Source organism: Mesorhizobium sp. M1406 (genome assembly GCF_040317555.1).
Taxonomy (GTDB): Bacteria; Pseudomonadota; Alphaproteobacteria; order Rhizobiales; family Rhizobiaceae; genus Mesorhizobium.
The window spans coordinates 54,044-109,077 of record NZ_JAMYKW010000017.1 but is presented as its reverse complement, the minus strand read 5'-3'; the positions used below and the strand labels follow the sequence as shown (position 1 = coordinate 109,077).

Below are 55,034 nucleotides of genomic sequence, written 5' to 3'. Positions count from 1 at the left end.
GGCATCAACCGGCCGTTTTTGAACTTCTTATGGGTTACGAGTTCCATGTTCCCGTTCGGCGCCGTCGCGCCCCCTGATCGTCAGACGATCAAATCGTCTATTCTGATCGGCAGATCTCGAATGCGCTTGCCAGTGGCATGATACACGGCGCTCGCGACAGCGGCCGCCGTCCCGACATTGCCAAGTTCCCCCAATCCTTTGACGCCGGCCGGGTTGACGTCCGGATCGACCTCCGGGACGAGGATGACGTCGACCTGTTTGATGTCCGCGTTGACCGGCACCAGATAATCCTGCAGGTCACGATTGACATAGCGGGCGTTGCGCCGGTCGATTTCCGTCGCCTCGTGAAGGGCCTGGCCAATACCCCAGATCATGCCGCCCATCAGTTGGCTGCGCGCGGTGCGGGTGTTCATGATCCGCCCGGCGGCAAAGGCGCCGACGATGCGCGGCACCCGGATTTCGCGTGTGTAACTGTTGATGCGGACTTCGACGAATTCGGCGCCAAAGGCATATTTCACCGAATCCTTGTCCTGATCGCCGCCGTGGAATTCCGCCTGCCCGGCATAGAGTTTCTTCAGCGCTTCCGGCGTCGAACCCTTTGGCGCAAACTCGGCGTATTCCTCTATCGCACCGACTTGCATCGCCTTGAAGACATCCGACAGCTTGGCGGATTTGCCGCCGCTAGCCACGATCTTCTCTTGTTCCATTTCCAGTCTGGCATTGCCGGAACCAGCCAATGGCCCGTCTCCAGCAACGGCAGCCGCGAAAAGTTTTCCGCGCACCGCGTCACAGGCCTTCAGAACCGCGGAGCAGACGCTCGCAGTCGAAATCGAGCCGCCCGAGACCGGCGCCGGCGGCAGTGCACTGTCGCCCATCTCGACGCTGACCTTGTCAATCCCTATCCCTAGACGCTCGGCCGCCATCTGGCCTGCCACGGTGCGCACACCGGTGCCAATCTCATGCGAGCCGCACTGAACGCGAACCTGGCCATCGGCGGTCAGGCGAACACGGGCCGCGCATGGCGCGCTGGCCGTTGGATAGATGGCGGTCGCGCAACCCATGCCGACCAGCCAGTCGCCATCACGCATCGACCCAACCGTGGCATCGCGCTTCGACCAGCCGAAGGCTTGCGCAGCCTGGCCGTAGCATTTGACCAGCGACCGGCTGGAGAATGGCTTGCCGCCGATCGGCTCCCTTTCGGGCTCGTTGATACGCCGAAACTCGACAGGATCCATCCCGAGCGCCACGGCCATTTCGTCCATGGCGTTCTCGAGCGCGTAGACATAGGGCGTCTCGGGCGGCGAGCGCATGTAGCCCGGTGTGTTGCGATCGGCATGGACGAGCGAAACGTGAGTGAGCACCGAACCATAGTTGTACATGCGGCCGGTGGCCGACGTGCCGCCGACGACATAAGAGTCAGGGCGTGATGTCACCTCCCAGCCCTCATGTCCGAACGCCGTGATGCGGCCGTCCTTGCCGGCGCCTATGCGGATTCGATGCCGAGTCTCGGCGCGATAGGTCTGGGTGTTGAAGGCCTGCATGCGGCTGACGACGCAGCGTACCGGCCGTCCAACACGCTGCGCCGCAACCGCGACAATTGCCGTGCGAGTCGTCATTGGCCCCTTGGAGCCGAAGGCGCCACCAACGTAAGGGCTGACAATCCGCACATTGGCAGGATCGATCTTCAACTGCCGGGCGAGTTCGATTTTCCAGCCGGTGACATTCTGGCTTGGTTCATGGATGGTGAGTTGATCGCCTTGCCACATCGCCGTGGTCGAAAACAATTCGATCGGATTGTGATGTTGGGTCGGCGTCGAGTATTTCTGGTCGATCTTGACGGCGGCGGATGCATAGGCAGTGTCGAAGTCGCCGGCTTTGACATCCTCCTTCAACATCGGGCTCTTACCGGCCGCCGGTTCCACCTTCGCGCCTTTGGAATCGAAGCTGGCGCTGGGCGGTTCGTCTTCGTAATCGGCGCGGATCAACATCGCCGCCTCCTCCGCCGCCTCGAATGTCTCGGCGACAACCATCGCGATGATCTGGCCGTCGTGGAAAATTGTCTTGTCGTGCAGGGGTGCGATGGAGCTCGCGCCAGTGTTGCCAAATTTCGGCGTGTCGGTCTTATCCATGTCGCCGTAGGTCATGATGTCCAGCACTCCGGGCACGGCCCTGGCTTCATCGGTATGGAGTCTGGAAACCTTGCCCCGAGCGATGCTGCTGGTGGCAAGAGCACCATAAGCGACGTTGGCTGTGGCGATGTCGGCCGGATAGCTGGCCTGCCCGGTAACTTTCAATCTGCCGTCGATGCGGACAACCGGTTCGCCTTGGTTTTCTTTTGGAACTGGCGCGGCTTGATTCATGGCTCAGACCTTCATGTCGCGTGTTTCGAGCAGCGCTCGCACCAGCGTGCGCTTTCCGAGCGGCACCTTGAACGCGTTGTGTTCTCGTGGTTTGGCATCGGCGAAAGCGGCGGCGGCAGCCTCTTCGGCCACATCCTCTTCCAGCACCTTGCCTTGAAGCGCATCCTCCGCCGCCCTCGCCCGCCATGGCACGGTTGCGACCCCGCCCAGCGCCACGCGCGCTTGCCTGACAGTGTCTCCATCCATGTCCAGCGCGACCGCCGCCGAGGCCAACGCGAACGCATAGGATTCGCGATCGCGTATTTTCAGGTAGTGCGAACGACGGCTCCATGCGCCGAGCGGAACATCGATGGCGACGATGACTTCATCGGCGGCCAGATCCGTCTCGATGTCGGGCGTGTCGCCGGGAAGCCGGTGCAGTCTCGCGAACGGGATCTTGCGCGGACCATGCCGTCCCTCCACTTCGACGACCGCATCCAGCGCAATCAGGGCCTGCGCGAAATCGCCGTGATAGGTAGCGATGCAGGCATCGCTGGTGCCGAGCACGGCATGCTGGCGGTTGAACCCTTCCATCGCGGCACAACCGGAACCGGGCTCACGCTTGTTGCACGGCCAGGAGGTTTCGCGAAAATACTCGCATCGCGTTCGCTGCAGCACGTTGCCGGCAAGGCTCGCCATGTTGCGAAGCTGACCGCTGGCGGCGAATTTCAGGCTATCGGCAAGGAGCGGGCAGCGGCGCCTGACGTCATTGTTGTCAGCTGCTTCGCCCATCCGGACCAGCGCCCCGAACCGGATGGTGTCATCGCTTACCCTGATCCGCCGCAGGGCAGGCTCGGCAAGATTGTTGAGGTCGAGCAATCGTTCAGGCTGGGCGACGCCAAGCTTCATGTAGTCGGCCAGATTGGTGCCGCCGGCGATGAACTGGGTGTTGGCCTGTGTTGGCGCAACATGCCTGGCGTCGAGGTGGGACGCCATGGCGATCGCCACCGAAACGCTCGTTGGTCTTTCATAGACGAAAGGACGCATCCTAGGCTCTCCTGATCTCGTCGCGTGCCTGGATGATCGCCGCGACGATGTTGGGGTAGGCAGCACACCGGCACAGATTGCCGCTCATGTGCTCGCGGATGTCATTGTCCGACCCGGCATGGCCTTCGTCGATGCAGCCGATGGCGGACATGATCTGGCCCGGCGTGCAGTAGCCGCATTGAAAGGCATCATGGTCGACAAAGGCCTGCTGCACCGGATGCAGCTCTCCTTCAGCTGAAGCCAGGCCTTCCACGGTCGTGACCTCGCGGCCTTGGTTCATGACGGCGAAGCTCAGGCAGGAGAGCACCCGCTTCCCATCGACAAGAACGGTGCAGGCACCGCACTGACCGTGGTCGCAACCTTTCTTGGTGCCGGTCAGGCCAACATGATCACGCAGTGCGTCGAGCAGGCTCGTGCGATTGTCGAGCGCGAGAGTGTAGGCCTGCTTGTTGATCCGCATCGAGATCGTCGACAGATCGCGCGGCCCGGCCGCTTTGGCGGTCGGCGGCTCGGCCGCTTTTGTGGACGTGGCTACGAGCGGCATTGCCGCTGCCGCCGAAACAGAGCCCGTCATGAACGAGCGTCTGCTCAGGCCGCTGGGACTTGTGGAATTAGACATGGCTGGCTTCCGGCTGGCTGGGGTCTCAAGCGGACCAAACTGTTCGCGGGAAACAAAGTTCCCTCCTCACATCGCTGTGATCGCTTCTTTTGCGGGCCGGTCACGCGGAACTTCAGCCGCAGGGCGGTGGTTGTCCTCGACAGGTTCCAGGGAAGGAGACGATCATGAGCAGTGATCGGGGCGATCGACGCAGCGATCAAAATGGTGATGAAGGCCCTGTCTTTTCGGCTGAGCAGGCGCGGCAAGGCGAGATCATCCTGCGAACCCGCACACGCCGTATCATCTTCGTCGCGGGCCTCGTCGGTATTGTGATCCTCATTGCGGTGGTCAGATTCGCAGTCGGCTGAATGGGCTTCGACTGCAATCCTCGAAAAATGCGAACTGTCTCGCTAGCCTGTTCGTCAGGAACTTTTGTGAACAGCTGCCGTTGACCCGAAAAAAGCCGTCGGCGCCTTTGCTTGAGAGTTCTCCCGTGGACGCGAAAACCGAAACCAAAGAACCAGACAAAACCAGAGATCCGCGCGACGCTTCGAGCAAGGCCAGATCGGAAGCGTCGGCAAAACGCAAGGGCGATGCGGCTCAGCCCGACACCCCGGAGCGTGAAGCGCGAAACAAGGGGGCGGATGATCAAAAGCCCAGCCTCCTGAGCTTCCCCCGGCGACACCCTTACATGTCCATTGCAATCCTGATCATGGTGTCGCTGGCCGCCATGGAACTGATCATGTGGTGGCTGAATGCCCGCCAATATGAATCGACCGACGACGCCTTCATCGACGCCCGCACCATAACCATCGGCGCCGAGATATCAGGACGTATCACCGACCTCGCGGTGACCGACAACCAACTCGTCAAGGCGGGCGACGTCCTGTTGCGCATCGATGACAGCGACTATCAGGCCAGCCTCAAACAGGCCGATGCCGGCGTAACGTCGGCGCAAGCCGACATTGTCGAGATCGGGGCTCGGATTGAAGCCCAAAACGCAAAGATCGATGCAGCCCGGAAGCAGATGGCGCAAGCCCAGGCGGCACTCGATTTCGCCAAGGCCGAGGACAAACGCAACCGTGAACTTCTGGCCAAGGGCACGGCCACCCAACAGCAGGCTCAGCAGGCAGCGTCGACGCTGCGTCAGGATCAGGCTGCTCTCGATAGCGCTGAGGCCAACGTGACTGCCGCCAAGAGCCAGGTCGTTGTCTTGCAGGCACAGATCAAGAGCGCCGAAGCCAAACTCGATCAGGCCAAGGCGAGCCAGGACCAGGCGCGCACCACGCTGTCGCGCACCACCATCACCGCACCGGTTTCCGGACGAGCAACGAGCATCTCGGTTGCCAACGGTTCCTATGCCCAACCCGGCCAGGTGCTGATGATGTTTGTTCCCGACGAGGTCTGGGTGAAGGCCAACTTCAAGGAAACACAGCTCGATCTGATGCGGCCGGGACAGCCGGTCGATATCGACATCGACGCCTATCCGGAAAGATCCTTCCATGGCCGCGTCGACAGCATCCAGGCGGGCAGTGGCACCGCCTTCAGCCTGCTGCCGGCCGAGAATGCCACCGGCAACTTCGTCAAGGTGGTGCAGCGTGTGCCGGTGAAGATCGTCTTCGACAGACCGCCCGGCGTGCTGCTAGGCCCTGGCCTGTCGGTGGTGCCGACAGTCAAGGTACGATGAGTGGCGAGATGGCCAAAGACCAAAGCGAAAGCCGGTCCGCCGCCGGTGGGCGCAATCCCTGGCTGATCGCTATCGTCGTCTCCATCGCGACCTTCATGCTGGTGCTGGACACCTCGATCGCCAACGTAGCGCTACGCAACATCGCCGGCAGCCTGGCGGCCGGGATGGACGAAAGCACTTGGGTGATCACCACCTATCTGGTTGCAAATTCCGTGATCATCCCGGTCAGCGGCTGGCTGGCCAGCGTGATCGGCCGTAAGCGCTACTACATGCTGTGCGTGGCGACCTTCACCATCGCTTCGCTGCTGTGCGGACTGGCGCCAAATCTGGAATTGCTCATCCTTTTCAGGATCCTGCAAGGTCTCGGCGGCGGCGGTATGGCGCCAAGCGAACAATCCATCCTTGCCGACACTTTTCCACCCGAAAAACGCTCCCAGGCGTTTGCCCTCTACGGCATAGCCGTCATCGTCGCACCGACGGTCGGGCCGACCATCGGCGGCTGGCTGACCGACCATTTCTCCTGGCACTGGATTTTCTTCATCAACGTGCCGTTCGGTATCATGTCGCTCGCTTTGGTACAGTGGCTGGTCGTCGAACCGGATGTGCTCGAACGCGAACGCCAGGAGCGGTTGCAAGGCGGCCTCAGGATCGACTGGGTCGGGTTTATTCTGGTGGCGACCGCGCTTGGCTGCCTGGAAATCTTCCTTGACCAAGGTCAGCGCAACGACTGGTTCGCATCGGGTTTCATCACGACTTTCGCGGTGATTTCGGCGATCTCGTTCCTGCTGCTTATCCCGTGGGAGTTCAGCCACCGCGATCCGATCGTCGACATCCGGCTGCTGTTCAGCCGTCAGTTCGGCACGTCGTTCCTGGTGATGATGGCGGTCGGCGCCGTGCTGTTCAGCACCACGCAGTTGATGCCGCAGCTGCAACAGACCGCTTTCGACTACACGGCGACCCTGTCGGGCCTCTCGATGATGCCGGGCGGCATCGCCATGCTGATGCTGATGCCGATTTCCGGATTTGCCGCCGGCATCGTTCAGCCCAAATATTTGATCATGATGGGCATGTCGGTTGTGGTGGTCGCCTTGTGGCACATGACGTCGCTCACCCCGGACGCCAGCTTCCGTTTCTTTGCCTTTGCACGCATCTTCCTGATGATCGGCCTGCCGTTCCTGTTCATCCCCATTTCGACGGCGGCTTACGTCGGTCTCGCTCCGCAGCAGACCAACCAGGCCTCGGCGCTGATCAACGTTGCCCGCAACATTGGCGGCAGCATCGGCGTGTCACTGTCCAACACGGTGATCGCTCAAAGCGCGCAACTGCATCAGGCAAATCTTGTCGGCCACACCGCGCAATCCTCACCAAGCTACCAGCAGGTGCTGCGTCAGGTAACCGAGCATTTCGTCGCTCAGGGCTCACCGATGGTCGAAGCGAAGCAGCAGGCGATCGGCTGGCTCGGGCAGTTGATCGCGCGCCAGGCCTCATTGCTCGCCTATATCGACGTCTTTCGGTACTGCGCAATCGCGACCGCCCTGTTTGTTCCCCTCGCTTTGCTGCTGCGTTCTCCAAAACCCAAGCCCGACGGGCGATAGTTCCACGCCTTGCGTGCATGTTGCGTTCCAATTGAAACTCCTCATTGGAGCTCGCCGGAACGGTCGTCTGGAGCCGCATTGTCTCAGTGCTGTGGACCGCGTCAACCGGACACGGCCGTATGGTGAACAGGATAGTTTTTCCCGGTTTCATATTCTGGCCAAGGAATGGCAAAAAGCATCTGTCCCGCCCGGTCCGCAGTTATGCGAAACGATAGGGTTTGATCTCCGCATGCCATGACGAGGCAGTTTCGTGGGATCGGGTTGTTTTTCAAATTTCCGATTGGAACTCCCTCGCTGGGTTTCCGTTCAGGCTCTACAGAACAGGAGAACTGTCATGCCACGAGGCGACAAATCGAAATACACCGACAAGCAGGAACGCAAAGCCGATCATATTGCGGAAGGCTATGAGAAGCGCGGGGTCTCCGACCAGGAAGCTGAAAGGCGGGCATGGGCGACCGTCAACAAGGACGATGGCGGCGGTAAGACAGAAGGCGGCTCCGGGCGCGGCAAACATACCGGCCATCCCGCGGCGCACAAGGGCGGCAAAAGCGGCGGCAGGGCATCCGCGTCACGGTCAGCCGCGAGCCGATCGGATTCGGCAAAGAAAGCCGCGGCAACACGTAAGCGGAACGCCGAACATCGAGTTCATTGACCTGGACGAAGCCACTCAGACTGACAAGGCTCAACGCGATGGGAGTGCCGGCATGAAATCGCAGCTCGTCAACGAGATCAGCGGGCAAAGGACATTCGTCGTGGTGCTCGACCCCGGCGAAGAAGCGTTCGCCGCGGTGACCGCCTTCGCAGTCGACCAGAAAGTCGGCAATGCATCCTTGACCGCCATCGGGGCTTTCGAAAGAGCGACCGTGGGCTGGTTTGATCCGAATGCGAAGACCTATCGCAAAATCCCGATCGACGAACAATGCGAGGTCCTGAGCGCGATCGGCGACATTGCGCTGGGCGACGATGGCAAGCCCAGCCTGCACGTCCACGCGGTGCTCGGATTGAGCGACGGCACCACCCGGGGTGGACATCTGCTTGACGGCATCGTTCGGCCAACGCTCGAAATCACCCTGGTGGAAGCGCCCGGTCACCTGCGCCGCCGCAAGCGTCCCGAGCTCGGCGTCGCTTTGATCGATCTGGACGCGTGAAGCGCAAAACCGGCCTCTCAGGCGCGATCTTGTCACGCCTTCCTGCTCTTCTCCGCGGGCATTTTGTCTGGCGCGGCTTCCCAGCCAAGGACACTGCGACCGCCAAGCAGATGCGACTGGTCGAATTCTCCGGCGACAATTTCCTTCAGGCTGGGGCCGGTGACGTATCGTTCGACCTGCCGCGACTGGTCGTCCAACCGCTTCAAGGCGCCGATTTCTTCTTCGTGACCAAGCTTGGCCTTCTGCACGGCGGACTTCAGCACACCGATGGTCTCGTCATAGACTTTTAGCGGCACAGGGAATGGGTGCCTGTCCTTACCGCCATGTGCCAGCGAGAACCGGCCGGGATCGGAAAAACGGCACGGCGCGCCATGCACGACTTCGGCGACAAGGGCCAGCGCCCGCACCGTGCGCGCACCAACACCTGGTACCAGAAGGAGCTCGGAAAAATCCTCGGGGCCGCGTTCGGCGGCGGCCGCCATGTTTCCATGCAGCCGACGCATGATGACATCGCTTTCGCGCACATCGTGGTGAGCCGGCATGATCAGATGCGGCAGCAACAGCTGTTGCGGCGGCGCCGGTGCCGCGCCGCGCTCCAATGCCGCGAACTCCTTGAGGATGCGATCCGGTCCAAGATCCTGCAACAGATCCAACTGTCCCTTGCGCGAAGCTTCGGCGCGCCGGTCGGTCAGATTGACGATCTCGCCCTGGTTGGCGCCTTCGATGGCGGTGTGCGGCTGGTCGACGAAACTCTTCAAACCTTCGGACAGCCAATGATAGCGGCGCGCCACCTTGCTGTCGCCGTTCATGCCTTGCTGGACCACGACCCAGTCGCCGTCATCGGTGACGATGAACCCGTGCAGATAGAGGTCGAAGCCATCCTGGACGGCGGCGCTGTCCACCTTGGCGACAAGCCGGCTGACGGTTGCCAAGCTCGCTCCGTCAAAGCCAACGCGTTCGCCGATGATTGCAAGTTCATGCGGGGTTTTGCGCGAATGCGTGCCGCGGCCGCCGCAGACATGAATGCCCAGTTCGCCGGAGAGCGGCGTCAGACCGCGTTTCAAGGCGCCGACGACGCTGGTCGTGATACCGGACGAGTGCCAGTCCATGCCCATGACGGCGCCGAAGGATTGGAACCAGAACGGATGCGCCAACCGGCGCAGCAACTCGTTGCGACCGTAGTGATGAATGATTGCCTCGCACATCACGGCGCCAAGGCGCGTCATGCGGTCGCCAAGCCATTTCGGCACGCGTCCGCCGTGAAGTGGAAGATCAGCACTGCCCGATCGTTGCGCCACGTCTGTTCCTATGCCTGCTGTTCCCTCAACAAATAGGTATCCCAGACCGTGGGCAGAAGCACTCGATGCTTCTGCCTGGCTGAAGCCCGGCGACATCAAGTCCAGTGCGACAGTACCACCTCCATCTCGACCGTCTCGACCTGCTGGGCAAATCGCTGGTGATAAACGGTCAGCAGCGCGTCATGCGTCGCGTCGGAAGAACTGCACAGCGCGTCCGTGACAAGAACCACGCGATAGCCGAAATCGATTGCTCCGAGCACCGTGGCCAGAACGCATACGTCGGTTTCGCCGCCAGTGATGACCAGCGTATCGACATCGCGTTCCACCAGAAAAGCCCTGAGCCGGCCCTCAAACCAGGGCGAGTAGATGTGTTTGTCGATGACTGCCGCCGGCGGGCAGTAAGCGGCCAATGCCGGCAACAGGTCGACCATTTCGTCGCCGATACTTTCGATCGTCATCGTGGCCCAGTGCTCATAGTAGCGCTTCCATGTGCCTACACCCTGCCCCGGCTTCTGGGCAGGCAGGAAGCGCGTGAAGACTGTCTGTTGCGCCTTCCTTTCGACCAGGCTCTCGATGCGAGGGAGCACGCGAGTGATCCATGGAGTGGCCCACTGTGACGGCTCGGCGAACAGCCGCTGCATGTCAACACAGACATGCATGCAGCGGTCGCCCAGAGGCCCGTATGCCAAACCCGGCATCGACATCAGGAAGTCCGTACCCGGTCGGATTTTTTCACGAGCTTTTCCTTGCCGTCGAAGGCATGGATCAGAACGTCCCGTGCCGGCACTCGTTCCTTGTCGCTTCAGGAACCGACATCAGCCATCGACGTTTCCGCCTCATGGATCCGATGCCATCCGCTGGAAGAGCCCACTGGTGAGGCGGACGGCGCTTCAACGAAATCCTTGCGGCAAGGAACAATAGCCTCGGCGACTTGGAGATGAAATCACAGGAGATTCCGATGGCCGCGCCTGGGCATTCGACAAGCGGCCGGGACAGCGACGATGAGCATTTTCTATCGAGCGGCCAAGATTGCGGAAGAGGTTCACGCAGCGCAGCGCGACAAGACCGGGCGGCCCTATATCGAGCATTGCCGTCGTGTCGTCGATGCTGTCGAAACGATGGATCAGAAGGTCGTCGCCTATCTGCATGATGTCCTGGAAAAAGGCGAAGGCTGGTCACGAGCCAAGCTGGAAGCGACCGGGTTTGGACCGTCGATTGCTTCCGCGGTCGATGCCATGTCGCGCAGAGACGGCGAGGACTATTTCACGTTCGTGCGGCGGGCTGCATCGAATCCGCTGGCGCTGCCGGTAAAACGCGCTGACCTCGAAGACAACATCTGGCAGTCACGGCAAATTGGAGCCTCGACAGCCAAATACGAAGAAGCCTTGCGCATTCTCGATGAGGAATTCTCCGGGCGCTAGCAAATGCCTGCCAATGATACTATTCCCTGACATGTGGCGTGTGCCGTTTGTCCTCCACCGGGTCGATATCGATGCGCGCCTTTTCTGGATCGAAAGCGCCATGACGTGCAATGGCCCGCGCTGCCGTATCCGGCGTCTCGTATGCCCACATGAAGTCATCGGCCGCGCCACCAACTGCATGGACACGCCAATAGCTAGCGGTTCCCTTCAGCGGTGAACTGCTTGTCGTGTTTGTCTTTTCGAAAAGCTCGAAATAGATGTCCTCGAACGGAATATAGAACACCGGCTCATGTCCCTCTTCCCTGAGTACCTTCGCGCGCTCCGTGGCCGCGACTATGGCGTCGGAGAATCGCACCGTTACCGTGCCGGCAAACGGTTCTATGGTTAGTGGGCGGTGGTGTTCTGAAGTTGCGACTGAAGTTTGCATCCGAATTCTCCGTGGCTACCGATTGATCGCGACGGCGTTCCGGTTCGCCATCCATGGAGACGAAATGCGCGGCGATGCATCAGGTTCCAGCTTGTCCGATGAAGCCGACTGACTGCCGAGCCAAGCGCTTTATCGCCTGCCGTAACTGTCGAGAAAGCTCGCCAACAGTCGCGAAACCTCTTGTGGGGCCTCACGTGTTGGGAAGTGCCCAACCGCATCCAGGACCACTCGTTTGTAGGGCGCGGTGAAATGCTCCTCCAGCCCTTCCGACGATGCGGTCAGCACAACACGGTCGTCGCCACCATGAAGCGTCAAGGTCGGCACCGTGATGATCTTGACCGATGTTTGCCGGGCGGCCAGATCCGCGTAGCGGGGATCGGGCTCCGCCTCACCCCAGCGAACCCGATAGGAATGCAATGTCACGTCAGGCCAATCCGGATTTTCGAAGGATGCAGCCACTTCATCGAAAATGGCATCGTCGAACCAGCCCAACGGGCTCCAGCTGTCCCATTGGAATCTGGCGAATTCCTTGCGATTCTTTCGCACGAACTCGGCGCCCCGCGCTGTTGCCATGAACCATTGATACCAAAATGCTTTCGCCTGTTCGGGCGCTGGCGTTGCCGGCTTGCCGGGTTGCCAGCCAAGCGATAGCGCGGCACAGCACCTGATGCGATCGGGAAAAATCGAGGCCAGGAGGTAGGAGATCCGTGCTCCCCAGTCGTGCCCGACGACCGCAAAGCGGCTGAGGCCAAGCGCGTCGGCAAAGTCGAGCACATCCCGCGCCATTGCAGCAATTTCGCCGGATCGCATGGTTTCTTCCGACAGGAACGATGTCCGTCCAAAACCTCGCAGCCACGGCGAAAACGTCCGAAAGCCGGCCTCATGAAGGACCGGCGAAATGCGCGCGTAAGTGGTCGCGTCGTCCGGCCACCCATGCAGCAGGACAACGGGCGCGCCGTTTTCTGGCCCGCCACCGAGATAGGCGATGCGCAGCAGTGGCGTATCGCAAGATGAGATGGGGTTCATTTGCTCTCCGGCGCTGTAACCGGCTGGTCGCCGCCAGTCGTCGACTTGGGTCTGGCATCCTGGTCAACCTGCGGGTTCTTGTTGATGGCGTCGGTGTTGGCTTTCGTCGGTTCGACGCTGTTGTCACAGGCGCCGAGCGCAAGAGCAGCAGCCAACACCAGAAGCGACAAGGATTTCTTCATCGAAACCTCCTCTGACTGATATTCGACAAACGAGGCTCCGCGAATTTGGTTGCCTTGCTGGATGCTCGGGCCAGCCTTCAATCCTTCGAGCTTTTTGAGCCGGCGCTGACTGTCGGGTCGGGCACGACAGGGCCGCGTTCGGTCTCGGGACCTTCTCCCTCGATCTCCTGCACGGCTTGATCCCAGTGCTCCTGCTCGCGTCCAGTCGGACGGCCCTCCCGTTCCCAGATTTCATAGGCACGCCGTTTGATGCGCTCTTCCCTGCTGTCCATGACACCGATCCTCCGATCCATCAGTCTCAATTCCGGACGATATTTTTTGTTCCTCCTGTCGGAGAGAGCCACTGCGGGCGCCGCGGATTCAAACAAGCCGCATGTGGATTGCGGGTCCAACCGCTTGGTTATTACCGTACCGACGTTTTTTCGTGACATGCCAGCGCTGGCGGATCAATGTATCCGACTGTTGATCCGCGCTCTGCACGCCTAGGCTCCACCATCGCCTGGTGGGCAGTGCCCTGATCGCCCGGATCGAAAGACCTGACGGGCATTTCGAGACCAAGGTGACGCCCATGCGGGAATTGCCGAAAGACATCGACGCCGATGTGGTGATCGAAATCAGCAAACTGCTGGACGACAGTCCGCTTTTCGTCCCCGTCCGGGTTCATGAGCTTGCAGCCAGGGTGAGGCAGAAGGTGAAGACAGGTCTGCCGGACCTTTCGATCGAAGAACTGATCGTAGAAATGGCCTCCGTTCGCCGGTTGGCCATGGCGTTCGATCTGCCTGGATCGGAGAATGTGGTGCAGATTCCGATTCGCCATCCGCGCCGCTAAATCCGTTCCCCCAGGCTGACGCTACGACGTCGTTATCTCGTCTGCCAATCGATCGCGCGGCTTACAGCCAAGATGGCGTCGTCGGGAACCTAACGTGCGACTACGGATTGAGTGCGCACGGGAGTTCGAGTCCAGGTCATTGCGATGCCCCTTAATCCGGATTGGCAAGATATCGCGGCACGGTTGGTTTTGACTTTGCTTGCAGGTGCGCTGATAGGATTGGATCGTGAAGCGCGCGGCCACTCGGCAGGGCTGAGGACAACCATTCTGGTCGGACTGGCCGCCGCTCTCACAATGGCACAGGCAAATCTGCTGCTGGGAGTCGGCGGCAAAAATCCCGATTCCTTTGCCTCCATGGACGTGTTGCGCTTTCCGCTTGGCGTGCTGACCGGCGTCGGCTTTATCGGCGGCGGCGCCATTCTTCGCCGCGGCAACCTTGTCAGCGGAGTCACAACGGCTGCCACATTATGGGTGATGACTGCGATCGGGCTGGCGTTCGGCGGTGGTCAGTATGGTTTGGGGGTGGCTGGGACGGCGCTCACCTTGTTGACACTTCTCGTACTGAAATGGGTCGACGTGCGCATTCCCCGCGACCATCACGCCGAACTGGATATCGCCTGGAAGGCGGGAAAGACCGGCGATCTCGGCGAAATCGTCAGGCCGCTCGGTTACCGGGCACGGTTGGTCGGAATGGAGCGGCGCCCGGATCACCACGACCCTGTATTCTCATTTGAAATTGGCTGGACGCGACCGGACCGTAGCGGCCCGCCGACAGATTTGCTTTCGCTCTTGGACCAGCACTGCGAAGTCAAAAAATTCAGCCTGGTCAGCGAACCGGCGCACTGAATGGAATTCCTTGTTGGTTCGAAGAGCGCTCGGCTTTTGTGGTCTTGGCAGTCACGCATCGCCATCTCGGAACAAAGCTTTTTGGTTCAAGTTTACCGAACGAAGGGACGAACTTTTCCCAGGAGATTTCCTATGAAGCATGTTCTCATGACCAGCATGCTGGCGATCGGTCTCAGCTGCGGGATGGCGATGGCTCAGACACAACAGCCAGCCGAAAGCCCATCAGGAGCGGATACCAACTGTACATCCGCGAAGGCTAACTGCCAGCCCGGCTCGAAGATGGGCGAGCAGGCGCAGGGGAAGGCCAAGGTCCAGACTGACGAGCAGGCCCAGGGCAAGGCTGGCACCAACACGGACCAGCAGGCGCAGGGCAAAGCCAAGGTCCAGACCGACGAGCAGGCCCAGGGCAAGGCTGGCGCCACCACGGACCAGCAGTCGCAGGGCAAAGCCAAGATCCAGACCGACGAGCAGGCCCAGGGCAAGGCTGGCGCCACCACGGATCAGCAGACGCAGGGCAAAGCCAAGGTCCAGACCGACGAGCAGGCCCAGGGCAAAACTCCTGCACAGGATACGACTTCGACCGGCTCGATCAACAATGTCACGGTTGAACAGAAAACCCAGATCACCCAAGTGATCAGGGAGACAAAGGTCGAGCCGGTAGCCAGTGTCGATTTCGACATCTCCATCGGCGTGGAAGTTCCGCGGCACAAAATCAGGCTGCATCGTTTGCCGGCGCGCATCGTCAAGATTGTCCCGGCTTACGAAACTTATGAATATTTCCTGCTTGCCGACGGTCGGATCGTCATCGTCGATCCGGATACGTTCAAGATCGTGCTGATTCTGACCTAGTTCCGGCCACTGGCGGTCCTCCCCATGTCGGGGTGGACCGCCCACTGCAATGAGTACGCAGTGGCGAGAATCTTCTATCGCCCGGGCACCAAAGACGCCCTCACCATGAATGACTCAGCAGCGTGATGGGTGAAAAGCAGTCGGCCCGGCAGGTTCAGAAGCTAAGCCGTAGCCGCTCTTAGGAGCGTATATCGCTTGATGGCCACGGCGGATCGGCAAGGTCGGCCCTGCGTTCTCACCGAGGCGCGGGTTTTCGATTGAGGGAGATTTTCGCCTCCTTCGCCAGTTTCCTTGCCTGAAGGGTCGGTATCGACGTTGCCCTTCAGCGCCTTGCGAAGGGCGGAGAGGTCCTTTGCCATACCGCGGTCCTATGCGCTCTTGCGCTTCGCCGCGGTCGACTTCGTGGTGGGCTTGCCACCCTCCTGCGCCAGGCTCTTGCGCAAAATGTCGGCGAGATTGACGACGTTGGTCTTGGGTTCTGGCGCCGGCTTCGGCGGCTTCTTACCCTTGCGCTTTGCCTCGATCATCGCGATGAGCGCGTTTTCATAGGTGTCTTCGAATTTCGACGGGTCGAATTTGGCGGGTTTCTTGTCGATCAGTAGCTGGGCGATTTCCAGCATCTCAGGATCGACTTTTCGGTCCTTCAGGCCTTTGAATACCGACCGCGCCGAGATCATCTCGTTGTGATTGCGCAGCTCGGTCAAAAGCATGCCTTTGCCTTCTGCCTGGATCAGCACTTCCCTGCCGCGCTGGTACAGCACCACGCAGGAGCGGGCGGCCACCTTCTTGTGTGCCATTGCATCGCGGATCACAGCATATGCTTCAGCGGACGCGGCATCGGCAGGAACAAGGTAGTAGGGTTTTTCGAGATACCGGGCATCGATGTCATCAATCGGTACGAAGCCGCCAACCTCGAGCGTGTGCTGCGACACCAGCTTGAGCTTCTTGATTTCAGCCGGCTCGATCCGAACGAAGTCGCCTTTTCCGGTCTCATAGCCTTTCAGCTGGTCTTCGGCTTCGACCGTTTCGCCGGTTCCTTCATCGACATAAGCGCTCTTGACCGGCAATCCGTCCTTGCGGTTCAGGATCTTGAAGTGAATTCTTTCGGCCTCGGTGACGGCACCGATGATCTTGACCCCGCATGACACCGATCCGACCTTCAGGAAGCCTTTCCAGGCAGCACGCGGCACAACCATTGCAATCCTCACGACTCGCCAATGGATTCTGAACGAGTGGTGCCGCGAATGGTTCCTGGTTTGATCGCGGGCAAGCTTGGCGACCCGAGACGTTTCGGAACCCCGTCCTTACTTCGACAGCGACCGGAGGCTCGGCACCTCGAGCACGACGACCGCCACATCGCGGTTGCCCTGCCGCACATGAACGCCTGCTAATAGAACAATCGGAAAATCATGACCGCCGCCGCCAGCGTCATGATGCCTGTCGCTGCCCAGCCCACCAGGCGCATAGCCATCGGTACAACGGCATTTCCCATCACGTCGCGTCGCGCCGTCATCAGCATCATCACCATCATTACCGGAACCGCGACCACGCCGTTGACCACCGCGCTCCAGTAGAGGGCCTTGATCGGATTGACAGGCGTAAAATCGAGACACGCACCAAGGAACGTCGCCAGCGCGATCGTTGCGTAGAACGCTTTCGCCTTCAGCGGTTCGCGCTCCAGCCCGATCGGCCATTTGCGCGCCTCGCCGAGCGCATAGCCGGCCGACCCGGCAAGGACCGGAATTGCCAGGAGCCCGGTTCCGATGATGCCGAGGGCAAAGATTGTGAAGGCGAACTGGCCGGCGACGGGTTTCAGCGCTTCCGCGGCCTGGCTCGAGGACGTTATGTCGGTGACGCCCCCGGCATGCAGTGTGGCGCCCGCGGTTATCATGATGGCAAGCGCCACCAGATTCGAGAATGCCATTCCAACATAAGTGTCCAGACGGATGCGCTTGATAGCGTGGGTTGACCGCCGCGGTGCCTTTTTCAGAGGCTTGCGTCGACCGGCTTTTTCTTCTTCAACCTCCTGCGAAGCTTGCCAGAAAAACAGATAAGGGCTGATGGTCGTGCCGAAAATGGCCACGACCGTGGTCCAGAATTGCGGGTCTGGCGACAATGTCGGGATGAACAGTCCGCGCGCGACTTCCGCCCATTGCACGTGCACAAACAGGATCGTACCGAAATAGGCAAACAGCGAAACGGTCAGCCATTTCAGGATCGAGACGTAGCGGCTGTATTTCAAGAATATCTGAAGAACCACCGATATGCTCGCAAAAAGCGCGACGTAAAGCAGTTGCGGGCCGCCAACGATAAGCCGCAACGCATCGGCCATGGCACCAAGGTCGGCGCCGATGTTGATGGTGTTGGCGATGAGAAGGAGAAAAACAATCGCCTGCAGCAGCCAGTTTGGATAATGGACCCGCATGTTGCCGGCGATGCCCCGGCCGGTGGTCCGGCCAATGCGCGCGCTGATTTCCTGAACGACCGACATCAGTGGGTAACTGAACAGCATCGTCCACGCTAGTCCGTAGCCAAGTTGCGCGCCGGCCTGCGAATAGGTGGCAATGCCGCTCGGATCATCGTCGGAGGCTCCGGTTATCAAGCCCGGCCCGAGGACGGTGAGAAGCCGCGATTTTGGCGCCCTTACCCCACCGGAAGCATTGGCGTTCAGCGCTCTCTCCTTCGCTGTTGTTTTATGTCAGGCATTACAAAGCCCGCCGCTCGCTCGGAAGCGACGAGCCGAACATTCGCGTCAGGCGACGCTAGATGCGCCCGAGAACGACCAGGATGATGACAATAAGCAGCACCAGACCAAGACCGCCGCCACCATAATAGCCGGTGCCGTAGAATGGCCCGCCGCCAAGTCCACTAAGGCCGCCAAGCAATGCAATAATCAGAATGATGATGAGAATGGTCCCGAGACTCATGACGTTCTCCTGTCCGCGGCTTCCCTCCGTTGCGAAACGCAGCGGCGCCCGCCTGCTGAGACTATGAACTCGCCACAAGCCTTCCTGTTCCCGGGCGAGTTCCACTGGTTCTGACATGTTGGTTCTTGGCAGTTTCTACATGTCTTGAACAAAGGTCACTCCGTAACGCCTGGATAGCCTTGGCTTTTCAACAATCCAGCGAGATGAGCGGCGTTGGAAGCAGCCATTTCGATCGTGCCGGAGATCTTTTCCGGTGTTCCCGGCAAGTCGACATAATTGACATCCCCCATGGCTTCGCCAACCCAATAGACCCCGCTATTGGCGGGAATGGTGAAGCCAACATCGTTCAGTGCTTGAAAACATTCGGCGTGGCAGTGATGCGCCCCATCCTCGTTGCCGACGATGGCCACCAAAGCCACCTTTCCTGCCGCCGGCATGCGCCCTTTGTCGTCGGTCTCCTCTAGAAACGCATCCATTCGCTCCAGAACGCGCTTGGCCAGGCTCGAGGGCTGGCCAAGCCAGATTGGCAGTCCGAGCACGAAGATGTCGGCCGCCAGTATTTTCTTCCTGAGTTTCGGCCAATCGTCGCCCTTGCCCATATCGGAAAGCACACCTGGCTTGATATCGTGATCGACCGAACGCACGATCTCGCCTTTGACACCGTATGGCACCAGCGCCGCCAGAACATCGGCAAGCAACCGGTCCGTGGAGGATCTTTCCCTGTCGTTCGAAGCTTTGAGCGAGCAATTAAGGGCAAAAGCTGTAAGTGGCATGTGAAATCTCCTGCGTTACCCCAGCCAACCGCAATCGCCGCGACTGCCATGCGGCGGCGCGTTTATGCAACTTGTTGCGGGATTGCTTGGCATTTAACGCCGAGGGTAAATCCTAGTTCCGAGGACGGACACAGCAGGCAGACCGTTAGCGGCTGCAGAGCCACGTCTTTTCCCGTTGACCTGGCACGAGAATTCCTAGGCTTTTGCCATCCATTGCGGAACCTGAAAGCAACCATATCGGTTCTTGAGCAGCCGCTTCGCACTGGGCGGCGAGAAGTGGCTCCCCTCCCACTTCGTCAAAATCCCGCCGGCTCGGAGCCGGCGGGATTTTGAGCACTGACGCCCGATGGGTACGGGGACGGCGTCGAGCAACACCGGCTGACCCAGTCGGCAATCTATTCGACCGACCGTCGTTTCCCCGGAGTTCCTGCGAATGGATACGGATACAATGCTCGTCCAGACCCCAGAAGTAAACGGCCTGCAGTTGGCGGTGTCCGTGGCCGGCGATCCGGATCGACCAACCCTGATCCTTCTCCATGGCTGGCCCCACTCCAGAGAAATCTACGATGGAGTGCTCGATGAGCTCGGCAAGCGATATTTTACTTTGGCTTTCGATCTTCCGGAGATTGGCGGATCGCGAGGTGCCCCGCCATCGGCAGAGAAGAAAGTCCTGGCAGATATCGTGATTTCAGCCGCCGAGGCGATTGGCGCCAGGTCCATGGTGGTTGCCGGCGTTGACGTCGGCGGCATGATCGCTTTCGCCGCCGCGCGCTACCACGGCGACCGCATCGTTGGCGCGGTGCCGATGAATACGGTCATCCCCGGCCTTCATCCATGGGCTGATGTAATCGCAAACCCGGCCATCTGGCATTTTGCGTTCCATGCGGTGCCGGAGCTGCCGGAATTATTGGTGACTGGCCACCAGCGTGCGTATTTCGACTTCTTCTTCGATCTGCTCGCTGGCCGTCATGGCGCCGTGACGAATGAAATGCGGCAGATATTCACCGCGGCCTATTCGAGGCCAGAGGCACTCGAGGCCGGCTTCGACTGGTATCGCGCATTTGAAGCGGATGCCAAGGCCAACGCCGTTCCGGCAAGCATCGAGGTTCCACTTCTCTACATCCGCGGTGACGCGGACTTCGGATTGATCGACGACTATCTCGAAGGTTTGAGGCTATCCGAAGAACCTGCAAGGCCATGTGATCGCCAATTGCGGCGAGTTTCTGCCTATCGAGGCACCGGAGGCATTCGTCAGGGCGCTGGCGGAATTTGCACCGAGATAGCACATTCGAATGCTGCTCAGCGCTCCGCGGTGCGAAGCGCCGATATGAAAACCAGCAGCAGCGCCAAGGCATTGAGACCCGCGGCGATGGCATGCGAATATTCCCATTGGCGTCGGAGCAACTCCCAGTTTTCAGGCAGAATGGTCCAATTCCGCGTAGCCCGATTGATCGGATAAGTCAGCGTCCAGAAGGCAAACTGCGTGGCACCGATGCTGAGAAAGGCGACCACGATCAAACCAAACGATCCGCCTGATCGGTAAAGCAAAACTGCCAGGGCAGCCGTCGAGAGTAACGCCCCCAGCACCACAATGCCAAACAGGCTCCAGCCATCATAGGCGCGTTGCGCGGCCAGATAACTCGTCCCATCAAGCTTCATCTTGTTGAACATCGCGAAAAGATGCGCGCCGGCCGGGATGAAAGCCAATGCAACGAAGATGAAGCTGATCACTCTCAGACCATAGATCGCCATATCCTGTCTCCTCTCGAGGAGACAGCTAGGGCATCCGGTATGGTTGGAAAGGTAGTTTGAATCGTGCGGCCAGGCCCGATACCCGCAACCCTGTGAGCGCCTGGTGGGTTGCGGAAGTCACGTCGCGGCTGTGCACCAGCGCGTTGAAGAGGAACAGCTTGCGTTCAAGGACTCGTGAGAGCCAGTCGCGGAGCCCCAGGATTCTGAAAGGCCAGTGCGCGATGCGTCAGGAATTTTGGGAGCGCAATGTCCGCAAGGTAATCGAATATCGGTGCCCGGCAAGCGGCGGGATGCTGTGCTCCCATTCCGTGCGCGAGGGACCGGTCATGAGATAGGCCGACCGTGGCTCGACGAGGATGGTCTGTCGATCCCACCTGGTTCCATTCTTTCGCCGGAGGCGGAAACTGCAAGGCGCCAGCAGCGAAACGCCCGACACATCTTCGAAATGAGGCTTGTCGCGGTGCCAGCCGATGCCAGCACCAGGCTGGTACTCGTTGATCAACACCTGCGCGAAAGCTTCGGCTGGCCGGCTAGCCAAGATCGCGACCTTCTTGCGCAGAGACAACAGAAAATCAGGTATCGGGGGCGCCTCCACGACTTCACGCCGGTCGTAATCGTAGCGCAAGCCAAAACCGACGACGCGTCGGTTTGCCAGATGGCCATGAAAATCAAACGCTTGAAAAGGCAGACCTTCCAGGTGCCGGGCGAGTTCGGTTTCTTCTTCCGGCGTGATCAAGTCGGGCCGATAGAAAAAACCCTCCGGCAGATTGTCGATTGCACCGAAGAGATCGGCTTGGCGCGCGGAAGCGGCAGTCTTGGATTTGAGCGACGGCATGGTCCTTAGATGGTAAAGCGAACCCATCCGGAAACCTCCAGACTTGAGCGAATTCTGATCGTCTGAAACCGGGCCACCTTTTGCGGTCGCAAGAACCGCCCTTGTCGCCTGTCGCGACCTGACGAAGTTCGCCGCCCTCTCCTTGGTCGCAGTCGTAGCTTGCGATCTTTTTGACACCTCCGGTATGAAGTCTCGCCATGACATGCCCGGCATCCCCGCGGTTCCCGGCGGCAATCGAAAAGCCGCGTATGCTTCAACGGGAGCGTCGGCGCGCGGCACTCCGAGCGCCGTCACCTGCGTTATCCAACGGAACGGAGCGGCCGCAAGACGGTTGAGGTTTGGAACAAAGCCGGCATCGCGTCCTCGGGACCAGAGATCAATGAACATCTTTCCACTGCCGCTCGACATCCGTCCAATGGAGGCGAAGATTGCCAACGCGATCCCCGAAGAAAATGGGCCCTGGCAGTACGAACCCAAATGGGATGGATTTCGCTGCCTGATGTTCAAGAATGGCAATGCCGCGGACTTGCGCGCCAAGTCCGGGAAGCCGCTCGGCCACTATTTTCCTGAAATCATTGCGGCGGTACGCGACCTCAAGAGTGGGCATTTCGTCATCGACGGCGAGATCGTCATCGAGGTCGAAGGCACGCTCTCCTTCGAAGCGTTACAGATGCGTCTTCACCCTGCGCAGAGCAGAATCCGCAGGCTGAGCTCGGAAACGCCCGCCAAGCTGATCCTCTTCGACATGCTTGCCAAACCCGGCGGTCGGATCATCACGGACAGACCGCTTGCCGAGAGGAGGCGGGCGATCGAGGATTTCGTGACCTCCTCGGACAATCCGGATCTTCGCCTGTCGAAGCGCACGCACGACAAAGCCACCGCAGCGCGATGGCTAAGGGGAGCCGGACATGGGTCGACCGACGGCATCGTCGCCAAATTGCTCGAGGGTCATTATCTGCCCGGCCAACGTGCAATGGTAAAGGTCAAGCGGCTGCGTAGCGCCGATTGCGTCGTCGGTGGTTTCCGCTATCTCGCTGGCAGCCGTGACGTCGGCTCGCTGCTCCTCGGTCTCTACAATGATGACGGCAAGCTCGACCATGTCGGCTTCACCTCGACCATCGGCAACAATGACAGGGCAGCGCTCACGAGAAGGCTGGAGGGGCTGCGGGCTGAGCCTGGGTTCACCGGCAAGGCGCCCGGTGGGCCGAGCCGTTGGAGTACCGAGCGCAGCGGAGAGTGGGAACCGCTGAGACCCGAACTGGTGGTTGAGGTTCGCTTCGACCACGTTACCAGCGACCGGTTCCGCCATGGCACCAAGCTGCTGCGCTGGCGGCCGGACAAGGCACCACGGCAATGTACGTTCGAGCAGATCAAATAGCCTCTCCCGCGTTCGCTCTCCAAAAGGCGATTTCTTGTGTCGAAGGAACCAACTTTGGGTTCGCTGGTTCGAAGACCATCTGTCGGAGGATTCCCTGACATGCCAAATGCAGAGCTTCCCATCGATCCGGTGATCGCCAGCGCCCAAGGATTCGCGGTATCATCACCAGCCTCTCAGAGGAATCCAGCAGCGATCAGGCCTCCAAATGCCGCGACTTGAGACCGGCGCCTGCTTCTGCGGACGGATTGCCGCCGTCATGGACGGTGAGCCTTTCTGGATATGCTACGATCACGATGACGATTGCCGTCGGGCCATTGGAAGTCCGCTTACCGTATGGGTTGGCTACCAGCCCGAGCAATTCCGGCTGCTCAAGGGAACGCCGAAAACCTATTCCAGGACACGCGGCGTCGTCAGGACATTCTGCCCGGACTGCGGGACCTCGATAGGCTACCGCGATGACGGCCTGCCAAATGAGCTTTATCTGGCAATCGGCTTCTTCGACAATCCCGAACGTCTCCGGCCTCAGGCCCATGCCTATTGGGGCCTGAGGCTGCCTTGGATCGATATTGACGACGACCTGCCACGCGTTGATCGATACTCGAGGAAGCGCGATGCGGAATTCGGCAATCCACGCGACAGGTAGCAGTAAGCATTTCTCGCCGTGGAACCGGACAATCCTCAGCGGGTTCTGTCCGAGTGACACATCGGGTGCCGACATGCCATCGACTGTGATCCGCGACACGAACTACGACCCCGCGACCAGGATCCTTTCCGTCTGGTTCGTGCCGAGCGGTATTCGCTATGACTATGAGGACGTGGCCCCGGCAACCTACGCCGCTTTCAGAAAGGCTTCATCCAAAGGCCGTTTCTTCAATGAATTCATTCGTAATTGTCACAAACATCACCGCTTTGGGGAACGGCAGGCCGTCGGGAAATGAAGTGCTCGATCGCGGGCCGTGCGGGGTCACTGTCCTGACAGCTTCTGCTTGATTTTCTTTATCATGCCGTCGTGAGATTGACCGATGAAACGGTTCTCGATCCCGGCCCATTCAGACATGCGCACGATGTCCTCGAAGCCCGCGAGGTCGACGCTTGCTTCCGGCACCAGCGGCTTGCCTTGCCGCAAATCGTCGAGTGCCTGCTGCAGGGCATGGACAGCGCGGAACAAAAGCGTCGTCGGATAAAGGATCATGTCGTAGCCCATTTCATGCAACTCGGCAGGCGATTGCCAGGGCGTCTTGCCGCCGCGCTCCAGGATGCTCGTGGCCAGTGGAGCGTTTCTGAACGCCTCGCCGACCTGGGTCAGCTCCTCCACGCTGGTCGGCCCCTCGATGTAGACACCATCGGCGCCGGCGTCGAGATAGCGCTTGCCGCGCTCGATCGCATCGCGCAGCCCGTGCGGCTGCCGCGCATCGGTGCGGGCAAGCAGGAAGAAATCCGGGTCGGCGCGTGCCGCGACGGCGGCGCGAATCTTTTGCTCCATGAATTCCGGCGCAACGACCTCCTTGCCAGCCATGTGGCCGCAGCGTTTGGGTGGCTTCTGGTCCTCGATGAACAGAGCCGAGGCACCGATCGCCTCGTAGCTCCTGACGGTGCGCGTCACGTTCTTGACGTCGCCATAGCCGTCGTCGCCGTCGATCAGCACCGGCAGGTCGGAAGCCTCGACGATCTCACGTGCCCTGGCATGCTTTTCGCCAAACTGTTCGAGATCGATGTCGGGAACCGCGTGCATGGCCGCGACCATGGCGAACCCGCCGATCTGATAGGCCGGGAATCCGGCGCGCTCGATCAACCGAGCCGTCAGCGCGTCGCCCGCCGACGGCAACACCAGCGGCGCGTTATGATCGATCATCGATTTCCAGGATAGACGCCGGACCATTTTCGAACCTCCCGTCGGAAACGCGATCGATAGATCGAGGTTCCAGGCGCTTTCGGGAGAGTGTTCGGCCCGACATTATGGCAACGCTGAAGCTGACACGGTCAAAGCGCCCGATTTCATGGGGCTCGCACGTGCCTTGGGAGGCAAAGGGCGGCGCTTCACCTCAGGGAAGATCTTGCGGATTTGCCGGAAGCGCCCGCGGATACCGATCCGGCCGGCGGTTTGCATCTGTTTACGATCAAATGGTGAGGTAGAAGTGGCGGTCTCCGGCGAAATTGCCAAGCACCTTCGCTGAGCCTTGGTAGGGTTCCGGGCGACTTCGGCATGACATTGACCCGAGCATCCGCACCATGGGCGTCGAGATGCGGCTGGCATTTGCAACAATATCCCGGTTGCAAGCCGCACCGGTTCAGCGCAATTCGTCCGAACCGTCAGCGACTCCCACGCGATGCCGATAGACCATTTCCCATCCCTTCCAGCCTGTAAACAGCAGGATGAGAACTACTATCAATGACAGGATCAGGCCGGTGGGGACCACAGCCGCCTCCCCATGTTCGTATCGGGAGTACCAGTTGTAAAGTTCGATCAGGACGACGAGTATATTTCCCCCTGCATGAAGCCATGCCGTTGTGAGATTGCGGATCTGAACGTCACCCAGAATGTCGGTCAGGCCGGCAAGAGCGGCCAGGGCCGCCATTATCAGGCCCGCTCCGAGAAGCCACAATGACCCGGTGACCCATCCCGGATTGCCTGTTCGCCAGAAGATCAGGTCGCAAACGAAGGTAGCAACAAAAAAAGCGATAGGGAACGGAATCAGCATGGGATGAATTGGATGGCCGGCGACGCTGGCTGTGCTGCGCGGGTTATGGGTCATCGTGATGCCTCCAACAAATGTGGCGCGTGTCGCGTCCACGTCGGATTTCGGTGAACTATCTAAAAAAGCACGCAGCGACGAGGCAAATAACCTCAAAACCTTGATAAAACGCTGGTTCCGATGGAATGTTCCATAACCTTGCTCGGACAATGCCGCGGACGGAGCCGCAGTGCGGATCACCCAAGACCGGGGATCGCCCTCGTCTTGCCGCTCATATGTGCGCCTAGTGTCAGTGCTCGCGGAAAACTCCGGACAGCCGCGCCTATCAATGCCGCGCCTCCGGGACGCACGGCCATTCCGGCGAGGGCCGCGGCCGCGCAGACACGCGTCGAAAACAGCCCTCTCCAGGCGGCCTGGTAGCGTCTGCCGGTACCTTCGCGCCCTGCCCGGTCGCTTGGTGCATCAGCGAGTTCCGTGGCTAGCAGCCAGCTTGACTGAAGTGCCATCGAGATGCCTTCGGCGATGATTGGATGAGACTCCCCGGCGGCATTGCCGACACGGAAGATATCGTTTCCATAACAGGCGCGGATGCCAGGCCGGATCGGGCCGGCCGCAAGCCACGGACCGTCGAGGCGGGCTCCGTCCAGAGCATCGCTCACCCCCCGGCAGGAAGTCATGAGATGGCGAAAGACCGCGTCGGCGGCCGACGGATGGCCATCCTGCCGGGGGTCATCAGGTTCGGAGCCGCGGGTCCTGCGGAGCCGCGCGAGCATGTCACGCCTTATGCAGCACGAGATCGACATGCGGCCATGATCGGCCAGGACCATGCCGCCATAACCGCCGGGAAATATCAGCAGAGGCATCAGATCAGGCGCGAGTGACGACCCGGTGAAGTGCGCCTTGAAGCCGAGCAGGTCCGACGGGTGGCTGGCCTTTTCGAGCTGGCTTGGCAGCTGCCCCGGTTCCCAGGAGCCATGCGCGGCGACGACCACCGGAGCCCGCAAGAATGTCGTTCCGGCCCCGGAATTCTCGTCTTTTGCCTGAATTCGCACCGCTTGCATGCCGCCGTCCTGATCAATGGCGACAGCGCGGCAAGGCTGGAAGATTTCGGCGCCCGCCGATCGCGCCGCCCGCAGCAGTAGAAAATCCAGCATGTCCCGGCCCAGCGCCCGGCCGAAGGCGTCTTTTACAGGAGGCCCGTATTTTACACCCGGCATCGGCGCCTCGATGCAAGTCGCGCCGGAAAAGAAGCCGACGCGGCGGATTTCAGGGCCAGCATTGGCGCGCCAGGCCGCGCCGATCTCCAACCGGTCGAGAAGCGCTAGATTGCTTGCCGAGATGAATTCGCCGCACACCTTGCGGCGCGGGAACATTTTCTTTTCCACGATCGCCACGGCCCATCCGCGCCGGGCCAGCAGCAGCGCCAGCGAGGTGCCCGCGGGGCCGGCCCCGATGACAATCGCATCGTGGGTGGATGGTCGCCTCATGGTCATCCCCAGCCGGCATGGGCGCTGGCGCCGACGAAGACGTGCGAAAAGGGACCGGCACGCCGCTCCTCCAGTGGCCTGCCGCCGGCCGCAAGCCAGAGGTCGGAAAGCTCTCTGCCACGAAAGCCGGCGCGCACGCTCTGAGCTGCGTCATGTCGCGTGACGTCGTTGGCGCCGATCGCCGGGAGAAGACGGGTCGCGGCCAGCGCGAACCTTGCCCTCAGCGGTTCCGTCGCCAGGAGCAGCGGGGCTTTCCACGCCAGCAGTGAAAACAGACGCACGAGCTCGGCGTCATCGAAATGATGCAGGAAGAGATTGACGGTGATCGCGTCGAACCACTCGCCCCCGTTCCCTTCGGCCCAGTCGAAGACGTCGGCGGTGACGACTTCAGCACTCCATCCCAGCCTGTTGAATTCGATGAGGATTCCGGCACCGGCGAGACCGACGCGGTCGAGCAGCGTCAGCTCTACCTCGGGCCAGTGCCGTGCCATTCGCTTCGCGAGCTTGAGCATGAAGGTGCCGTCGCCGGCGCCGATCTCCAATATGCGGCGCGGTGGTCGTGGCAGGAACTTCCTGAGCAAAGATGCCATGATCGGCGCCTGAAACATCAACGCATTGATCCAACGGAGGTCGCGCCGCGAGGCCAGCGCCCGCGGGTCGTCGGCCGCAAGTCCGTCGAGGATTTCCGAGACGACGCTGCGGTGACTGAGCGCGTTCATGACACGGTTCGAAAAAGCATGGTTTCGGCCGTCAATCCGGGTCCAAACGACATACCGCAGCCGAGCAGTCCGGATGGGGCCTTCAGCATTTCTTCCATCACGAACATCACCGTCGCCGACGACATGTTGCCATATCGGCGCAGCACCTCGCGCGATGGCGTGAGCGCCGCGGGCGCGAGTTTCAGCGCCCTCTCCACGGCATCGAGAACCGAACGTCCGCCCGGGTGCACGGCCCAGAGGTCGATCGCGTCCGGTGGCCGGTCGCCGAGAAAGGCGTCCTGGTTGCTTCGCAACACGTCTTGGATCGCCGTCGGCACCTGGCCGGAGAGAACCATGTCGAAGCCGTGGTCGCGAATATCCCATCTCATCAGGTCGCGCCGCTCATCCGCGACCATGCAATGAAAGCTGTCGAGTTCAATGCCGGGCGGCTCGGCGGTGACAAGAGTTGCCGCGCAGCCATCCCCCCAGAGGCAGAAGGACAGCAGCTTTTCCAGTTCGGGGCTTTCCCTGAGATGCAAAGTGCAGAGCTCGATATTGACCAGCAGGACCCTGGCCCGCGGATCCGACCTGACGATGTGGCGGGCAAGCTTGAGGCCGTTGATCGCCGCGTAGCAGCCCATGAACCCGATCATCGTGCGTTCGATGCCGTCCGGCAGGCCGCAGCGTTTGACCAGATCCAAGTCGATGCCGGGCGCGGAAAATCCGGTGCAGGTGGTGACGATGAGATGGGTGATACGCGACGCCCCGTCGCCAAGGTGCAGCCCGTCGACGGCTTTTTGCGCCAGCACAGGGGCGGCCTCGCCAAACATCGCCATTCTCGCGGCCGTTCCTGGAAACGCGCCGCGAATGAAGGTTCCGCCAAGGTCGGCGGATGGCCCTTCCGGGTCGAGAGCAGGTGCAAAGCAGGAATAGCGGCTCTCGATGCCGGCGAGGCCGACCATGCGTTCGAATACCCTGCGGTGATTGGCGGCAAGCATGGAGGCCGCGAACCGCAGATAGAATCGATGAACCTCATGTTCAGGAACCGCTGTCGCAATCCGGTTGATATAGGCGCTAGCGGGCATTTCCGTCTCCCAGGGCTCCGCGCGCTGCATGGCGCGGATGCCCGAGTGGTCTTGCTCAATGGCACCAGTGTTAACGCGACTGGTTTGAGCGTTGCCTATTCCATGAACGCTTCATAGAGCCGATTTCATCCCGGGCGGCCGCACCGCCACGGACACCATATGGGTCTCGCAATCGGGGACCGTGCGCTTCGGTGTCGCGGCTGGCGAACGCTACTGCGGCCGCGTGTCGCCAGCGTCCGCCATCTCGTCCTTGAAGTTAACTTTCGTGCCCTTCAGCACCATGGCAGCGAGGTCTTCGGCATCCCAGTTGGTCAGCCGGATGCAGCCATGCGAGAAGGTCGTGCCGATCTTGCCGGGTTCGGGCGTGCCGTGAATGCCGTAGCTTTCGACTGAGAGGTCGATCCAGACCGATCCCACGGGATTGTTGGGCCCCGCGGCGATGGTGAAGGGCCGCTTGGTCCTCACTCCCTTGAAGGCGAAGTCAGGATCGTAGTGATAGGTGGGGTTATGCACCACGCGTTCGACTTCCGCCGTACCGCTCGGCGCCGGCTTTTCGTCGCTGCCGATCGAGGCGGGATAGACTGCGAGCCATTTGCCGGAAGCATCGAGCACACGCACCAGACGGGCGCCCTTGTCGACCTCGATGGCGGCAACGGCGTCAGGACGATCGCCCCGGCCGACATCGGGTACCACCAACATCGTGCCGGCCTTCCTGAAGCCGATGCCCGGATTGAGCTCTCTGAGCAATTGTTCGCTGATATGGAAGCGCTCCGCCAGCTTCTCCACCGCGTTGTGATAGCCGAGCCGCCGCAAGTGGGCCATCTTCTCCATGCGAGCCGGAATGCGCCTGGTGAAAGGTCCGTGTATATCCTTGGACCTTACCTCATAGCTTACCAGGACCGGACCGGTGGAATTTGCCACGAGCTTGTCCCAGGTCTCCTGAGTGAGCTTGCCGTCGGCCCGGAATCCGTTCGCGGTCTGAAAGGCGCTAACCGCCTTGGCGAAATTCTCTGACAGACGGCCGTCGATCAGGCCCGGCGAGAAACGGGCGCGATCCAGGAGAATCTGCGCCTTCAGGACTGTCGGATCGATGCCCTTCGGCTCGCCGGCAGCGAATTGGGCCTGATTGACAGTGGTTGGGTCCAGCTTGGCCGCCTTCGTCCCGCCGCATGCGAGGACGAGCGCCGCGGCGGCGACAAGAAGGAGCCTGATCATCGATGTCACTCCCTGGACTGCGACAGAACTCTGCCTCTATGACGCGGCACGCCCTATCTGGTTCCCTTTGCTGACAGACGCACGACGGCGGGCTTGCTTGCCAAGGACCTCGTGCGAAAGCACGGCAAGGCTGGTTCCCAAGGTGAGCAGAAGCCAGCTTGCTCGCCTTAAGTTGCGGACCCGGCCTGCATTACCGCGCGGCTATGGCGCGCGATGACGCTTTCCTCGTCAGTCGCAATCACACGCACTTCCACCTTGCTGTCCGGACGGCTGACGATCTCGGCGTGGGCGTCATTGGCCGGCTCGTCGAGCGCCACGCCGAGCCACGTCAATTTTTCGGATATCGCCTTGCGGATGGATGATGACCTTTCACCGATACCGGCGGTGAACACGAGGCATTCGAGACCACCCATCGTGTTTGCGAGCGCGGATGCTTCCCGCGCGGCGCGGAAGGCGAAAAGCTCGATCGCCTCGCGGGCGTGACGGTTGTTGCTCGCCTCCAGCGTGCGCATGTCGCCCGAAATGCCGGACACGCCGAGCAGTCCGGATTTCTCGTAGAGCATTGTCTGCAGCTCGTCCGCTGCCAAGCCCCTCTCCAGCAGGAAGTACAACAGCACGCCGGGATCGATGGCGCCGCAACGCGTACCCATGACAAGACCATCCAGTGCCGAGAAGCCCATCGTCGTATCGACGCTTTTGCCCTCGCGCAGAGCGCAAAGGCTTGCCCCATTGCCGAGATGAGCGACGATTGTCCGTTTCGCCGCGAGCACGGGCGATATCTCGCTCAGCCGCCCAGCAATATATTCGTAGGAGAGGCCATGAAATCCGTAGCGCCGCAGTCCTTCCCGTTCATATTTTTGCGGCAGGGCAAAGCGCCGCACGAGCGGATCGATCGTCTGGTGGAACGCGGTATCGAAACATCCGACCTGTGGCAGATCCGGTTGCAATGCAGCTATCGCGCGAACTGGCGCGAGACTGCGAGGCTGATGCAAAGGCGCGAGCGCGGTCAGCCCGTCCAGGGCCTCAATAGTGGCGGACGTCAGACGGACAGGTTTGCTGAACTCGTTTGCGCCATGCACGATACGGTGGCCGACACAGATCAGTTTTCTTCCACCAAGTTCGCCCTGCACCAAACTCAGTATTTTGCCAATCCCCGCGCCATGCGGATCGTCCGCTGTGAACTGCCTATCGCACTGCACTGTTCCATCGGCCGCTTTCGCGATCAGTCTGGGCGCGTCGCCCAGATCCAGAGTGCCGCGCGAGACGAGTTGCTGGCCATCCGACGAGCCTAGATCGTATAGCGCGAACTTGACGCTGGACGAGCCGGCATTCAGCGCCAGGATCGACTGACTCATCGACCAGCCTTTGCCCCGTTCGGAGCCGGCCAAGTCCATTTCTGGATCTCGGGCATGTCTTCGCCGTGCTCGCGGACATAGGCCTTGTGCTTGGCCAGTCTGCCGCGAAGTTCGCCGGCGAGGCTTTCCGCTCTTTCGGCCAAGCCCGGCACGCGTGCGATCGCGGCAAGTGCGAGGTGGTAGCGATCGAGTTCATTGAGAACCACCATGTCGAACGGCGTTGTCGTGGTGCCCTCCTCGCGAAAGCCGTGCACATGCATGTTGTCATGATTGGCACGGCGGTAGGTCAGGCGGTGGATGAGATAGGGATAGCCGTGATAGGCAAAAATCACCGGCCTTGTTTTCGTGAACAGCGCGTCGAAAGCCTGGTCGGTGAGGCCGTGCGGATGCTCGGTGTTCGACTGCAACGTCATCAGGTCGACAACGTTGACGACGCGGATTTTCAGATCAGGGATTGCAGAGCGAAGAATGTCCGCCGCGGCCAGCGTCTCCAGCGTCGGCACATCGCCGGCACAGGCGAGGACCACATCCGGCTCCTCGCCTTGTGAAACCGTGCCGGCCCATTCCCAGATGCCCGCACCGGCCTTGCAGTGCGCTTCAGCGTCTTCAATGGACAGCCACTGCGGCGTCGGCTGCTTGCCGGCGGTGATCACGTTGATGCGGTTGTAGGTCCTCAGGCAATGGTCGGTGATCCACAGCAGCGTGTTGGCATCCGGCGGGAAATAGAGCCTGACCGTGTCGGCCTTCTTGTTGGCGACAAAGTCGGCGAAGCCCGGGTCTTGATGACTGAAGCCATTGTGATCCTGGCGCCAGACATGAGAGGTCAGCAGGTAATTGAGTGAGGCGATCGGCTTGCGCCAGGCAAGCTCGCCAGAGGTCTTCAACCATTTCGCGTGCTGGTTGACCATGGAGTCGACGATGTGAATGAACGCCTCGTAACATGAGAACAGACCGTGGCGGCCGGTCAGCAGATAGCCTTCCAGCCAACCCTGGCAAAGATGCTCGCTGAGCACTTCCATGACACGGCCGTCGCGGGAAAGATGGACGTCGTACGGTTCGATGCGTTCCATCCAGATCCGATCCGTGACCTCGAACACATCGTCAAGGCGATTGGAAGACGTCTCGTCCGGTCCCATCAGCCGGAAATTCCGCGCTTTGGCGTTAAGGCGAAAGACCTCGCGAAGATAGCCACCACAAATCCGTGTCGCCTCGGCGATGACGCCTCCGGGCCGAGGCACTTCGAGCGCCAGGCTTTTCCAGTCCGGCAGCGCCAGGTCGCGCTTCAACAACCCGCCATTCGCATATGGAGTTGCGCCCATGCGCTTTGTTCCAGTTGGGGCAAGGGCCGCGAGTTCGGGCAGCAGATGTCCACCCTTATCGAACAGTTTTTCCGGTTCGTAGCTTCGCATCCAGGTTTCGAGGATCTTGCGGTGCTCGTCATTGCCGCGGGCATTCGATACCGGCACTTGGTGCGAGCGCCAGAAACCCTCGACTTTTTCGCCATCGACCTCCTTCGGCCCAGTCCAGCCCTTGGGGCTGCGCAGGATGATCATCGGCCACTGCGGACGGTCGCCACGCCATCCCGGACCTCGCGCCTGTTCCTGAATGGAACAGATCCGATCAAGCACACTGTCGAGCGTCTTGGCCATCGCCTGGTGCATGGCGACCGGCTCATGGCCTTCGACAAAGAACGGTTCGTAGCCGTAGCCGGTGAAGAGGTTGCGCAGCTCCTGGTCATCCATGCGGCCGAGGATCGTCGGGTTGGCGATCTTGTAGCCATTGAGATGAAGGATCGGCAGCACCGCGCCGTCCGAGGCCGGGTTCAGGAATTTGTTGGAATGCCACGCTGCCGCGAGCGGACCGGTTTCGGCCTCGCCGTCGCCAACCACGCAGGCAACCACCAGATCCGGATTGTCGAACGCCGCGCCGAAAGCATGGACCAGGGCATATCCGAGTTCGCCGCCCTCATGAATGGAGCCGGGCGTTTCGGGCGCCACATGACTTGGCACCCCGCCTGGAAAGGAAAATTGGCGGAACAGTTTTCTCAGGCCGTCTTCGCCTTGGCCGATATCGGGGTAGATCTCCCCATAGGTGCCCTCTAGCCAGGTATTGGCGACCATTGCCGGACCGCCATGCCCTGGACCGCAGATAAACAGCACATCGAGATCACGCTCGCGGACAATTCGATTCAGATGCAAATAGAGGAAATTGAGGCCCGGCGTCGTACCCCAATGGCCGAGCAGCCGAGGCTTGACGTGTTCGGCTTTCAAGGGTTGGCGCAGCAGCGGATTGTCGAGCAGATAAATCTGGCCAACCGAGATGTAATTCGCGGCGCTCCAGTAGCGGTTCATGAGATCGATCTGTTCGAGGCTGATCGCCTGCGTCGTCGCGGCAGCCTTGTCGTTCATCGCCCAGTCTCCAGCATCGGTTTTCCAGCATCGGTTCGCTGGAGATAACTGGAGCGACTTCGCGCCTGAGCAAGCCCAAATTGGCGATGGCGCTCGAAGCAATGCCGAGGCGACGCTTGGGCAAGCAAGAACCAGTCGGCGTCTCCAGCGGGTCAGGTGGACTTGTCCTGCAAATACGGAAGGAACTTTGAGGCCCTCCAGCGGTTAGAGGCATGAGCCGGGAGAGCCGCTGAAGGCTGAGGACGTGGCTCACCGGCCAAAGACGAAGGATATCCTTGAACAATCGCGGACAAGCGGCCGCCAAGGGAGCTGAAAATGCTCGATCTTCCCAGTGCTCGCGACCGGATGGTCAATGTTCATCTCGCCCGGCGTGGCATCCGCAGTCGCGAGATCCTGCAGGCCATGCGGGAAGTTCCGCGCGAGGCTTTCGTCGATCCCGGCTTCGAAGAATTCGCTTATGAGGACGGACCACTGCCCATCGCTGATGGACAGACGATATCGCAACCCTACATCGTCGCGCTCATGATCGAGCTGGCGGACGTCAAGGCTGGTGACCACGTACTGGAGATTGGCACCGGCTCCGGCTATGCGGCGGCCGTGATGAGCCGGATCGTCGAACAGGTCTACACGATCGAGCGTCATCCCGGATTGGCCGAAACCGCGAAGCGTCGGTTTGAGAGACTTGGCTACGAGAACATCGCGGTCAGGACCGGCGACGGCACCAAGGGCTGGCCGGAGGCAGCGCCCTACGACGCCATCGTGGTGACGGCCAGCGGACCCGGCGCGCCGCTCGCCCTGCAGGAACAACTGGATGTCGGCGGCAGGCTCGTCATTCCGGTCGGTGACGATCTGAATTCGCAACGCCTGCTCAAGGTCACCCGAACGGGCGCTGCAACCTACAGCGAGGAGGATTTCGGCGGCGTGCGGTTCGTCCCTCTCATCGGCGAGCAAGGCTGGCCCGAGAGTGGCGAAATCGTCGAGGTCGGTCGTCCGCTCCGGCATCCGCATCCCGCCAGTCTGCCCGATATGATCGCAATGGCGGCCGAGCCGCTTCCGGATTTCGACGACCCCGCCTTCGGCGAATTGTTCGATCGGTTCGCCGACCGGCGCGTCGTTCTGCTTGGCGAAGCAAGCCATGGCACGTCGGAGTTCTACAAGGCGCGCGCGGCGATCACCCGCCGGCTCGTCGACAAGCACGGTTTCACAATTGTTGCGGTCGAAGCCGATTGGCCCGATGCCGCGGCCATCGACCGCTATGTTCGTCATCGCGAGCCACGAGCCGGTGTCAGCGCGCCATTCCAGCGGTTCCCGACCTGGATGTGGCGCAACACCGACGTTGCGGCCTTCACCGGCTGGATGCGCGACCACAACGAAAAGCTCGAGCCATCCAGGCAAGCAGGATTCTACGGTCTCGACATCTACAATATGAGCGGGTCCATAGCCGCGGTTCTCGAATATCTTGACCGGGTTGATCCGCAGGCAGCGAAGATCGCGCGCGAGCGCTATGGCTGCCTGACCCCGTGGCAAAACGAACCGTCCACCTACGGCCGTGCGGCGCTGACCTCTGGCTACCGGGAATGCGAGCAGGCGGTTCTCGAACAATGTCGAGACCTGCTCGCCAGGCAACTGGACTATGCCCGACGGGACGGCAGCGACTTTCTCGATGCCGCTCAGAACGCCCGGTTGATAGCCTCCGCCGAACGTTATTACCGGATCATGTACTATGGCGGCGCGCAATCCTGGAACCTGCGTGACACGCATATGTTCGAAACGCTGGAACATCTGCTGGACGCCAATGGACCGAATTCCAAGGCGGTTGTTTGGGCGCACAATTCCCATATCGGAGATGCCCGTTATACCGAAATGGGCGTCGTCCGGGACGAACTGAATATCGGCCAGCTTTGCCGGCAACGGTTCGGCGACAGGGCAGCCCTGATCGGTCTGGGCACGCATTCCGGCACCGTGGCCGCCGCCTCCGACTGGGACGGCGAGATGAGGGTGAAGCAGGTGCGGCCTTCACACGCCGACAGCTACGAGCGGCTTTGCCATGACTGCCGCGTTCCGCGTTTTCTGCTCGACCTGAAGCGCGACGAGGCGCTGCGCGAGCGGCTCCTGGAACGCAGGCTGGAACGCTTCATCGGGGTGATCTATCGGCCGGAAACCGAACTGCGCAGCCATTATGCCGACGTTTCCCTACCCCAGCAATTCGACGCCTTCGTGTGGTTCGACAAAACCACCGCGGTAACTCCGCTTGGCCCGGAGCATGCAAGAGCTGGCGTTCCCGACACCTATCCGTTCGGACTTTAGCCGTCGGCGAACCGCGAGTGGCTCGGAACATTTCGGCCGGCCTTGGGTTTTGAAACCGAAACCCTCGAAGGAGTTGTCTCATGAGCACGAGCAGACATCCAAAGTCGAAAAAGCCGAGCGATGCCGACCTGGTGAACAATCCGGGCATCGGAACCTCCAAGGGCACGATCAAGGAAGGCGATGAGCTCTACCTTGAAGGCGAAAACACGATCGAGGGCGACGTCGAGAACGACACGACGGCCGCCGGCGGAATCAATCCAAGGCAGAAAATACGGACGAACAAGTAGCGCCCGAACCGCACGAGAAAGGAGGCTATCGATGGCCGGAAACAAAACCCACGAGCAAAGCCTTCGCGTAATCGAAAAGCGCGAAAATACGAAGAATGCCGGCAAGGACTTCGACGCGAAGACGGAGCTGGGAAAGAGCGACGCTGAGCGCGCAGCCTCGCGGCAGGACAACCTCAGGCCCAAGCTGAGGGATATTGCCGACCCCGATGATCGGAACATTATCCGCGGAGAGAACCAGGAAAGCTCTCACAACAAGCGTCAGCGAGGTCGTTGAGGTCGGCCTCATGCGCCGATATCCGCGTAGCAATTGTCTTCCGAAGGAGCAACTCATGCCACTCACGCTCAGCAGTTCCGCCTTTGCCGAAGGCGCAAAAATCCCCGAAAGATATACGCGGGATGGCAAAAACGTATCTCCGCCGCTGAAGTGGTCGGGGGTCCCGAATGATACGAGAAGCCTTGTTCTCGTCGTCCAGGATCCGGATGCACCGAGCGGAACGTTCGGCCATTGGGCGGTGTTCAACATGTCCCCCGACACCCAGGAACTTCCCGAAGCGGCAAGCGGCAAGCCGGGTCCGCAGGCCCTCAGGCAGGCGACGAACGATTTCGGCAATGCCTATTATGACGGCCCTGAACCGCCGGTCGGACACGGCGTCCATCACTATCATTTCAAGCTGGCCGCGCTCGACACGCCAAACCTTGCTATCCCGGCAAGCGCCGGCATCCAGCGTATCTGGCAGGAAGCGCAAAAACATCTGATCGAGCAAGCAGAACTCGTCGGAACATACGAACGGATTTGATGGGTTGCATGAAGCCGGTGGAAGGAACCCGGATCGCGTGGTCGATGTCGGTGTGAACGGAACAGTTCTTCTCCTTCCCGGTTGTTCGGGAAACGTGACCGCGCAACCGATACCGGCTGTATCGCCAGGACAGGCGCTGATCCGGAAATGGGGCGGTCGGGAATCGCACGGCTGCGGGCACGCGACAATTCCCAACTCTCGTTCAGTGCATGATCCTTTGCTTCAACCACGCGAGAAACCTGTTCCCGCCGATCATTGCGCGGACCCGGGCGGCGGCCCACCCTGCTTTCATGGTAGCGCCTACGTGACAGTCGCAGACGATGTCGTGCAGTTGCCAGTCATTCAGTTCGAAGAAGCGCTTGGCCTCGCCATAGGTGTCATCCCTTAGGCCTGATGCGCGCAGCACCGTGTCTTCGAAGGCAACGGCAATTGCCGACCCCTCGCCATGCACCGTGGCGCGTGCTTCCGGGTGCAGGTGTTCGGTGCCGGAAAACGCCGCGAGGCGTCGCCCGGGATTCCGCTCGAGAAGTTCAGCCCAGCGCGCGATGCGCTGGTTTCGTGTCATTGCCGAATATGCAGCCGAGGGTTCGATGACGGCGACGGCATGCAGTTGGTCGAGTGTCTGGTGTTTCATGGTCGGCTCCTGTTTCAAAGGGAGAAGCGCCCACCCCTTCAGGGGAATTATCGCGCGGCGATGCTCCGACAAGAGCGGAAGCCTGACAGAATTCGTCATTGCCAAATTCACTGGCTGGATCGTAAACCCGCCGGCCGCGTTCATGGAAAACAGGGGTTATTACCAGCCACGGATCCAGAATCAGGTTCTGCCCATGCTCGTCCAGCCGATCGACTATTTTCTTGTTGCCTGGTTCACTCTTGCCGCTGCCTCGACGCTCTATGTCGGCATTGACCAGTACCGCAACAATCCCGAACCGGTGGTGATGAAATGGGGATTCATCCTGGTGACCCTCTACATGGGTCCAATCGGCCTGCTGCTGTATGTGCTGGCCGACAAGGAGCCGCGACAGGGCGAGCACGAGGACTTCACCAGACCACTGTGGAAGCAAGGCGTCGGCTCGACCATTCACTGCGTTGCCGGAGATGCTACAGGCATCATCCTCGCCGCCGTCGTCACTGCGACGCTCGGTCTTCCTATGTGGCTCGACCTCATTGTCGAATATGTTTCCGGCTTCGCCTTCGGTCTGTTCATCTTTCAGTCGCTGTTCATGAAGTCGATGATGGGCGGCACCTATTGGGAGAACGTGCGCAAAAGCTTCCTGCCGGAGTTCATCTCGATGAACTTCATGATGGCGGGTATGGCGCCTGTGATGAGCTTCCTGATGATGGGGCGCGACATGCGCGCGATGGAGCCAACGGAACTTCTATTCTGGGGCGTGATGTCGATCGGCGTCATTGCCGGCTTCACACTCGCCTACCCCGCCAATGTCTGGCTGGTGGCGCGCGGACTGAAGCATGGATTGATGACGCAGCGCCCGCGGACCACCGGAACGAGCAGCCGAGAGCAATCCGCGCACCAACGGCACGGAACAAGCCACAACGACACCTCCCACAGGGGCAAAAACAGTGGCCACCAGATGAAGACGGACGCCACGACGCCACAGGTCTCGGCACTCGGCATCGTATCCGTGATTGCGCTGGCGATCGGCATGGCCGCACCGGCGAACTGGCTGAACCTGACGCTGTCGGCCCGTGATGTCGGCGGGGTAATCATGCCGCAAGGCATGATCATGGACCGTGATACCCCGGCCGAGGCAATGCGTGACATGGCGGCAGCCGATCCGCGTCGGGTGACGGCGTCCTACGATCTCGCCGCCAGAGGCGACCGGGAATTGCCGTTTCGCCTGGAGAACGGCATCAAGGTGTTCGAACTCAGGCCGTCGGTGATCCGTTGGCGGATACTGCCCAACGTCGCGGTCGATGCCTATGCCTACAACGGACAGATTCCTGGGCCTCGCATCCACATCCGCCAAGGCGACAGGGTACGCATCAATGTCACCAACGACCTGCCGGACGAAACGACGGTGCATTGGCACGGCATGATCCTGCCGAACCAGATGGACGGACCTGCCGACATTACCCAAGCGCCGATCGAGCCCGGACAATCCTACTCCTATGAGTTCACCGCCACCCAGCACGGGACCTATTTCTATCATCCGCACGCCAAGCCCGACCGCACCCAGGCGCTCGGCCTCTACGGCGCGCTGATCATCGACCCCGCCAATCCCGCCGACGAGGTCCAGGCCGACCACGACTATGTGATCGAGCTCCAGGAATGGCTAGTGCGCGAGGGCCTGACCTATCCGGCGATGCCGATGGACGGCGGCATGCCGAACTTCTTCACCATCAACGGCAAAGCGTATCCTTCAACCGATACGATCCATATGAAGCTCGGCGAGACGCTGAAAGTGCGTTTCATCGGCACCAACAATGGCTTTATCCACCCGATGCATATCCATGGCGGACCCTTCGAGGTCGTCGCCCGCGACGGCGAGACCCTTGCCCCGTCGGCGCGTTTCCTGGCCGATACGATCAATGTTGGGCCGGGGCAGCGTTATGACGTCGCCTGGAAGGCACGGCGGCCCGGCAAGTGGCTGATTCACTGCCACATTCCGCATCACACGACGAACAATAACGTCGAGGAAAAGGGCGGCGGCGGGCTGATGGTCATCATCGATGTCAGCTAGCCGACACCGAGGCCATGGCCGAACAGGTGCGCTCGGCCGACACCGACGCAGCAACCCCCGCGGCTGTTCGGAGATTGCATTTATCGCGTCCTACTTCTTGATAATGTTCCCGTCGCGCAGGTCGAATGCTTCGGTGCCGCGAGCCTGGCGGTAGAAATCGTCCTGCAATTCGCCCCATTCGCCGAGGAAGGCACCGCAATTGCTGCAATGGATTGGCGTCGACTCCTTGGCGTCGTCGGGAATGTCCATCTGGATCGTTCCGCAAGCCTTGCAATCGAGTTTGTCGTCCAACCGGCGTCCCATCTTGCGATGATTGCGCATTTTCACACCGTAGCCAATTGTCGATTTCGTACGGAGTGGTGCCGGCCGATAGTGAAATCCATTGTCGATCGGCTGGAGATCGTCAATTTCCGGATCCGTATCTCGCAAAAAGGCATGGGGCGCTGTCCCTCCGGTCGCGGAAACCTGCTTGAGAGCATCGGGCCTGCCTTCAGCATCTCCTGGACCTCGATAGCTTCGTAGTTATCGATGGTAAGAGCGGCTACGGCGGCAAAGGGAAACGATTGAAATTGCCCGGCGGTCATCGTGCTTACGGAACCATCGCTCGGCACAAGGGTTGTCTTCGACGTTTCGAAAGAAATGCAAGGAACGACCATGCGAATGTTGACGATAGTCGCCGCGCTTGCCGGTGCGGTCATCACACAGCCTCTCTACGGGCAAACCATCGACCCGCAGGGTCCACAGCTGACACCCCTGCCGGACCAGATACCGCCCGAGCAAGGGGCGCCTAACGAGAATTTCACCGATGTTGCCATCGTCGCCGTCGAGGATCTACCCGCGGAAATCAAGGCACAGGCGGAAGCCGTGATCACCCAGACCAGTGCGGAAGATCTGCTGCGTCTGCAGAACTCCATCGATGCATCGCCTCAGGCAACATTGGCGCTGAGGGCGAACGGGCTCAACTCTTCACAGGTCGTGGCCGCCAACATCGATGGTGATGGCACGTTGACGCTGATCATCCAGACGACGACTTGATCGGCCATCCGAACATACGGCCGTGAAGCAACGAAACGCAGATGTCGCGGAGAGCCCATGGCCGAAGCCGCTGTTCGCAACTTCACCATCAATTTCGGACCGCAGCATCCGTCGGCCCACGGGGTCCTGCGTTTGGTGCTGGAGCTGGATGGTGAGATCGTCGACCGAGCCGATCCGCACATCGGCCTGCTCCATCGCGGCACGGAAAAGCTCATAGAGTACAAGAACTATCTGCAGGCCCTGCCCTATTTCGACCGGCTAGACTACGTCGCACCGATGAATCAGGAGCATGCCTTCTGCCTCGCCGCCGAGAAATTGCTCGAAATATCGGTGCCAAGGCGTGGGCAACTTATCCGTGTCCTCTTTTGCGAAATCGGCCGGCTTTTGTCGCATCTCCTCAACGTCACGACCCAGGCCATGGACATCGGCGCACTGACCCCGCCGCTTTGGGGTTTCGCGGAGCGTGAGAAGTTGATGGTCTTCTACGAGCGCGCCTCGGGCGCCCGCATGCATGCGAATTATTTCAGGATCGGCGGCGTGCACCAGGACCTGCCTTCCGAGCTTCTCGATGATATCTGGAATTTCTGCGACCCGTTCCTGAAGGTCTGCGACAATCTCGACGACCTGCTCACCAACAGCCGCATTTTCAAGCAACGCAACGTCGATGTCGGCGCGATTGGGCTTGATGACGCGTGGGCATGGGGCTTCTCCGGCGTGATGGTGCGCGGATCGGGAGCGCCGTGGGACCTGCGCAAGGCACAGCCATACGAATGCTATCCCGAGATGGATTTCGACATACCGGTCGGGAAGAATGGAGACTGTTACGATCGGTACCTGGTTCGCATGGAGGAGATGCGCCAGTCAGTCCGGATCATGAAGCAATGCCTGGAAAAGTTGCGCTCGCCGGAAGGCCAGGGGCCGGTAGCGATCCCCAACCACAAGATCACGCCGCCGCCACGTGCCAAGATGAAACGTTCGATGGAAGCGACAATCCAGCATTTCAAACTCTACACGGAAGGGCATCGTGTGCCCGCCGGCGAGGTTTATGCGGCAGTCGAGGCTCCGAAGGGCGAGTTCGGCGTCTATCTGGTTTCGAACGGAAGCAACGTTCCCTATCGATGCAAGATACGCGCGCCTTCCTTCGCCCATCTGCAGGCGATGGATTTCCTGTCCCGAGGGCACATGATCGCCGATGTCGCCGCAATCATCGGATCCCTTGATATCGTGTTCGGCGAGATCGACCGCTGACCGGTGCGCGGATCACATGCCGCAGATCACATGCCATTGTCGAAATCGGTGGCCTCGTCGGCGTGACGCATCATGCGGCGGAAGTTCATCGAGATATGGGCGCGCCTTATATGGCCGATCGATTCCCAGTCTCCGATCTCCGCGGCGGCAAGGACTTCCTCCATCTCCCGGCGGAAGGCAGTGAATTCTTCGACAAGGCCCAATTGCGGCATCATCTTCAGGACGACCCGCGCAACCTGAAAATACAGGCGCTCGCTGATCTCGCGCAGTGGCTGGTTGCCGGTCATCGCGGTGAGTTCGTAGAAAAAATCCATGTTAAGGCGCAAGAAAGCGCGCTGATCGGGGTTGAGGATATCGGAGTCACAGCGTGCGATAAGCGCTCTTATCCGATCGAGGTCTTCCGGCTTGCGCGGGATCGGCGACAGCTTGCCGACCAGAAGCGCCAACTCGAGCCTCAGATGATAAACCTGCTGGAGTTCCTCGATATCGACGTCCGTGACGATCGTGCCGACGCCATGGACGGATTGAACAAGACCTTCGGATTCGAGCCGCGCCAGCACGCGCCGAACCGGCGTCCGGCTGATCTCGAATTCCTGGGCGAGTTCTTCCTCGGAGAGACGGCTTCCCGGAGCATAGTCCAGCAGGCAGATGCGGTCGCGCAAGATCCGGTAGATACGCTCGAACCGCTCCCGGGCCGAGAGCGGGCGCGGGGTCACGGCTGTGGGCGCGGCATCCGTTTCAAGCGTCATCCAGCCTCCAGGACAGCGTGCAGGAACTGCCGTGTCCGCTCATTTTTGGGCGCCCCGAATAGCTCGTTTGGCGGCCCCTGTTCACAAATCTTGCCTTGGTAGAAGAAGCAAACGCGATCGGAAAACTCCTTGGCGAAGCCCATCTGATGGGTAACCATCAGCATGGTCAGATCGTGCTCGCGCCCGATCTGCCTTATCACCTGCAGCACTTCGCCGACAAGCTCCGGGTCGAGCGCCGACGTCACCTCGTCGAACAGCATGATCTTGGGCCGCATGGCCAGTGCCCTAGCGATGGCGACGCGTTGCTGCTGGCCACCGGACAGCTGTGACGGGTAATGGTCCTTCTTCTGAGCCAGCCCTACCAGTTCCAGCAATTCGGCCGCCCGCGCCTCCGCATCCGCGCGTTTCATGCCAAGCACCGTCATCGGCGCCTCAATGCAATTGGCCATCGCCGTCATGTGCGGGAATAGGTTGAAGGATTGGAACACCATGCCGATCTTCGCCCTGATGCGGCGAATATGGGCAAGGTCGGCGGGAACGAGCATGCCGTTCTTCTTCATATGGGTCAGCGGCTCGCCTTCGACCCAGATGACGCCGTCGTTGATTGTTTCCAGCGTCATCAGCATGCGCAGCACCGTCGTCTTGCCGGAGCCGGAAGGGCCAATGATGGAGACCTTTTCACCGCGCGCGATTTCAAGATTGAGCCCGTCGAGGACGGTCAGTGTGCCATAGCGTTTCGACACATTGTCAAAACGGACCATCGGTTGTTCCGTCATCGCGTGGCCCTCTGGTTGAGCAAGCGTTCGAGAGTCCGGATCAGCGCGGCTGAAACCAGGCTCATGGCAAGGAAGAACAGGCCGACCAACGTGATCGGCTCGGTGTAGCGGAAGGTTTCCGAGCCGATGATCTTGGCCGTCTGCATCAGCTCCATCACGGCGATCGCGGAAAGCAAGGGCGTCTCCTTGAACAAGGCGACGAGATAGTTGCCGAGTGCCGGAACGATCGGTGGAACCGCCTGCGGGATGATGATGTCGCGAAACGTCGTCCAGGCCGACAGATTGAGCGCGATCGAGGCTTCCCACTGGCCGCGATGGATGTTGTCGAAACCGGCGCGATAGACCTCGGAACAATAGGCGGCGTAGTGGATGCCGATGGCAAGCACGCCGGCGGTGAAGGCGTCGAGCACGAGGCCGAATTTCGGGAAGACGAAGTAGATAAAAAATATCTGGATGAGCAGTGGAGTCGAGCGGATCAGCTCAACCAGAACCGAGATCGTCCAGCCGGTCCGCGGTACGGCGATGCGCACGACCGCCAGCACCAGGCCAAGGGTGGCGGCAAGCACGAAGCCGATCAGCGTCGCCTCGATCGAGACGATTGCCGCGTGCGCCAGCACCGGCAGGATTTCGAGGGTGAAGTTCCAGTCCCAGATCATGCTGCCTTCCCCCGCGCCAGACCAGCCGACGCCCGCCTTTCGAGCAGCCGCATGCCGATGGTGAGGACCAGCGACATGACGAGATACATCAGCAGGACGAGGGTGAAGATCGGAATGGTCTTGAACGTATTCTGGTTCATCTGCTGCGCCTTGAAGGCGAGATCCGAGAGCGTGATCAGAGAGACCAGCGACGTCGATTTGAGAAGCTCGATGAACAGATTGCCCCAGGGCGGGATCATGGCGACAAAAGCTTGCGGCAGGATCACTCGCCGCAGCATCTGGGCGCGGCTCATATTCAGCGCCGTGCATCCCTCCCACTGGCCGCGAGCGACAGACAGGATCGCGCCGCGTACGACCTCCGATCCATAAGCGCCGACGTTCAGCCCAAGCGCCAGCACGGCGACCGGGAATGGGGCGAGCGTGACGCCGAATTGCGGCAGCACGAAAAACAGCCAGAACAGTTGCACCAACGCCGAGGTGCCGCGGAAGATCTCGACATAGACCGTTGCCAGCCATCGGAGTGGTGCCGGACCGTAGAGCCGGGCGAGCGCGGCAAGCACACCCATGATAATCGCGAGCAGGCTGCCGAGGATGGCGATCTCGATCGTCAAGACCGCGCCCTGCAGCAAGCCGGGTAGAAACAGGCTGTAGGCCTGCTGTGTCGCCAGGATGCCGATGACCGTGAGTGCAATCGCCAGCATCGCTACAAGCGTGCCAATTCCCATCTGCCTCTCCGAAAAAGAGGCGGCGCCTTCGCGCCGCCCAGCAGTTGGGACCCTATTTCCCGGCGCAGAGCTCGGCGGTGGTCTTGTTCGGCAGGTAGTCCTTGCCGAAGCCGAGCGGCTCGACGAGTGCGATATGCTCCGGCGAGCCAAGGAATTTCTTCAGCTCGGCGTTAAATGCCTCTTGCAGATCGGTGTCTTCCTTGCGGAAGCCGAAGCCACCGTGGCCCTTCACCGACTTGCCGGCAACTTCGCCGAATGGTTTCGTCGATTCCACGCCGTCGGCCTTCTTGGCCATGTCGGCGATAGACAGGGCGGTTAGCGCAGCGGCGTCGGCACGGCCCGACTGGACGGCGGCGACGAGGCTGGACTGGTCAGGCAGGGAAACGATCTGCCCTGCCGCGACACCGGCATCCTTGGCAAAGCCGCCCTCGACCGCGCCGGCCATCACGGCGAGCTTGAGATCGGGATTGTCCTTGAAGCTCGAAAAGTCCTTGACGGCCTTCGGATTGCCCTTTGCCACCAGCAAGGCCTCGCCGATGCCGTAAGAAGGCTCGGAGTAGTTGATCTCGGCGCAGCGCTTGGGAGTGATGAACATGCCGGCGGCGATGATGTCGAAGCGACCGGCCTTGAGACCAGGAATGAGCGAGCCGAACTCGGTCAGCACGCCGTCGACCTGCTTGATGCCCATCTTGGCGAGCACCGCCTTGGCGACTTCGGGCGCCTCGCCAGTCAACTTGCCATCTGGCGTGGCATAGCCGAACGGCGCCTCATTGGCGAAGCCGACGCGGATATAGCCGTCCTTCTTGGCCCGCTCCAGGGTGGTTTCCGCATGAGCGGGCAGCGACGTCAGTGACGTGGCGGCGAGAGCAAGACAGGCCGCCGCCTTCACGACGATACGGCGCGAGATCGATGAATTGAACATGCTTTTCTCCCATTGAACAACTGATGATGGTTCCCAGCGTCGCGGCCTTCTTCGAGGTTGAAACGCGCTTGACCAGACGTATACAACTGCCCTAGACATTGTGCAAGCCAAGACACAGACACCTTTGAAAATTCGACATTCATACAACAAGCTCCTATCAAGTTGTGCACAATTTAGGCAATTTTGCCCATCGCAAGGCATATCCAGGAGGCAGGGCATTCAGGTGGCGAGCACGAACCATTTCGGGGCATTCACGCAGGCGGAATATGCGCAGCGCTTGGCTGGCGTGAAGGCACGCATGGAACAGGCTGGCTTCGACCTCATCGTCTGTCAGGATCCCGCCAACATGTGCTGGCTGACCGGCTATGACGGATGGTCGTTTTATGTTCCGCAGTGCGTGCTCATCCATCTGGAGGAGGACCGGCCGATCTGGTTCGGCAGGGCTCAAGATGCCCGCAGCGCGCGCCTGACCACTGGCCTACCGGAGAAAAACATCGTGCCGTTCTCGGAACGGCTGGTGCAGCAGCCCGTCGAACATCCCTATGACGAGCTCGCCCAGCTGATCCGCTCGCGCGGCTGGGGAACCGCTCGCATCGGTGTCGAGATGGACGCGCATTACTACACCGCGCGCTGCCACGCCCATCTCACCCAAGGATTGCCTGACGCGCACTTCGCCAACAACCACGATCTCGTCAATTGGGCGCGGCTGGTCAAATCCGAAGCCGAACTGGCGCTGATCCGCGAGGCCGGTGCGATCTGCACCCATGCCATGAACCGCGCCATCGACAAGATGCGGCCCGGCGTTCCCCAGAACCACGTCATCGCCGAGATCTATCACGCGCACATCATGGGCGTGCCCGGAGCCGGCGGCGACTATGCCGCGATCTGTCCGCTGATGCCCGTTGGCGAGGGCACCAGCACGCCGCATCTGACCTGGTCCGACGCGCCGCTGCCGGACAGTGGCCTTGCGATCCTGGAGATTGCCGGCGTGCGCCGCCGCTATCACGCGGCGCTGACGCGCACCGTGCATTTCGGCAAGCCGCCGGCGGCCATCCTCGATATGGCCAGGGCAATCGTCGAGGGCGTCGACGCCGGTCTCGAAAAGGCCCGGCCCGGCAACAGCGCCGAAGAAGTGGAAGCGGCGTGGCAGGCTGTCTTGCGCAAGAACGGGCTGAAGAAAGAAAGCCGCGTCGGCTATCCGGTCGGGCTGGCATACCCGCCCGATTGGGGCGAACGCACCGCAAGCCTTCGTCCTGGCGACACCACCGAAATGCAATCCGGCATGTGCTTCCACTTCATGGCCGGCGTTTGGCTCGACGATTTCGGCATCGCCATCTCGGAATCCTTCGTCGTCACGGATCGCGGCGGGGAACGCCTCTGCGACGTGGCGCGCGAACTCATCGTCATCGACTGACCATGGCGCGCGGGAAGCCGGACCTGTTGAGAGACCCTGCCCGCAACGAAGCCGGCAGCAGCAAGCACGAGGATGCCTGATGGACCGCAATCCCTTTTCCGAAGCCGAAATCGCCGGCCGTCTTGCAAGGATCCGTGCGGCACTGGCCGAGCGCGAACTCGACGCGGCGGTCTTCGCTTCGCCGGAGAACGTCTTCTACCTCACCGGGCTCGATCACTGGGGATATTTTGCCCCTCACCTGCTGATCGTCCCGCTCGAAGGCAAGCCCGTTCTGGTTACCCGTTCGATGGAAAGGGTGACGATCGAGAAGCAGGTGACGGCAGCGGAGTTCCGTGGCCATTCCGACAGTGAAACGGCGGCGGATCTTGCCGCGCGGGTCCTCGCGGAACTCGGCTTGTCCGGTAGGCGGATCGGTCTCGAATATTGGACGGCGGGGCTCAGCCACGGGCTTGCCGTGGCGCTGCAGACGCAGGTGGATGCCAGATGGAGCGACGTCTCCGGTCTGGTCGACAGGATGCGGCGGGTGAAGAGCGCCGAGGAACAGGCCCTGATGCGGCAAGCCGCAAAGGTAACCGACGCCGCCGCCGGGGCCGCGATCGCGGCGATCTCGGACGGTGCCACCGAGCAGGAGGTCGCCGCCCAATGTGTTTCGGCGATGATCCGCGCCGGTGGCCATGCGCCGGGCTTCGGCCCGTTTATCCGCCCGGCCGCGCGGCTTGGCGAGGAGCATACGACCTGGGGCGACGGAATCTATCGCACGGGCGAGCCGGTCTTCGTCGAACTGTCCGGCTGCATCTCGCGCTACCACGCGCCGCTCGGCCGGCTCGTTCGCATCGGCCACATCAGCGACGAAGACGCCGCAATGGCTGAAGTGACCGCCAAGGCGTTCGACGCGGTCGTCAAGGCGCTGCGGCCCGGGGCCAAGGCGCGCGATGTCTACGCCGCCTGGCAGGCCGTCGCCGACGAGGCCGGCCTTGCCCACTATCGCCGCCATCACTGCGGCTATCTTGTCGGCGCCGGCCAGCCGCCATCATGGACCGGCGGCAATTCGGTGACCGGGCTGCGGCACGATTCCGATCTCGAGATCGAGACCGGGATGAGCTTCCACATCCTGTCCTGGCTGATGGGCACCGGCCGTGGCGATGACTTCATCTCCAACACCGTGCTGTTGACCGATGCGGGCGCCGAAGTGCTGACCCGCACGCCGACCGGCCCGATCGTTCGATAGGCCTCCCTACGCATGGCACGCTACTCGGCATTCTCGATTTTCCGCAATGCGCTGTCCGGCCAGAAGAACTGGCAGCGCGCCTGGCGGGCGGCGGAGCCCAAACCGTCCTACGATGTGATCGTCATCGGCGGCGGCGGCCACGGCCTCGCCACCGCTTTCTACCTCGCCGAAAACCATGGCATCCGCAATGTCGCCGTGCTCGAAAAAGGCTACATCGGTGGCGGCAATGTCGGCCGCAACACCACCGTCATCCGCTCCAACTACCTGCTCGACGGCAACACCCAGTTCTACGAATTCTCAATGAAGCTCTGGGAGGGCATGTCGCGCGCGCTGAACTTCAACGTCATGTTTTCGCAGCGCGGCCAGCTCGTCACCGCGCATTCGGCCGATCAGCTCGACGGCTTCGGCCACCGCGCCAACATCATGCGGCTGAACGGTATCGACGCCGACATCCTCGATCGTGACGACGTGCGCCGGCTGGTGCCTTATCTCGATTTTTCCGACACGGCCCGCTTTCCGATCCATGGCGCCATCTTCCAGGGCCGCGCGGGCACGGCGCGGCACGACGCCGTCGCCTGGGGCTATGCGCGCGCCGCCGATGGCCATGGCATCGACATCATCCAGAACTGCGAGGTGACGGACTTCATTCGCGATGGCGAACGGATCGTCGGCGTCGAGACGACGAAAGGCCGGATCAGCGCCGGCAAGGTCGGCCTCGCCGTTGCCGGCCATACATCCGTGCTCGGTGCCAAGGCCGGCCTTGATCTGCCGATCGAAAGCCATGTCCTGCAGGCCTTCGTCACCGAACCGTTGAAGCCGCTGGTCGACCATGTCGTCGCCTACGGCGCCGATCATTTCTATGTCAGCCAGTCGGATAAGGGCGGGCTGGTCTTCGGCGGCAATCTCGACGGCTACAATTCCTACGCCCAGCGGGGCAATCTCGGCGTCGTGCGCGAGGTGGCCGAGGCGGCGATCGCCTTGATGCCGTGCATCTCGCGCATCCGTCTGCTGCGTCATTGGGGCGGCGTCATGGACATGACCCCGGATGCCAGCCCGATCATCTGCCCGACGCAGATCGACGGTCTCTATCTCAACGGAGGCTGGTGCTATGGCGGCTTCAAGGCGACGCCGGCTTCCGGCTGGTGCTTCGCCCACACGATCGCCACCGGCAAGCCGCATCCGTTGATCGCGGGCTACGGGCTCGACCGTTTCCGGACCGGCCATACGCTGGACGAAGCCGGCGTCGGTCCCTCCGCCTGGCTGCAATAGGAGGCGGGAAAAAAATGCTGCGCATCGAATGCCCTTGCTGCGGTCCGCGCGACCATGACGAGTTCCGCTATGGCGGCGATGCTTCCGTCCGGCGTCCGGCCCATGACGATCCCGATCCGGAGGCCTGGTATGCCTATGTCTATGTCCGGGAAAATCCGGCAGGCCTCCACCGCGAATTCTGGCAGCACGTGATCGGCTGCCGCCAGTGGCTGGTGGTCGAGCGCGACACGCGCAACCACGTCGTTTCTTCGGTCACCTTCGCCAGGACATCGCAAGAATGAACGTCCAGAACAAGCGGCTACCAGGCGGCGGTCGCATCGACCGCTCTTATCCCGTCGAATTCAGCTTCGACGGCCAAAAGATGGCCGGATATCGTGGTGACACGCTCGCATCCGCGCTGCTTGCCAACGGTGCCACCCTGGTCGGGCGCAGCTTCAAATATCATCGTCCGCGTGGCATTCTTTCCGCCGGGCCGGAGGAGCCGAACGCACTGGTCACGCTGGGGACAGCGGGCAGGCGCGAGCCGAACTTGCCGGCGACGACGCTGGAGCTTGACGACGGCATGGTCGCGGAAAGCCAGAACCGCTGGCCGTCGCTCGCCTTCGACGTGCAAAGCGTCAATGGCCTGTTCGCGCCGTTTCTTTCGGCCGGCTTCTACTACAAGACCTTCATGGGCCCGACGCGGCGCGCCTGGAAGGTCTACGAGCACTCCATTCGCAAGGCGGCTGGCCTCGGCAGAGCCGGCACCGAGCCGGATCCCGATCGCTACGTCGTCCGTCATGCCTTTGCCGATATCGCAATTGTCGGTGGTGGTCCGGCCGGGTTGTCGGCGGCACGGGCAGCCGCCGCGGCCGGCGCGCGGGTCACGCTGATCGAGCAGGATTTCCTTCTCGGTGGTCAGCTTCTGGCTGAACGGTCCGACGGCACGGCGGCCTCATGGTTGAGCCAGGTCGAAGCCGAACTGAAAAGCTTCGAGACCGTCACGTTGATGAAGCGGACCAGCGCTTTCGGTATCTATGACGGCGATGTCATAGGCCTGGTCGAACAACGCGACCAGGTCGGCCCGCCGCGAACCGGCGAAGCTCGGCAAACAGTCACCATGCTTCGCGCCCGCTCGATCGTTTTCGCCACCGGCGCCATCGAGCGTCCGATGGTGTTTGCGAATAACGACCGGCCCGGCGTCATGCTTGCCTCGGCCGCCCGGACCTACCTCAACCGCTTCGCCCTTCTGCCGGGCAGGAAAGTCATCGTCACTGCTGCCGATGACAGCGCCTGGCGCACCGCCTTCGACTACGCCGCAGCCGGCGCGGAGGTGACGGTAGCCGATCCGCGCGCCGCACCGCCCACAGCACTTGTCGCGGAAGCCGCACGGCTCGGCGTCACGATGCGAGTCGCGACACGCATTGTCGACCTGCATGGCGGCCGTGCCGTCAGGGGCGCGACACTCGCCGGACCGGACGGCCAATCCGAGGCCGCCTGCGATCTGGTCTGCATGTCCGGCGGATGGTCGCCGACCGTGCACCTGACTTCGCATCTGGGCATCAAGCCTCGATATCGCGAAGACATCGACGGCTTCGTGCCAGGCGCCTTTCCAGCCAACCGGTTCGGCGCCGGCGCGATGATGGGAAACTATGCGGCGGCCGACGCCATCCAGGATGGTCATCGCGCCGGCATCGAAGCGGCATCCTTCTGTGGCAAATCGGCGCCGGCACCAGCTCCTTCAAAGCTCGATCTGGGCGAAACCGTCACGACCATGCTTCGCGACGTCCCGTCCGCCCAACGCGGAAAAGCCTTTGTCGATTTCCAGATGGACGTGACGACAAAGGACATCGAACTCGCCCATCGCGAAGGCTATGAATCGGTTGAGCACCTGAAACGCTACACAACGCTCGGCATGGGTACCGACCAGGGCAAGACCAGCAATTTCCAGGCGCTTTCGGCGATGGCCGCCCTGCGTCGCTCAACGGTTCCCGAGACCGGCACCACGACCTTCCGCCCGCCCTTCACGCCGGTCGCCATCGGTGCGCTTGCCGGCCGCGCCACCGGCCATCATTTCAAGCCATTCCGCCGCACGCCGATGCACGACTGGCATCTGGCGAACGGCGCCGACATGCTGGAAGTCGGCCTCTGGATGCGGCCCTGGTTTTACAATCAGTCCGGCGCCGATGTGAACGAAGCCTACGTCGCCGAAATGCGCAATGTGCGCCAGGCCGCTGGCCTGATGGACATCTCCACCCTCGGCAAGATCGACGTCCAGGGTCCGGACGCCGCCACGTTCCTCGACCGTGTCTACGCCAATGGCTTCGCCAAGCTGCAAGTCGGCCGTGCCCGCTACGGCGTCATGCTGCGCGACGACGGCATTGTCTTCGACGACGGCACCACGACGCGGCTGGCGGAAAACCGGTTCTTCATGACCACGTCGACCGCCAAGGCCGCCGACGTGCTGTCGCGGCTGGAGTTCCTGCTCGACGCCGCATGGCCGGAACTGCGCGTCGCCGTCACCTCGGTGAGCGATGAATGGGCGGCGATGTCCGTCGCCGGACCGAAGAGCCGCGCGATCCTGGCGGCGGCGTTTCCGTCGCTCGACGTTTCGAACGAAGCGCTGCCGCATATGGGCGCGCAAGAGAGGGAATGGAAAGGTCGAGCGCTGCGCATCCTGCGCCTCAGCTATTCAGGCGAGCGGGCTTATGAAATCTATGTCGGCGCAACTGCCGGTGAACGGCTCTGGAGCCACTTGCTCGAAGCCGGCAGGCCGTTCGACCTGAAGCCCTACGGCGTCGAGGCACTTGGTGCGCTGCGTGTCGAGAAGGGCCACGTCGCGGGGCCCGAAATCGATGGGCGCACGACGCTCGACGATCTCGGCCTTGGCCGCATGGTCGGCAAGCGCAGCGGCTTCGTTGGCGATGTGCTGCGGCGGCGCCCTGCTCTGCTGGCGCCTGACCGGCAACGCCTGGTCGGGCTGGAATGCATCGAGGACGGAAAGCGCCTGCGCGGTGGCGCCATACTGTTCCTGCCAGGCGAGAAAGCTCACGGCCACGGAAGCGGGCGCATCACCTCCGTCACCTTCAGCCCCGAACGCGGCCGCTATGTTGGGCTGGCGCTGCTTGCCGGCGATGTCGCGACAGAGGGAAGCGAGGTCGTGGCCGTCTATCCCATGAAGGCCGAAACGGTGCGTGCCCGCATCGTCTCGCCGGTATTCCTCGATCCGCAAGGAGAACGGCTGCATGGCTAGCCCGGATTTCAGCCTGTCCGTGGCCGATTGCCCGCTCATCCAGGTCGAGGCATGGGACGGAACGCTGGGCCAATTCGAATCGAGCCTCTCGGCAGCGCTCGGCACAGGACTCCCCGCCTCGGTCGGAGAGACGGTTCGTCACAAGAACCTTCTCATCATCCGCGTTGCACCGCGCCGTCTCTGGCTTGCGCTCGACGATGGGGCGCAAGCGCCGTCCCTTGCCATAGATCCGGATCTCGGCTGTTCGGTTTGCCTTGGCGAAGGTCGCGTGCGGTTCAGCCTGGCCGGGGCCGACATCGCAAGCGTTCTCTCCACCTGCATCGCCGTCGACTGGCATGCGCCGACCAGCGCTCCGGGCCGGGCCGTGCAGACATCCTTCCACCATGTGCCGGTACTCTTGCTTCGAACCGGCGAGACCTCGTGCGATCTCGTCGCGCCGCGAAGCTTCGCCCGCAGCCTCCATGATTGGCTCGCCGACGGCTAGGCTGAATACTGCCCCAGAAATCCCATTATACGAATCCGACGCCGCCGCGCCGGCTTGGTCACGCGACTTCACGCGTCACAACCCGATTCATGTCGGCTGCTTCGCCCGGCCGCTACGGTGCCTCAACAGCCGGTCAATTAGTCGTCGCTCATGGAACAAGAGAGCTCGGTGAACGTTGAAAAGAAGGGTTCGCCGTTTGCCAAGCAATGAACGGCGGATCTTCCCTTCCAGGAATAGGAGAAGACGATGAGAAGTCATCTGATTCCTGCCGCCGCCGGGCTTATTCTGCTCGCCGGCATCGGCGTGGCCATCGCGGACGAGGTGATTATCACGCCCGAACAGCAGACGGTCATCCGCGAATATGTGCACAAGCATCCGCTGGCATCGATCAATCTTCTCGGGTTGGAACTCAGTGTCGGTTCCGCTTTGCCCGACACGGTCGAACTTCGGTCGATCGATGTTCCCGATGTCAAATACAAATATGTCGTCGTCGGCGATCACACAGTGCTGGTCGACCCGGGCACACGCAAGATTGTGAAGGTTATTGACTGACGGCAAGCCCGCCGTTCCTCGAGACAGCAGGCGTACCGCCCGATAGGAAAGGAGCCAGTTCAATGTTGCCGCATGTTGAGACGTGCGACGTGGCCGCGGCTGTCGACCAACTCCTGAACGAGCGATGCAACGCGTTGCTGTCGATGAAGGCAGCAATCGCCGCGCTGCGGGAACGTACGGGGACGGAGCGCTCGGACGCGGATCTGGAAGGACTGATCACCAAGAAGGCGGCGCTCTTCGGCGTCGCGGTGCTGTCCGACAGGGATTGAAGGCGAAAGCGCCGTTGGCACGGGCGGCGGCGCTTCGTTGCGAACGAACGATCGACCACAACACCCGCTTATCGGCGAGCTTTCGACCTCGCCTGCCTGGCTGCCGCCGGCTTTATACGAATTCGCAACGATCCACCTTCGGGATGGTCAATCTCGAAAGAATTCGTTTTCCGCACGAGATCACTTAGTTTCCTAAACCCGAAGGTTCGCGGATCGAAGTCCGAGGCCAGGTTGGCGAGTTGCGTGCCGACAGCACCGAGTGGGACCCAACCGTCCTCGCTCTCCATCTGCGCGATGACTTTCGAAATGATAGGCGTAGCGGCGCTGGGAGACTGAAGCGGGTTCGCGGCCCGGCTTGTGTCCCCGCTATTGGCATGCGTCGTTGCAAGCAGGTTCTCCGTGTAGACGAATTTGCGGCAGGCCTGGCGAAAACTCTCCGGGGTCTTCTGCTCGCCGAAGCCAAACACGTCGATCCCCTGCTCGC

General features: G+C 61.3%; 59 protein-coding genes and 1 pseudogene (2 of these 60 running past the window's edge). 28 read left to right on the top strand and 32 right to left on the bottom strand.

Features of this window, described 5'->3' with window-relative positions; genetic code table 11:
- The 4 genes in view from NKH03_RS16905 to NKH03_RS16890 are tightly spaced (at most 33 nt apart) and all read right to left on the bottom strand, a layout consistent with a single transcriptional unit that may run on beyond the window.
- On the bottom strand, positions 1 to 47 hold the 5' portion of the coding sequence (locus NKH03_RS16905; protein WP_352864632.1) for a RidA family protein. The gene continues 415 nt to the left of window position 1, outside the view; only the first 47 of its 462 coding nucleotides appear in the window; it begins with the start codon at positions 45 to 47; its stop codon lies off the left edge, out of view.
- A gap of 33 nt (positions 48 to 80) precedes the next feature.
- Complete coding sequence (locus NKH03_RS16900) at positions 81 to 2,360, bottom strand: xanthine dehydrogenase family protein molybdopterin-binding subunit (protein ID WP_352969350.1); 2,280 nt, start codon at positions 2,358 to 2,360, stop codon at positions 81 to 83.
- Between the two features lie 3 nt (positions 2,361 to 2,363).
- A complete protein-coding gene (locus NKH03_RS16895; RefSeq protein ID WP_352969349.1) occupies positions 2,364 to 3,386 on the bottom strand; it encodes an FAD binding domain-containing protein in 1,023 nt (340 codons plus the stop codon).
- Position 3,387: 1 nt separating this feature from the next.
- Entirely contained in the window at positions 3,388 to 4,005 is a 618-nt protein-coding gene (locus tag NKH03_RS16890; protein WP_352969347.1) for a (2Fe-2S)-binding protein, read from the bottom strand.
- Positions 4,006 to 4,169: 164 nt separating this feature from the next.
- Here NKH03_RS16890 and NKH03_RS16885 point away from each other — a divergent pair, with 164 nt between their 5' ends.
- The 5 genes from NKH03_RS16885 (at position 4,170) to NKH03_RS16865 (ending at position 8,414) form a co-directional block, all read left to right on the top strand.
- A complete protein-coding gene (locus NKH03_RS16885; protein WP_352881233.1) occupies positions 4,170 to 4,352 on the top strand; it encodes a hypothetical protein in 183 nt (60 codons plus the stop codon).
- 323 nt (positions 4,353 to 4,675) lie between these two features.
- Entirely contained in the window at positions 4,676 to 5,671 is a 996-nt protein-coding gene (locus tag NKH03_RS16880; protein WP_352881231.1) for an HlyD family secretion protein, read from the top strand.
- Between the two features lie 8 nt (positions 5,672 to 5,679).
- On the top strand, positions 5,680 to 7,266 hold the full coding sequence (locus NKH03_RS16875; RefSeq protein WP_352969345.1) for a DHA2 family efflux MFS transporter permease subunit: 1,587 nt from the start codon (positions 5,680 to 5,682) through the stop codon (positions 7,264 to 7,266).
- Positions 7,267 to 7,600: 334 nt separating this feature from the next.
- A complete protein-coding gene (locus NKH03_RS16870; RefSeq protein ID WP_352864616.1) occupies positions 7,601 to 7,918 on the top strand; it encodes a plasmid stabilization protein in 318 nt (105 codons plus the stop codon).
- A 52-nt stretch (positions 7,919 to 7,970) separates the two neighbouring features.
- Positions 7,971 to 8,414, top strand: coding sequence for a PPC domain-containing DNA-binding protein (locus NKH03_RS16865; protein ID WP_352969343.1), 444 nt, complete (start codon positions 7,971 to 7,973; stop codon positions 8,412 to 8,414).
- A 32-nt stretch (positions 8,415 to 8,446) separates the two neighbouring features.
- Here NKH03_RS16865 and NKH03_RS16860 read toward each other — a convergent pair whose 3' ends face one another.
- Positions 8,447 to 9,712, bottom strand: a complete 1,266-nt coding sequence (locus NKH03_RS16860) for a DUF763 domain-containing protein (RefSeq protein WP_352969341.1) — start codon at positions 9,710 to 9,712, stop codon at positions 8,447 to 8,449.
- Positions 9,713 to 9,807: 95 nt separating this feature from the next.
- Positions 9,808 to 10,416 (bottom strand): cysteine hydrolase family protein, encoded by a 609-nt coding sequence (locus NKH03_RS16855; protein ID WP_352969340.1) that lies wholly within the window; start codon positions 10,414 to 10,416, stop codon positions 9,808 to 9,810.
- Between the two features lie 297 nt (positions 10,417 to 10,713).
- Between NKH03_RS16855 and NKH03_RS16850 the strand changes: the two genes are divergently transcribed.
- The gene (locus NKH03_RS16850; RefSeq protein ID WP_352864608.1) at positions 10,714 to 11,133 is read left to right on the top strand and encodes an HD domain-containing protein; all 420 of its coding nucleotides are present in this window, start codon (positions 10,714 to 10,716) and stop codon (positions 11,131 to 11,133) included.
- 19 nt (positions 11,134 to 11,152) lie between these two features.
- Here NKH03_RS16850 and NKH03_RS16845 read toward each other — a convergent pair whose 3' ends face one another.
- The 4 genes from NKH03_RS16845 to NKH03_RS16830 all read right to left on the bottom strand — a co-directional run bounded on the left by NKH03_RS16845 (position 11,153) and on the right by NKH03_RS16830 (position 13,040).
- Positions 11,153 to 11,560 carry a DUF427 domain-containing protein gene (locus tag NKH03_RS16845; RefSeq protein ID WP_352864606.1) on the bottom strand — a complete coding sequence of 136 codons (408 nt, stop codon included), beginning with the start codon at positions 11,558 to 11,560 and terminating at the stop codon, positions 11,153 to 11,155.
- A gap of 129 nt (positions 11,561 to 11,689) precedes the next feature.
- Positions 11,690 to 12,586: an alpha/beta fold hydrolase gene (locus NKH03_RS16840; RefSeq protein ID WP_352969338.1), complete on the bottom strand. Its 897-nt coding sequence runs from the start codon at positions 12,584 to 12,586 to the stop codon at positions 11,690 to 11,692.
- Positions 12,583 to 12,768 carry a hypothetical protein gene (locus NKH03_RS16835; RefSeq protein ID WP_352969337.1) on the bottom strand — a complete coding sequence of 62 codons (186 nt, stop codon included), beginning with the start codon at positions 12,766 to 12,768 and terminating at the stop codon, positions 12,583 to 12,585. The genes NKH03_RS16840 and NKH03_RS16835 overlap by 4 nt, the downstream gene beginning before the upstream one ends.
- Before the next feature lie 77 nt (positions 12,769 to 12,845).
- The gene (locus NKH03_RS16830; RefSeq protein ID WP_352864599.1) at positions 12,846 to 13,040 is read right to left on the bottom strand and encodes a DUF2934 domain-containing protein; all 195 of its coding nucleotides are present in this window, start codon (positions 13,038 to 13,040) and stop codon (positions 12,846 to 12,848) included.
- 230 nt (positions 13,041 to 13,270) lie between these two features.
- Between NKH03_RS16830 and NKH03_RS16825 the strand changes: the two genes are divergently transcribed.
- The 3 genes from NKH03_RS16825 (at position 13,271) to NKH03_RS16815 (ending at position 15,292) form a co-directional block, all read left to right on the top strand.
- The gene (locus NKH03_RS16825; RefSeq protein ID WP_352864596.1) at positions 13,271 to 13,597 is read left to right on the top strand and encodes a hypothetical protein; all 327 of its coding nucleotides are present in this window, start codon (positions 13,271 to 13,273) and stop codon (positions 13,595 to 13,597) included.
- A 144-nt stretch (positions 13,598 to 13,741) separates the two neighbouring features.
- Positions 13,742 to 14,443, top strand: a complete 702-nt coding sequence (locus NKH03_RS16820; protein WP_352864594.1) for an MgtC/SapB family protein — start codon at positions 13,742 to 13,744, stop codon at positions 14,441 to 14,443.
- A gap of 132 nt (positions 14,444 to 14,575) precedes the next feature.
- The gene (locus tag NKH03_RS16815) at positions 14,576 to 15,292 is read left to right on the top strand and encodes a DUF1236 domain-containing protein (RefSeq protein ID WP_352969361.1); all 717 of its coding nucleotides are present in this window, start codon (positions 14,576 to 14,578) and stop codon (positions 15,290 to 15,292) included.
- 368 nt (positions 15,293 to 15,660) lie between these two features.
- Here NKH03_RS16815 and ku read toward each other — a convergent pair whose 3' ends face one another.
- From ku to NKH03_RS16795, 4 genes are all read right to left on the bottom strand, one after another.
- A complete protein-coding gene (ku, locus tag NKH03_RS16810; protein WP_352969335.1) occupies positions 15,661 to 16,488 on the bottom strand; it encodes a non-homologous end joining protein Ku in 828 nt (275 codons plus the stop codon).
- A 191-nt stretch (positions 16,489 to 16,679) separates the two neighbouring features.
- A complete protein-coding gene (locus tag NKH03_RS16805; RefSeq protein WP_502913522.1) occupies positions 16,680 to 17,894 on the bottom strand; it encodes an NRAMP family divalent metal transporter in 1,215 nt (404 codons plus the stop codon).
- Positions 17,895 to 18,054: 160 nt separating this feature from the next.
- A complete protein-coding gene (locus NKH03_RS16800) occupies positions 18,055 to 18,219 on the bottom strand; it encodes a DUF3309 family protein (protein ID WP_352864586.1) in 165 nt (54 codons plus the stop codon).
- Between the two features lie 155 nt (positions 18,220 to 18,374).
- Positions 18,375 to 18,992 (bottom strand): flavodoxin family protein, encoded by a 618-nt coding sequence (locus tag NKH03_RS16795; RefSeq protein ID WP_352969333.1) that lies wholly within the window; start codon positions 18,990 to 18,992, stop codon positions 18,375 to 18,377.
- Positions 18,993 to 19,425: 433 nt separating this feature from the next.
- Between NKH03_RS16795 and NKH03_RS16790 the strand changes: the two are divergent.
- A pseudogene (locus NKH03_RS16790) lies at positions 19,426 to 20,073 on the top strand (alpha/beta fold hydrolase); the annotation flags it as partial.
- A gap of 218 nt (positions 20,074 to 20,291) precedes the next feature.
- Here NKH03_RS16790 and NKH03_RS16785 read toward each other — a convergent pair.
- Complete coding sequence (locus NKH03_RS16785; protein WP_352864580.1) at positions 20,292 to 20,744, bottom strand: hypothetical protein; 453 nt, start codon at positions 20,742 to 20,744, stop codon at positions 20,292 to 20,294.
- A 226-nt stretch (positions 20,745 to 20,970) separates the two neighbouring features.
- A complete protein-coding gene (locus tag NKH03_RS16780; RefSeq protein WP_352969357.1) occupies positions 20,971 to 21,579 on the bottom strand; it encodes an alpha-ketoglutarate-dependent dioxygenase AlkB in 609 nt (202 codons plus the stop codon).
- Between the two features lie 379 nt (positions 21,580 to 21,958).
- On the opposite strand from NKH03_RS16780, the gene NKH03_RS16775 reads away from it, so the two are divergent.
- From NKH03_RS16775 to NKH03_RS16765, 3 genes are all read left to right on the top strand, one after another.
- Positions 21,959 to 22,957 carry an ATP-dependent DNA ligase gene (locus tag NKH03_RS16775; RefSeq protein ID WP_352969331.1) on the top strand — a complete coding sequence of 333 codons (999 nt, stop codon included), beginning with the start codon at positions 21,959 to 21,961 and terminating at the stop codon, positions 22,955 to 22,957.
- Positions 22,958 to 23,162: 205 nt separating this feature from the next.
- The gene (locus NKH03_RS16770) at positions 23,163 to 23,600 is read left to right on the top strand and encodes a GFA family protein (RefSeq protein ID WP_352969329.1); all 438 of its coding nucleotides are present in this window, start codon (positions 23,163 to 23,165) and stop codon (positions 23,598 to 23,600) included.
- Between the two features lie 73 nt (positions 23,601 to 23,673).
- A complete protein-coding gene (locus NKH03_RS16765; RefSeq protein ID WP_352969327.1) occupies positions 23,674 to 23,895 on the top strand; it encodes a KTSC domain-containing protein in 222 nt (73 codons plus the stop codon).
- 26 nt (positions 23,896 to 23,921) lie between these two features.
- Here NKH03_RS16765 and NKH03_RS16760 read toward each other — a convergent pair whose 3' ends face one another.
- The 8 genes from NKH03_RS16760 to NKH03_RS16725 all read right to left on the bottom strand — a co-directional run bounded on the left by NKH03_RS16760 (position 23,922) and on the right by NKH03_RS16725 (position 33,898).
- Positions 23,922 to 24,809 carry an isocitrate lyase/PEP mutase family protein gene (locus NKH03_RS16760; protein WP_352969325.1) on the bottom strand — a complete coding sequence of 296 codons (888 nt, stop codon included), beginning with the start codon at positions 24,807 to 24,809 and terminating at the stop codon, positions 23,922 to 23,924.
- Between the two features lie 436 nt (positions 24,810 to 25,245).
- Positions 25,246 to 25,710 carry a DUF2231 domain-containing protein gene (locus tag NKH03_RS16755; RefSeq protein ID WP_352864573.1) on the bottom strand — a complete coding sequence of 155 codons (465 nt, stop codon included), beginning with the start codon at positions 25,708 to 25,710 and terminating at the stop codon, positions 25,246 to 25,248.
- 176 nt (positions 25,711 to 25,886) lie between these two features.
- Entirely contained in the window at positions 25,887 to 27,137 is a 1,251-nt protein-coding gene (locus NKH03_RS16750) for an NAD(P)/FAD-dependent oxidoreductase (protein WP_352969323.1), read from the bottom strand.
- Positions 27,138 to 27,139: 2 nt separating this feature from the next.
- The gene (locus NKH03_RS16745; protein ID WP_352969321.1) at positions 27,140 to 27,856 is read right to left on the bottom strand and encodes a methyltransferase domain-containing protein; all 717 of its coding nucleotides are present in this window, start codon (positions 27,854 to 27,856) and stop codon (positions 27,140 to 27,142) included.
- A complete protein-coding gene (locus NKH03_RS16740) occupies positions 27,853 to 28,920 on the bottom strand; it encodes a type III polyketide synthase (protein WP_352969319.1) in 1,068 nt (355 codons plus the stop codon). Before NKH03_RS16740 ends, NKH03_RS16745 begins: the two co-directional genes overlap by 4 nt.
- 210 nt (positions 28,921 to 29,130) lie before the next feature.
- Positions 29,131 to 30,135, bottom strand: coding sequence for a L,D-transpeptidase family protein (locus NKH03_RS16735; RefSeq protein WP_352969317.1), 1,005 nt, complete (start codon positions 30,133 to 30,135; stop codon positions 29,131 to 29,133).
- 167 nt (positions 30,136 to 30,302) lie between these two features.
- Complete coding sequence (locus NKH03_RS16730) at positions 30,303 to 31,490, bottom strand: acetate/propionate family kinase (RefSeq protein WP_352969355.1); 1,188 nt, start codon at positions 31,488 to 31,490, stop codon at positions 30,303 to 30,305.
- Positions 31,487 to 33,898: a phosphoketolase family protein gene (locus NKH03_RS16725; protein ID WP_352969315.1), complete on the bottom strand. Its 2,412-nt coding sequence runs from the start codon at positions 33,896 to 33,898 to the stop codon at positions 31,487 to 31,489. Before NKH03_RS16725 ends, NKH03_RS16730 begins: the two co-directional genes overlap by 4 nt.
- 315 nt (positions 33,899 to 34,213) lie before the next feature.
- On the opposite strand from NKH03_RS16725, the gene NKH03_RS16720 reads away from it, so the two are divergent.
- The 4 genes from NKH03_RS16720 to NKH03_RS16705 all read left to right on the top strand — a co-directional run bounded on the left by NKH03_RS16720 (position 34,214) and on the right by NKH03_RS16705 (position 37,289).
- Complete coding sequence (locus NKH03_RS16720) at positions 34,214 to 36,205, top strand: protein-L-isoaspartate(D-aspartate) O-methyltransferase (protein WP_352969314.1); 1,992 nt, start codon at positions 34,214 to 34,216, stop codon at positions 36,203 to 36,205.
- An 80-nt stretch (positions 36,206 to 36,285) separates the two neighbouring features.
- Positions 36,286 to 36,492, top strand: a complete 207-nt coding sequence (locus NKH03_RS16715) for a hypothetical protein (protein WP_352969312.1) — start codon at positions 36,286 to 36,288, stop codon at positions 36,490 to 36,492.
- Between the two features lie 31 nt (positions 36,493 to 36,523).
- Positions 36,524 to 36,766 (top strand): hypothetical protein, encoded by a 243-nt coding sequence (locus tag NKH03_RS16710; RefSeq protein ID WP_352969310.1) that lies wholly within the window; start codon positions 36,524 to 36,526, stop codon positions 36,764 to 36,766.
- Positions 36,767 to 36,821: 55 nt separating this feature from the next.
- Positions 36,822 to 37,289, top strand: coding sequence for a YbhB/YbcL family Raf kinase inhibitor-like protein (locus NKH03_RS16705; protein ID WP_352969308.1), 468 nt, complete (start codon positions 36,822 to 36,824; stop codon positions 37,287 to 37,289).
- A gap of 202 nt (positions 37,290 to 37,491) precedes the next feature.
- Here NKH03_RS16705 and NKH03_RS16700 read toward each other — a convergent pair whose 3' ends face one another.
- Complete coding sequence (locus NKH03_RS16700) at positions 37,492 to 37,923, bottom strand: hypothetical protein (protein WP_352969353.1); 432 nt, start codon at positions 37,921 to 37,923, stop codon at positions 37,492 to 37,494.
- Between the two features lie 193 nt (positions 37,924 to 38,116).
- On the opposite strand from NKH03_RS16700, the gene NKH03_RS16695 reads away from it, so the two are divergent.
- Positions 38,117 to 39,991 (top strand): multicopper oxidase domain-containing protein, encoded by a 1,875-nt coding sequence (locus tag NKH03_RS16695; protein WP_352969306.1) that lies wholly within the window; start codon positions 38,117 to 38,119, stop codon positions 39,989 to 39,991.
- 90 nt (positions 39,992 to 40,081) lie between these two features.
- Here the strand turns inward: NKH03_RS16695 and NKH03_RS16690 are convergent, their stop codons facing one another.
- Positions 40,082 to 40,312, bottom strand: coding sequence for a hypothetical protein (locus NKH03_RS16690; protein ID WP_352969304.1), 231 nt, complete (start codon positions 40,310 to 40,312; stop codon positions 40,082 to 40,084).
- Positions 40,313 to 40,651: 339 nt separating this feature from the next.
- On the opposite strand from NKH03_RS16690, the gene NKH03_RS16685 reads away from it, so the two are divergent.
- Entirely contained in the window at positions 40,652 to 41,026 is a 375-nt protein-coding gene (locus NKH03_RS16685) for a hypothetical protein (RefSeq protein WP_352864551.1), read from the top strand.
- Between the two features lie 57 nt (positions 41,027 to 41,083).
- On the top strand, positions 41,084 to 42,274 hold the full coding sequence (locus NKH03_RS16680; protein ID WP_352864549.1) for an NADH-quinone oxidoreductase subunit D: 1,191 nt from the start codon (positions 41,084 to 41,086) through the stop codon (positions 42,272 to 42,274).
- Between the two features lie 26 nt (positions 42,275 to 42,300).
- On the opposite strand, the gene NKH03_RS16675 is transcribed toward NKH03_RS16680, so the two are convergent.
- From NKH03_RS16675 to ehuB, 5 genes are read right to left on the bottom strand one after another with little or no spacing between them, the layout of a single operon-like run.
- The gene (locus tag NKH03_RS16675; protein WP_352969303.1) at positions 42,301 to 43,023 is read right to left on the bottom strand and encodes a GntR family transcriptional regulator; all 723 of its coding nucleotides are present in this window, start codon (positions 43,021 to 43,023) and stop codon (positions 42,301 to 42,303) included.
- Entirely contained in the window at positions 43,020 to 43,799 is a 780-nt protein-coding gene (gene ehuA / locus NKH03_RS16670) for an ectoine/hydroxyectoine ABC transporter ATP-binding protein EhuA (RefSeq protein WP_352864547.1), read from the bottom strand. Before ehuA ends, NKH03_RS16675 begins: the two co-directional genes overlap by 4 nt.
- Positions 43,796 to 44,455 (bottom strand): ectoine/hydroxyectoine ABC transporter permease subunit EhuD, encoded by a 660-nt coding sequence (gene ehuD, locus NKH03_RS16665; protein WP_352864546.1) that lies wholly within the window; start codon positions 44,453 to 44,455, stop codon positions 43,796 to 43,798. The genes ehuA and ehuD overlap by 4 nt, the downstream gene beginning before the upstream one ends.
- A complete protein-coding gene (gene ehuC, locus NKH03_RS16660) occupies positions 44,452 to 45,180 on the bottom strand; it encodes an ectoine/hydroxyectoine ABC transporter permease subunit EhuC (RefSeq protein ID WP_352969301.1) in 729 nt (242 codons plus the stop codon). Before ehuC ends, ehuD begins: the two co-directional genes overlap by 4 nt.
- Positions 45,181 to 45,232: 52 nt before the next feature.
- Positions 45,233 to 46,102, bottom strand: a complete 870-nt coding sequence (ehuB, locus tag NKH03_RS16655) for an ectoine/hydroxyectoine ABC transporter substrate-binding protein EhuB (RefSeq protein WP_352656277.1) — start codon at positions 46,100 to 46,102, stop codon at positions 45,233 to 45,235.
- 223 nt (positions 46,103 to 46,325) lie between these two features.
- On the opposite strand from ehuB, the gene NKH03_RS16650 reads away from it, so the two are divergent.
- The 8 genes from NKH03_RS16650 to NKH03_RS16615 all read left to right on the top strand — a co-directional run bounded on the left by NKH03_RS16650 (position 46,326) and on the right by NKH03_RS16615 (position 54,550).
- Positions 46,326 to 47,516 carry a M24 family metallopeptidase gene (locus tag NKH03_RS16650; protein ID WP_352969299.1) on the top strand — a complete coding sequence of 397 codons (1,191 nt, stop codon included), beginning with the start codon at positions 46,326 to 46,328 and terminating at the stop codon, positions 47,514 to 47,516.
- Between the two features lie 79 nt (positions 47,517 to 47,595).
- Positions 47,596 to 48,744 (top strand): M24 family metallopeptidase, encoded by a 1,149-nt coding sequence (locus NKH03_RS16645; protein ID WP_352864539.1) that lies wholly within the window; start codon positions 47,596 to 47,598, stop codon positions 48,742 to 48,744.
- 12 nt (positions 48,745 to 48,756) lie between these two features.
- A complete protein-coding gene (locus NKH03_RS16640; protein WP_352969297.1) occupies positions 48,757 to 50,013 on the top strand; it encodes a sarcosine oxidase subunit beta family protein in 1,257 nt (418 codons plus the stop codon).
- Positions 50,014 to 50,027: 14 nt separating this feature from the next.
- A complete protein-coding gene (locus tag NKH03_RS16635; RefSeq protein WP_352969295.1) occupies positions 50,028 to 50,294 on the top strand; it encodes a sarcosine oxidase subunit delta in 267 nt (88 codons plus the stop codon).
- A complete protein-coding gene (locus NKH03_RS16630) occupies positions 50,291 to 53,245 on the top strand; it encodes a sarcosine oxidase subunit alpha family protein (protein ID WP_352969293.1) in 2,955 nt (984 codons plus the stop codon). Before NKH03_RS16635 ends, NKH03_RS16630 begins: the two co-directional genes overlap by 4 nt.
- Entirely contained in the window at positions 53,238 to 53,729 is a 492-nt protein-coding gene (locus NKH03_RS16625) for a sarcosine oxidase subunit gamma family protein (RefSeq protein ID WP_352969292.1), read from the top strand. The genes NKH03_RS16630 and NKH03_RS16625 overlap by 8 nt, the downstream gene beginning before the upstream one ends.
- Positions 53,730 to 53,975: 246 nt before the next feature.
- The gene (locus NKH03_RS16620; RefSeq protein WP_352864527.1) at positions 53,976 to 54,281 is read left to right on the top strand and encodes a DUF1236 domain-containing protein; all 306 of its coding nucleotides are present in this window, start codon (positions 53,976 to 53,978) and stop codon (positions 54,279 to 54,281) included.
- A 62-nt stretch (positions 54,282 to 54,343) separates the two neighbouring features.
- Positions 54,344 to 54,550 carry a hypothetical protein gene (locus NKH03_RS16615; RefSeq protein WP_352627145.1) on the top strand — a complete coding sequence of 69 codons (207 nt, stop codon included), beginning with the start codon at positions 54,344 to 54,346 and terminating at the stop codon, positions 54,548 to 54,550.
- A 68-nt stretch (positions 54,551 to 54,618) separates the two neighbouring features.
- Here the strand turns inward: NKH03_RS16615 and NKH03_RS16610 are convergent, their stop codons facing one another.
- On the bottom strand, positions 54,619 to 55,034 hold the 3' portion of the coding sequence (locus NKH03_RS16610) for an NYN domain-containing protein (protein WP_352881187.1). Its footprint extends 340 nt past the window's final position; the window shows 416 of its 756 coding nt (coding positions 341–756); its start codon lies beyond the right edge, outside the window — the gene reads right to left on this strand; its stop codon occupies positions 54,619 to 54,621.

Bases quoted from the DNA above. Each gene is read 5' to 3' on its own strand.
- NKH03_RS16900 (WP_352969350.1), bottom strand. From the start codon at position 2,360: ATGAATCAAGCCGCGCCAGTTCCAAAAGAAAACCAAGGCGAACCGGTT.
- NKH03_RS16895 (WP_352969349.1), bottom strand. From the start codon at position 3,386: ATGCGTCCTTTCGTCTATGAAAGACCAACGAGCGTTTCGGTGGCGATC.
- NKH03_RS16890 (WP_352969347.1), bottom strand. From the start codon at position 4,005: ATGTCTAATTCCACAAGTCCCAGCGGCCTGAGCAGACGCTCGTTCATG.
- NKH03_RS16885 (WP_352881233.1), top strand. From the start codon at position 4,170: ATGAGCAGTGATCGGGGCGATCGACGCAGCGATCAAAATGGTGATGAA.
- NKH03_RS16880 (WP_352881231.1), top strand. From the start codon at position 4,676: ATGTCCATTGCAATCCTGATCATGGTGTCGCTGGCCGCCATGGAACTG.
- NKH03_RS16875 (WP_352969345.1), top strand. From the start codon at position 5,680: ATGGCCAAAGACCAAAGCGAAAGCCGGTCCGCCGCCGGTGGGCGCAAT.
- NKH03_RS16870 (WP_352864616.1), top strand. From the start codon at position 7,601: ATGCCACGAGGCGACAAATCGAAATACACCGACAAGCAGGAACGCAAA.
- NKH03_RS16865 (WP_352969343.1), top strand. From the start codon at position 7,971: ATGAAATCGCAGCTCGTCAACGAGATCAGCGGGCAAAGGACATTCGTC.
- NKH03_RS16855 (WP_352969340.1), bottom strand. From the start codon at position 10,416: ATGTCGATGCCGGGTTTGGCATACGGGCCTCTGGGCGACCGCTGCATG.
- NKH03_RS16850 (WP_352864608.1), top strand. From the start codon at position 10,714: ATGAGCATTTTCTATCGAGCGGCCAAGATTGCGGAAGAGGTTCACGCA.
- NKH03_RS16845 (WP_352864606.1), bottom strand. From the start codon at position 11,560: ATGCAAACTTCAGTCGCAACTTCAGAACACCACCGCCCACTAACCATA.
- NKH03_RS16840 (WP_352969338.1), bottom strand. From the start codon at position 12,586: ATGAACCCCATCTCATCTTGCGATACGCCACTGCTGCGCATCGCCTAT.
- NKH03_RS16835 (WP_352969337.1), bottom strand. From the start codon at position 12,768: ATGAAGAAATCCTTGTCGCTTCTGGTGTTGGCTGCTGCTCTTGCGCTC.
- NKH03_RS16830 (WP_352864599.1), bottom strand. From the start codon at position 13,040: ATGGACAGCAGGGAAGAGCGCATCAAACGGCGTGCCTATGAAATCTGG.
- NKH03_RS16820 (WP_352864594.1), top strand. From the start codon at position 13,742: ATGCCCCTTAATCCGGATTGGCAAGATATCGCGGCACGGTTGGTTTTG.
- NKH03_RS16815 (WP_352969361.1), top strand. From the start codon at position 14,576: ATGAAGCATGTTCTCATGACCAGCATGCTGGCGATCGGTCTCAGCTGC.
- ku (WP_352969335.1), bottom strand. From the start codon at position 16,488: ATGGTTGTGCCGCGTGCTGCCTGGAAAGGCTTCCTGAAGGTCGGATCG.
- NKH03_RS16800 (WP_352864586.1), bottom strand. From the start codon at position 18,219: ATGAGTCTCGGGACCATTCTCATCATCATTCTGATTATTGCATTGCTT.
- NKH03_RS16795 (WP_352969333.1), bottom strand. From the start codon at position 18,992: ATGCCACTTACAGCTTTTGCCCTTAATTGCTCGCTCAAAGCTTCGAAC.
- NKH03_RS16785 (WP_352864580.1), bottom strand. From the start codon at position 20,744: ATGGCGATCTATGGTCTGAGAGTGATCAGCTTCATCTTCGTTGCATTG.
- NKH03_RS16780 (WP_352969357.1), bottom strand. From the start codon at position 21,579: ATGCCGTCGCTCAAATCCAAGACTGCCGCTTCCGCGCGCCAAGCCGAT.
- NKH03_RS16775 (WP_352969331.1), top strand. From the start codon at position 21,959: ATGAACATCTTTCCACTGCCGCTCGACATCCGTCCAATGGAGGCGAAG.
- NKH03_RS16770 (WP_352969329.1), top strand. From the start codon at position 23,163: ATGCCGCGACTTGAGACCGGCGCCTGCTTCTGCGGACGGATTGCCGCC.
- NKH03_RS16765 (WP_352969327.1), top strand. From the start codon at position 23,674: ATGCCATCGACTGTGATCCGCGACACGAACTACGACCCCGCGACCAGG.
- NKH03_RS16760 (WP_352969325.1), bottom strand. From the start codon at position 24,809: ATGATCGATCATAACGCGCCGCTGGTGTTGCCGTCGGCGGGCGACGCG.
- NKH03_RS16755 (WP_352864573.1), bottom strand. From the start codon at position 25,710: ATGACCCATAACCCGCGCAGCACAGCCAGCGTCGCCGGCCATCCAATT.
- NKH03_RS16750 (WP_352969323.1), bottom strand. From the start codon at position 27,137: ATGAGGCGACCATCCACCCACGATGCGATTGTCATCGGGGCCGGCCCC.
- NKH03_RS16745 (WP_352969321.1), bottom strand. From the start codon at position 27,856: ATGAACGCGCTCAGTCACCGCAGCGTCGTCTCGGAAATCCTCGACGGA.
- NKH03_RS16740 (WP_352969319.1), bottom strand. From the start codon at position 28,920: ATGCCCGCTAGCGCCTATATCAACCGGATTGCGACAGCGGTTCCTGAA.
- NKH03_RS16735 (WP_352969317.1), bottom strand. From the start codon at position 30,135: ATGATCAGGCTCCTTCTTGTCGCCGCCGCGGCGCTCGTCCTCGCATGC.
- NKH03_RS16730 (WP_352969355.1), bottom strand. From the start codon at position 31,490: ATGAGTCAGTCGATCCTGGCGCTGAATGCCGGCTCGTCCAGCGTCAAG.
- NKH03_RS16725 (WP_352969315.1), bottom strand. From the start codon at position 33,898: ATGAACGACAAGGCTGCCGCGACGACGCAGGCGATCAGCCTCGAACAG.
- NKH03_RS16720 (WP_352969314.1), top strand. From the start codon at position 34,214: ATGCTCGATCTTCCCAGTGCTCGCGACCGGATGGTCAATGTTCATCTC.
- NKH03_RS16715 (WP_352969312.1), top strand. From the start codon at position 36,286: ATGAGCACGAGCAGACATCCAAAGTCGAAAAAGCCGAGCGATGCCGAC.
- NKH03_RS16710 (WP_352969310.1), top strand. From the start codon at position 36,524: ATGGCCGGAAACAAAACCCACGAGCAAAGCCTTCGCGTAATCGAAAAG.
- NKH03_RS16705 (WP_352969308.1), top strand. From the start codon at position 36,822: ATGCCACTCACGCTCAGCAGTTCCGCCTTTGCCGAAGGCGCAAAAATC.
- NKH03_RS16700 (WP_352969353.1), bottom strand. From the start codon at position 37,923: ATGAAACACCAGACACTCGACCAACTGCATGCCGTCGCCGTCATCGAA.
- NKH03_RS16695 (WP_352969306.1), top strand. From the start codon at position 38,117: ATGCTCGTCCAGCCGATCGACTATTTTCTTGTTGCCTGGTTCACTCTT.
- NKH03_RS16690 (WP_352969304.1), bottom strand. From the start codon at position 40,312: ATGCGCAATCATCGCAAGATGGGACGCCGGTTGGACGACAAACTCGAT.
- NKH03_RS16685 (WP_352864551.1), top strand. From the start codon at position 40,652: ATGTTGACGATAGTCGCCGCGCTTGCCGGTGCGGTCATCACACAGCCT.
- NKH03_RS16680 (WP_352864549.1), top strand. From the start codon at position 41,084: ATGGCCGAAGCCGCTGTTCGCAACTTCACCATCAATTTCGGACCGCAG.
- NKH03_RS16675 (WP_352969303.1), bottom strand. From the start codon at position 43,023: ATGACGCTTGAAACGGATGCCGCGCCCACAGCCGTGACCCCGCGCCCG.
- ehuA (WP_352864547.1), bottom strand. From the start codon at position 43,799: ATGACGGAACAACCGATGGTCCGTTTTGACAATGTGTCGAAACGCTAT.
- ehuD (WP_352864546.1), bottom strand. From the start codon at position 44,455: ATGATCTGGGACTGGAACTTCACCCTCGAAATCCTGCCGGTGCTGGCG.
- ehuC (WP_352969301.1), bottom strand. From the start codon at position 45,180: ATGGGAATTGGCACGCTTGTAGCGATGCTGGCGATTGCACTCACGGTC.
- ehuB (WP_352656277.1), bottom strand. From the start codon at position 46,102: ATGTTCAATTCATCGATCTCGCGCCGTATCGTCGTGAAGGCGGCGGCC.
- NKH03_RS16645 (WP_352864539.1), top strand. From the start codon at position 47,596: ATGGACCGCAATCCCTTTTCCGAAGCCGAAATCGCCGGCCGTCTTGCA.
- NKH03_RS16640 (WP_352969297.1), top strand. From the start codon at position 48,757: ATGGCACGCTACTCGGCATTCTCGATTTTCCGCAATGCGCTGTCCGGC.
- NKH03_RS16635 (WP_352969295.1), top strand. From the start codon at position 50,028: ATGCTGCGCATCGAATGCCCTTGCTGCGGTCCGCGCGACCATGACGAG.
- NKH03_RS16630 (WP_352969293.1), top strand. From the start codon at position 50,291: ATGAACGTCCAGAACAAGCGGCTACCAGGCGGCGGTCGCATCGACCGC.
- NKH03_RS16625 (WP_352969292.1), top strand. From the start codon at position 53,238: ATGGCTAGCCCGGATTTCAGCCTGTCCGTGGCCGATTGCCCGCTCATC.
- NKH03_RS16620 (WP_352864527.1), top strand. From the start codon at position 53,976: ATGAGAAGTCATCTGATTCCTGCCGCCGCCGGGCTTATTCTGCTCGCC.
- NKH03_RS16615 (WP_352627145.1), top strand. From the start codon at position 54,344: ATGTTGCCGCATGTTGAGACGTGCGACGTGGCCGCGGCTGTCGACCAA.